Genomic DNA, 57,671 nt, shown 5'->3' with positions numbered 1-57,671 from the left:
AGGAATGTACTGACCCAGTTTGTCGAACAACGCGTACAGAGCAACCAGTGCCAACACCGCAGGGAACATCTGGAAGATCATCATCGCTTTAAGAATGGTGTTCTTACCTTTGAACTTCATACGAGCAAACGCGTAAGCCGATGTGGTTGATAGCGCCACGATTAGGATTGCAGAAATACCACCCACTTTTACCGAGTTCCACAACCATGTCATTACTGGGAATGGTGGCGGTGTAACTGTACCGTCTGGATTAGTCACCGAGAAACCTAATGCCAATTTCCAGTGATCAAGTGTTGGGTTGTCTGGGATCAGGCTACCCGTTGCAAAGTTACCTTCACGGAATGAAATCGCGATGATCATCAGTAAAGGGAAAATAATCAGTGCCAAGAATGCCCACATTGCAATATGAGTAGCCCAAACACGATACTTTAATGACTTACCTTGTACCATTGCCATTGTAATTTCTCCTTAGTCCTGAGCTACTTTAGTTACGCGTAGGTTGATAAGTGCCAATGCGCCAACCAATAGGAAGATAAGCGTTGCTACTGCACTTGCTAGACCGAAGTCTTGACCACCAGCACCTTCGAATGCGATTCGGTAGGTGTAACTTACTAGCAGGTCGGTGTAACCCGCAGGCTCTGATGTACCAATCATGTTTGGACCACCGCCAGTCAACAACTGGATAAGTACGAAGTTGTTGAAGTTAAATGCAAAACTCGCGATCAACAATGGTGTTAACGGCTTCAACATCATTGGTAGTGTGATACGTGTGAAGTTCGTGACAAAGTTCGCACCATCAATTGCTGATGCTTCATATAAATCGTCTGGAATCGCTTTTAGTAAGCCCATACACAAAATCATCATGTAAGGGAAACCAAGCCAAGTGTTAACAATTAAGATCATGGTTTTCGCCATGAACGGATCAGAGAACCAAGCCGGGCTAATGCCGAATAAGCCTTCCAACAACATGTTGATCTCACCAAAGCTTTGGTTAAACAAACCTTTAAAGATCAAGATAGAAATAAACGCCGGAACTGCATAAGGCAGGATTAGCAACAAACGGTAAACTGAGCGACCTTTAAGTGCTTCCCACTGAACCACACTGGCAAGGACAAGACCAATAACAAGCGTAAATAATACGGTTAGCGCAGAGAAAACAATGGTCCAGATAAAGATACTGATAAACGGCTCTTTGATACCATCATCTTTCCAAACACGCTCAAAGTTGTGGGTACCAATGTTCACCACGAAACCTGGTGACACTGTGCTACCAACAAATTGACCGTTTTCATCGACAGGCTGGTAGTAACCTACTTCCATATTTGGACGTAGCGTTTCTTCAGTCCGGTTGTTGTAAAGCGTTTCACCATCTTCTTGTAATGTGTACAAAGGTACAACTGCAGCAAATTTGCGCAGCCCACTCATGCGGATATCATCACCACTTGGCAAATGTAAATCGACACTGCTCAACGCACTGCGGTTCTTAACAATCGCCTTGATTGATTCTTTTTCACCCGTTACTTCTTCAATTGGTGAAAGATCAAACTCCGATGCTGAAAGGTTATCAAGCTGAAAAGTCGGGCTTGCAAGTAGCTCACCATCTTTTTCAACCACAAGTTGATGGCCTTGCTCCGTTTTATACAAAGTGAACGGGTAGCTATCACCACTTTGGTAAGTTCGGTCCAAAAGTACGTTCTGAGCGCGATCAAAAGAGAGTTGGTTCTTCGCGCTATAGTTGGTAAACGCCAAACCTATGGTGTACGCCAAAGGGAAAAGAATGAAAAGGATCATCCCTGCTATACCAGGGTAGATGTAACGGTGTGCGTACGTCTTTTTACTACCAAAGATGAACAACGCTAAAGCGGTAAGAATGAGCGTAAGTAGTGCAAACGCAATCTCACCGCGAGAATACATAAGGATTGTTGCGTAGCCATTGATGATGCCGACTGTGCCTAAAAGTGACCATTTCATGAACACTTTTTTGCTGCTCGGAAGGCTGGCTTCTGGTGCTGTCATAGCATTTGTACCTTGAACTGACTGCATAGGGAACCTGCTAGCGAATATAGAATAAATATAGAAAAGTAAGGAGGAGTTGCCTCCTCCTTAAAAAGGTCTTACTTAATTATTTAGTCATTTGTTTTTCTGCATCTGCAAGAGCTGCATCGACAGTTTGACGACCGTCAACTACGTTGATGATTGCGTTCTTAGCCGCACCCCAGAATGCGTTCATTTGAGGGATATTTGGCATGATTTCGCCGTTCATCGCGTTATCCATAGTCGCAGCGATACGAGTATCTGAATCTAGTTCACGTTGGAACGAGTTAAGCGCTACCGCACCTAGAGGCTTATCGTTGTTAACCATACGTAGGCCATCGTTTGTTAGTAGGTAGTTCTCAATGAACTCAACCGCTAGGTCTTTGTTTGGAGACGCAGTGCTGATACCAGCTGTTAGAACACCAACGAATGGCTTAGAAGATTGACCTTGGAACTTAGGTAGCGTAGTCACGCCGTAGTTAACGCCTGACTTCTCAATGTTGCCCCAAGACCATGGACCGTTGATCGTCATCGCTGTTTTGCCTTGGTTGAACGCAGACTCAGACACTGAGTAATCCATATCCGCAGAGATTACGCCTTTATCAACTAAGCCTTTTACGAAGCTCATTGCGTCTTTAACGCCTTCTTTCGCGATACCAGCGTCTTTAACATCGTAACCTTCAGAAGTGTATTTGAACGCGTAGCCGCCATCAGCCGCCATTAGTGGCCAAGTGAAGTACGGTTCTTTTAGGTTCCACATGATTGCAGACTTGCCGTCTTTTTTAAGTTTTGCATCTAATGCTGCAACCTCTTCCCAAGACTTTGGTGGGTTTGGAACTAGGTCTTTGTTGTAGATTAGAGATAGAGACTCAACCGCAACTGGATAGCCGATCAATTTGCCGTCGTAACGTACTGCATCCCAAGCGAAATCAACGATACCTTCTTGAATATTCTTAGAAGGTTTAATTTCTGCTAGCAGGCCAGCTTCTGCGTAACCACCGAAACGGTCGTGAGCCCAGAATACGATATCAGGACCGTCGCCAGTCGCTGCAGTTTGAGGGAATTTGTCTTGAAGGCCATCTGGGTGAGCCACAGTCACTTTAATGCCTGTGTCTTCTTCAAATTTCTTACCAACTTCAGCAAGGCCGTTGTAGCCTTTATCACCGTTGATCCAGATAGTAAGTTGTCCTTCTTCGATGGCAGCATTAGCACCAAAAGAACCCAAAGCAACAAGAGTACCTAGTGCTACAGCGCTTAACTTTTTCATGTTCGTATCCTTTTTATATTTTTGATGTAGGGCTAGTCCATTGAGGTTCAGCCGTATTTCGACATATATCATCTGAAATAATCCAATATGTCTCATCCTCCTAATCCCTACGCCCTTACAATTATGACGTATTTTCGTGATCTAAATCGCCAAGGGTAAGAGACTCAAATCACAAAATGGATAGTTCCTGTGATCGGTTTCAACTTTAGGTGGTGCAATAATGTGATTTCCGACCAACTGCTTTCTTCCTCCTCCTTTTTTACTCCTCCCTTTCTACTCCCCCTACAATTATTTCTATTAGGAGGATGTCGCACTACGCACAATCTTAGAAACTGCAGTCATCCAAGAGTGGATGGTAAGAACCCTTTCCCAGCAGTGCCTACGTATTAGGAAAAAGATTTGCTGGTTTTGCATTGCCAGACGAGTGGAATGTCATTATTAGTGTTGTTTGTGGTAATTATTTCACGGGGGAGACAATACGAATAATGTGGGGGAGAGAAACTCGTACTTGGCTATGATGGGTAGCACTTCTATTCAGGACATTTTATTGAAGTGCTACCCTACTTTTCTTACCAACCGCAAGAACTTACCGATTCCTACTGTTACTGCTCGCTAGATAATTCATATAATGATGAGCGGTGAATAATAAAAAATTGATCGAGGACGAGCTACATGGCGAGTGTCACGTTAAAAAATGTTTGTAAAGCGTATGGCGACGTACTGATTTCTAAGAACGTAGACCTAACAATCAACGAAGGTGAATTTGTTGTTTTCGTAGGTCCATCAGGTTGTGGTAAATCTACCCTTTTACGTTGTATTGCCGGTCTTGAAGACATTACTTCAGGTGATTTGTATATTGGTGACCAGCGCATGAATGACGTCGAACCATCCAAACGTGGTGTTGGTATGGTATTCCAGTCTTACGCTCTTTACCCGCACCTTAACTTATATGACAACATGTCATTTGGCTTGAAACTAGCAAAAGCAGACAAAGCAGAAATCGACAAGCGTGTTGAACAAGCAGCAGAAATCCTACAACTAGGCCACTTGCTTGAGCGCCAACCAAAAGCACTTTCCGGTGGACAGCGTCAACGTGTGGCGATTGGCCGAACATTGGTATCGCAGCCAAATGTATTCCTTCTAGACGAGCCACTATCAAACTTGGATGCGGCACTGCGTGTAAACATGCGTGCACAAATTACTAAGCTACAACGCCAACTTGGTTGTACCATGATCTACGTAACGCACGATCAGGTAGAAGCGATGACAATGGCAGATAAAATCGTTGTACTAGACGGCGGTTATGTATCGCAAGTTGGTAAGCCGCTTGAGCTTTACCATTACCCACAAAACCGCTTTGTAGCTGGCTTTATCGGTTCTCCTAAAATGAACTTCATGAGCGTATTCATTGATGAAGTAGAAGCAGAGCGCGTCAAAGTTCAACTATCTAACGGCGTATCTTTCTGGATTCCGGTGGATGGTACAACCGTTAACCGCGGCGACCGAATGTCTTTAGGCATTCGCCCTGAGCACCTATTATCCGCTTCTGAAGCTGATGCAAGTATTCACGGTGAAGTGATGATTGTTGAGAAGCTAGGTAACGAAACTCAAGTATACCTAAATCTAGAAGGCGCGGACGCCGACGTTATTTTCCGTCAGCCGGACACGCTTGCAGTCGACACTGGCGATAAAATCGAGATCGGTATTCCAGCTCATCGTTGTCACCTGTTCCACAGTGATGGTCGCGCATGCCGCCGCCTATACAAAGAAAACGGCGTAGAAGTCGAATAGTTCATTCGTCCTTACTCAAAAAAATCCCTCTCAAGTGAGAGGGATTTTTTTATCTTAATAAATATCAGCAATTCGATACTAAATCATTAATCGTGAACGAATCAAATCACCCGTTTCTTCTACCCTCACATAAACCATTGTCTTTGTACTGATACTTCATTTTTAATACTTTTCCTCATTCCTCATAAGTAAGTACCAGCTTTTTCCTAACCCGCCAAACTTAGCCAAAGGGCTAAATATCATTCTTATTTCCACTTACCTCAACAAAGCAAATTTTTACACTTATCAACGAAATTACACGTGACAAAAAACTCAGCAGCATTCCACAGAATGCTCTGTGCACTAACTACTAATAACGTTCACGACACGGCAATTGGGGAAGACACCCAAGGGCGGTAGCGTGTCAGAAGGGAAACTGAGTCATGAAACAAAAAGGACTTATCCGCTCTCATGAGATGGAGTTCGCTTTTTTATATCGCATCTCAGATCTTGCTGTCATCGTCTCTTTTATGCTGCTTTTAGTGTTCAAAGACATGAATACTGCGATGGGGAAAGATTACGTCATATTGGCTTTCGTTGGAGGCATCTCCTTTCTATTTATGGCAGAAAGCGGCAATCTTTATCGCTCTTGGCGAACCAGTTCGTTTAAAGAGCAGATGTTTATTGTCTGTGTTGCTTGGGCGGTGACTTCTGCACTTATCTTTATTGTGCTGTATTTTTCTGAAGTCCATACCTTATTTGATAACACAATTTTAGCGCTGTGGTTTGCGATTACGCCCGCTCTGCTTTTAGCATGGCGAGTAACATTCCGTACCGGATTAGCCTATTTGAGAAAAAAAGGATTCAACACTCGCACTGCGATCATCATCGGCCAAACTCCTCACGGCATTACCCTAGCTAACGAAATTCAAAACCACACAGAACACGGCGTGCTTTTTGATGGCTTTTACGACGAACGATCTTCCGACAGACTGCCAAATTCTGATTATCCTATTAAAGGAGCTGTTGACCACGCCCTTGAGCGAGCTAAAAAAGGGGAAGTAGATTACGTCTATATCGCGATGCCAATGCACGCAAAAGAGCGCATTGCGTCACTTCTTAACCAATTCTCAGATACCACCGCAAATACGTATCTGATTCCCGACTTCTTCACTTATAACCTTTTACATTCTCGTTGGGCGCAGATCGGCCAAGTTCAAACACTAAGTGTCTTTGATACACCTTTTGCTGGAATTTCTTCTTGGGTAAAACGGTTTGAAGACATCTTGTTTTCGAGCATTATTTTGGTCTTAATCGCCCCTATTCTATTCGTCATTGCGATTGGCATTAAGGCAACTTCTAAAGGCCCTGTCATCTTTAAACAACATCGTTACGGTCTTGATGGACGCAAGATTGAAGTCTGGAAGTTCCGTTCAATGACAACCATGGATCAAGGTTCCAACGTGAAACAGGCGACAAAGAACGATCCTCGTATTACGCCTTTTGGCGGATTTCTACGTCGCACCTCTTTGGACGAACTGCCTCAATTTATCAATGTACTGCAAGGGACCATGTCTATTGTTGGTCCACGCCCTCATGCCGTGGCGCACAATGAAGAGTATCGCCAGATTGTTGACCGATACATGCTACGTCACAAAGTAAAACCAGGCATTACTGGCTGGGCGCAAATTAATGGTTATCGCGGCGAAACCGACACCTTAGAAAAAATGGAAAAGAGAGTCGAATTTGATTTGGATTACATCCACCACTGGTCGGTTTGGATGGACATCAAAATCATCTTTATGACCGTTTTCAAAGGCTTCACTGGTGCTAACGCTTACTAAGGTTGAGATTATGAAGAAACTGACAATGGCAATAGCATTGAGTCTGTTTTCTACTGACTTGCTCGCAGAACCGATGGCTTACCAAACCGAGTCTGGTATAGAGTTGATTCCCCTCGTAAAAACTTTCTACGAGGGAGATGACAACATCAATAAAGCGGAAAAATCCGGCAATGTAGAATCGGTCAATATTTGGGGTATAGAACCAAGCTTATTAGCACGTATAGAACGGAATCGCTATCGCGCAGATATTTTATATAAGTTAAAAGCTGGCTTTTCATCTGACGATCGCAACGACTTCGACGACCACACTTTTCAGTTTTCCAACTTTTTCGAATTTAATCATCGTCATCGTTTAGTGGTTGATTACCGTTTTCGCGCCCAGCATGAAGTTCGAGGAGAAGATATTACCGAAGGTAATGGTAGCGCAATCGACTCACCAATAGAGTTCAACCGTAACGATGTAAAAACCAATTATGTCTTTGGATCTAACGGTGCCAAAGGCAGACTCGAATTCGGTTTAGGCTATAGTGATAAAACCTATCAAAACTATCGTGAAGGCTTGCCTGGGCGCCCAAACGCTAAAACTAAATACAACGATTTTCGAGCTCCCAATGCACATTTGGAGTTCTATTTAAGAGCGACGCCAAGAACCTATTGGTTAGTCGGAACAAACCAAATCGTAACCGATTATCAGCACCGAAATTCTGCGCAGCCATCGAAAGATAACAACACCAGTTTCTATTACACCGGTGCCGAATGGGAAGTCACAGGAAAAACCAAAGGCATCGCTCGACTCGGTTATCAAATCAAAGATTTTGACAGCGCTCAACGAGAGACATTTAAAGGCTTTAGTTGGGATATCGGCTTTGAATGGTTGCCTCAAGAACAAACTCTAGTCAGCGTGAAAACCACTCAAGCGGCGGTTAACCCCGATCAAGATGGCGATTACAACCTACAAACTCGTTACCGACTGAACCTGAAGCACGATTGGAATAGTTACCTTGCAACTCGCTTAGGTGCTGTTTATCAACAAGATGATTACACGGGAATCTCCAGAAACGACGATCGGTACACTCTATCTTTTGGTATCGATTATCAGATCAAACGTTGGATACAGCTGCAAGCCGATTGGCAATACCAAGATAAAAACTCTAGCCGATCGGATTATAGCTTCGAACAAAATATTTGGACTTTAAGCGCACAGTTTTCTCTGTAAAAAGGATTATTAATGAAGGCATTCATCAAATTCATGAGTGTAGCGTTGTTGCTATTTAGCACTTTGGTCAACGCTGACTCAAACGAGGAAGATTACTTACTCGATACTGGCGATACCATTTCCGTGCAGGTCTATGGTGAAGAAGATCTTACGATTAAAAATATTCTAATAACGTCAGATGGCTACTTTGATTACCCCTACCTTGGCCGAATTAAAGCAATCAAAAAAACACCAAAACAACTCAAGTACGAAATAGAAACGGGCTTAAAAGGCGATTATCTCATCAATCCAAAAGTGATGGTCACCATCAATAACTTTCGTCTATTTTACGTTAATGGCGAAGTCAGGAAACCTGGTGGATTTGAGTACCGTCCAGGGTTAACCATAGAGAAGGCCATCGCTCTAGCAGGTGGCTTGACCGACAGAGCCTCACGCAAAGGCATTAACCTCACCAAGCATAAAACAGGTCAAACGATGGAAGGAGTCAGTATGCACCGCAACGTTGAACCTGGTGACATTGTATTTATTGACCAGAGCTTCTTTTAAGTGACAGGGAATCAAATGAACGGGACTCATCCAAATAATCTCCAGATGAACAAAGTAGAACTGATTCGTTTTGGCCATCACTTCAAAGCGATTAAAAAGAATTGGCTAAGCATCGCAGCATTCACGCTTCTGTTCTCATTAACTTGTACTTGGTATATCTACTCCAAAGCATCGATATACCAAGCTACAGCTACGCTACTCATCCAAGAGGAGCAAAAAAGCGCCCTTTCAATCGAGGAAGTATATGGCGTCGACACGACAAAAAAAGAGTACTTTCAAACGCAAATCGCCATTTTAAAATCGAATCATATTGCAGATAAGGTCATTAGAGAGCTGAACCTCACCCAATTACCTGAATTCACAAGCTCAGGGGGGTTAAATAAAAAAATCGACCAAATAAAGTCGATTCCTTTTGTTCAAGACCTACTGAATGTGGCACCAAGCCCAAAAGAAACCGCCCAGTTTTCAGAGTCCTATTATCAGGCACTTCAAGCTTTCAGAAGTAAACTCGATATTGAGCCAGTACGTAACACCCAATTAGTCAGAATTCGCTTTCGTTCTACCGATCCTAAGCTTGCGACGACAATCGCCAACGCGGTCGGCCAAGCCTACATTGACGCAAATTTTGAAGCCAAATTGGTCGTTACACAAAATGCGGCTACTTGGTTGACAAATAACTCTCAAAAATTGGAGGAGCGATTACGTAACTCGGAGCAAGCGCTGCAAGAATTCTTGTTAAAAGAAGGGTTGATCGATATAAACGGTATTGATGAAATTTACGCAAATGAGCTAGAAGAACTCACTCGCAAGCTGAATATCGCTGTTAATAAGCGTATTGAAGCGCAGACGTTAATCCAACTGTTACGACGTAAATCTTCGCAAAGTTTAGACAGCTTGTTGTCAATTGATGAATTCGCTAATCAAGCGCAAATCCGCGATCTAAAATTGTCGGAAGCACAGGCAGCCAAAAATCTCTCTGAACTGGCACAGCGCTACGGACCTAAACATGATCGAATGATTCAGGCGAAAGCACAGCTTGCTGAAATTCAATCAAGAACCCAGCAACTCATCCGTGACATTTCCTTCAGTAAGCAACAAGACCTTCTTGCTGCAAAAGCGCAAGAGGACATGCTTCGAGCAGAGCTCGATAACAAAAAGTCAGACTTCCAATCGTTAGGGTCACAAAAAGCGCGTTACGAACAGTTAAAACGCGAGGTTGAATCTAATAAGGCACTCTATGAAGCGTTCTTAAATCGTGAGAAAGAGACCAACGCCACCAGCGACTACAAGAATGTCACTGCTCGCTTTACTGATAAAGCCATCATTCCTCTATTCCCGGTGGCACCACAACGAATCAAACTGGTACTGATTGCCACCTTTTTTGGCTTTGCCATTGCTTGCGCTCTAGTCATCATCTTAGAAACGATGCGAGAAGTTATCCGAAGCACAGCCGACGTGCAGGAAAAACTTGGTGTTACGTGTTTAGGTGTGATTCCTATGGTCAAAAAACGCAATTTGCGTAAAAACGGCGTCAGTTATACCGCGTATTTAGATGATGAAGAAAAGCTATTTAGTGAAGCTTGCCGCTCAGTCAGAACCTCGCTTCTGCTCAGATTAACCAACACGAAGCAAAAGATATTGCCCTTTACCTCTGCTATTCCAGAAGAAGGAAAAACATCAACCAGTATCAATATGGCGGTGTCGTTTTCAAAAATGGAAAAGGTATTGATCATCGACTGCGATTTACGTCGACCTTCCATCGCAAAGCGATTCGGTATTGCTGAATCAAGCCCTGGCTTAACGCATATCCTGACGATGGATACGCCAATCAAAGATTGTGTTACACATATAAAAGAAGCCAACTTAGATGTATTACCGGCCGGCCTAATTCCGCCAAACCCACAGGAATTATTGGCTTCTGATCGCTTTAAAAAGTTGCTCGAACATTTTCAAAATAAGTATGACCGGATCATTATCGATACACCGCCCCTACTGTCAGTGAGTGACGCACTTATTCTTGGTCAGTATGCCAATGGTCTGATCACCGTCATTCGCTCAGAATCAACAAAATCATCACTGGTTAACCTTGCGTTATCTAAACAAATACAACACTCAGTTCCATCTCTTGGCGTCTTAATCACACAAGCCAAGGCCAAGGAAGGAGAGACGCTCTATGTCCAGAAATACGCCTACTAACGTAAACCTATCTTGGTACCAAACGTTGAAAAGCCAAGAACAGCCGGTATTGATCTATCAAATGGGCAAAGTAGGTTCGAGTGCATTAGAGCATTCCATTCCTGACTCGATTCACTTGCACGACCTTATGACCGTCGATGCGCAAAAACAAATATCCCCCGTTAGAGCGCAATTGCATAAGCCTCAGATCAATGCGTTAAAGCGACGACTAAAGCGTATAACGATGAGCCACATGTTAAAGCGCAAGAAAAAAGTTCGAATCATCTCGCTGGTGCGTGAACCGATCGGACGAAATGTCTCAATGTTCTTTCAAGCACTTCCTTTTTGGATGGCGGACAAATATCTAAAGGATGACAGCGCAATACGTACCGAACGACCGCAATTACTCCAAGAAGCATTTGATAAGCACATGAATCATCAATATGCGCTGCAGTGGTTTGACAACGAGATCAAACAACTAACAGGGATTGACGTGTTTAACGAGTCTTTTAATCACGAAGTAGGCTATCAAACATACCATAACAATAACTTCTCACTGTTGGTCATTCGAAGTGACAAGCTAACGAAGGCTAACTCCGCAGTTGAAGACTTTTTAGGTTACCCCGTAGATGTTGTTTATGAAAATCAATCAGACAACAAATGGTACTCGCCACTAATGAAAGAATTCAAAACGCAATTTCAACCTACACCCGAGTACGTTGAAGAAATGCTGAATTCTAAATTGACGAAGCACTTTTTCTCAAATGCAGAAATCACCGACCTTAAACAGCAATATCTGACCAATTAATCATGAAAACCAAGATTCTACATATTATTAATGATCTTTCTCAGAACGGCGGTGCTCAGAAGTTCTTAGTCGACCTTGTTTTAGAACATAAGCCTGAATACGAAATCAAAATTTTGGTCTTGTGTGATGAAAATGATTACTTACTAATGCTATCCGCCCAAGGGATAGAGTGTTTTAACTGGCGCACATTGTCATTGAGTGAGAAATTCTCTTTGCTGCGTTGGCCGGATGTCGTTCACGGGCACCTCTACCCTTCCATTTACCTAGCGCTATTGGCGGTAGGTAAAAAACGAATCCAGACTGAGCACTGTTCTTATAACCGTCGACGTGACTATCCGCTGTTTAAGTTCATGGAATACGTCTTGTATTGGGGCCACGACTTGACGGTCAGTATTAGTGAAAAAGTACAAGATGAACTGGTGAAGTTCATGCCTCGCTACCAACACAAATATCACGTGGTGCACAATGGCGTTGATTTAAAAAGGTTTTCTATGACGCCAAGATGCGCCAGCCACCTAATCGACAAACCAGTTATCAAGATTGGAATGGTGGGCCGACTTCACCAACATAAAGATCATGAAACGCTTATCCAAGCACTTATCCATTTACCAAGACGATACGAACTCCACCTTGCGGGAGATGGAGAAAAAAAATCGTCACTGCAAGCATTGGCAACAAAAATCAACGTCGCGCAACGTGTTCACTTTCATGGCGTAGTTTCTGACGTTCCAGCCTTTTTGAACGACATGGATATTTACGTGCAATCGTCGCACGTCGAAGGCTTTGGTTTGGCGGCGGTTGAGGCGATGGCAGCAGGCTTACCCGTACTATCGTCGGACGTACCTGGTTTGGATGACGTCACCGGACGTGCCGAATATTTATTTCAAGTTGGTAACGTCACTGAACTGAGCCAAAAAGTTCTCCAGCTGTGTGAAAGTGTTGAGCGGTATGACGCTGCAAGTCAATACTCAGTCAATAGGGCCTCTCTCTACACCATCGATAAATTTCGTGAAGGTTACTATGGAATCTACCAGCAGCTTTGCGCCAACAAATAGTTCCGCGCCATCGAGCCATCGCGCCTCATTGCTTGCAGCATGCCTATTAGCATTGTTCTTTATTCCTATGAAGTTTCGTGCTGGAGGAATAGCGCTAGCCCCATCTGACATCGCAAGCCTTTTGTCCATTGGTTTTACTGCATTAGTGGTATTGGAAGGAAAAGCTGAAAAACTCATGCATCCCTGTATGGGGTTCCTCGTATTGTTCACTGGGTATGTGTTCATAAATGGTCTGCTAAATCGCGTCCCTTTAATGCCGCTAGTTATAGAAACTGTGCAATGGTTAGCGATTTTGTGCCTACTGAGCCTGATGTACGCCTATGGCGTGTTTGATGACGAACGGGTAATGGTTTATTTCACGTATCTGTTGTTTTTCATCTGTACGCTCGTTGCCTTATGGCACTTTGCTCAGGGCTATCAAAGCGGGTTTAAGTTACTCGGGGTAAGTAAATACGGGTTCGGTGTACTGTGCTCGCTACTGTACCTTTATCGAGATAAAATTCGCGCTTTCCACCTTTTGATGCTCGTAGCTTTAGTATTACTGGTGTTGTCACAAGAAAGAAAAGCGCTACTTGGTTTTTGTCTGCTTTTCTTCTTTGACCAACTGCTCGTAAAAAACTTAATGAGAAAATCGCTCAGCGAAACGTACACGTGGACGATTTTATTAGCCTTAAGCTTCACTGTGTTTACTGCCGTCACAACCACACTCTACGTTGGGTTTGAAACGCTAGCAGACACATTGGAAATAACCCAAGAAGACGTCTTATTTGCCAACCAAAGTGAAGCGCGCTGGGTATCGAATCTTCATAGAAAACTTTTACTTGCCAATGGGCTAGATATTTTACTTCAACACCCGGTGTTAGGTGTCGGCGCGAAAATGTTACCCAACTTTATGATCAGTTACTTTAACTATGATGAGCTGGCGATCTACACCCACAACTTTGTGTTAGATACCGCAATTGAATACGGATTGCTTGGTATCGGTCTGCTGTTTGGTGGTTATTTTCTTTTTATTCGCTTTTGCTTCCGTAGTCTTAATGAAAACAGAAAAAGCCTATTACTTGCGATATACGCCCTCATCATGGTGTTTTTCGTTGCGGTAAACACCACCATAATTTTAATACTCTTATTACCCGTCATGATCAGCATGAGCAACGACTCAAGGGCCATTGCTCATACTTTTCCGGTAAACCATCACCACGAATATGAATAATCAAGGATAGGATAGATGAAGTATTCAATCTCTCGACAATTTGAAAAGAACCGAGAACTCCAAGCTGATAATTTTGTTTTAGTTTACCAAATGGGCAAAGTTGGCTCCTCATCAATTGAGCACACGCTAGGGGAGAAAAATATCCCGAGCTATCACATCCACACCTTTGATGATCACGAAGAATTTCACATGTATCACAATAAAAAAGACGTGAGTAAATTCTTCGACTTCCGAAACCGCGCACTCTATCGCTTAGTGCTCAAGCAGCGAAAACGTATCTTACAAAAACGCGAACAGATTAAAATCGTTACGCTGGTCCGCGATCCAATCGCAACTGTCTTTTCTCGCTTCTTTCAAGATCTCCATTTGCAATTTATCGAAGGCAAAAAGAACGATGCAATTCACCGAGATATGGAAGTCACGTATCAGCACCTCGAGCATTGCTTTGATAACTATATCAATCTCAACTATTTTGCGGACTGGTTCGACAACGAGTTAAAGCGTAATTTCAATATCGATGTGATGCGCCAAGAGCTGGACAACACTCAACCTTTCTTCACATTCCAGAACGCTCAGGCCAACGTCATGCTAATCAAATGCGAACAGCTCAGTTCTCTTGATAAAGAAATCGGTGAGTTTCTTGAGTTGCAAGACTTCGTGCTAAAAAACAGCAACGAAGCGAAAAACAAGTGGTACTCCAATATCCACCAACACTTTAAGAATCACTACGACTTCTCAAAACTGTTCTATATGTACGATCTTCCCTTGTATCGCCACGTTTATTCAGAGCAAGAGCGTGATGCTTTTAAACACAAATGGATGCAAACACCAGGGACAAAATCATCATGAAGAAAGTACTCCATGTTACAGAAGCGTTTGGAGGTGGCGTTCAAACCGCCCTCTATAGTTATGTTCACTCATCCAGAGACGAGCCATATCAACATTTCTTGCTAGCCAGAGCCCGAGAAAACGACTTGACCAATGAGAACAACCACCACATTTTCGTACAGACAAAGTGGGTAGAAGGCGGCTTGCTTCAATTTATTCGCGATGCAAACCACATGATTGCATCACTTGCTCCCGACGTCGTGCATTTGCACTCGAGTAAAGCGGGATTTCTCGGCCGATTTCTAAAGCTTGGCAAGGCACGCTTGGTTTACACACCGCACTGTTATGCCTTCGAACGTGAAGATATCTCAGAGCTTGCACGCCAGATCTATAAAGCACTAGAGAAAGTAAAACTGAGCAAAATTGATGTGGTTGCAGGCTGTAGCCAACGAGAGTGTGACCTAGCCATTAGCATTGGTGCGAAACGTGCCGAACTGCTCAACAACTACGTGTCTTATCAAAGTGAAGATCGTATAGAGCGAAACAAGCAAGAAGCGCTGAAGCTCGTTGTACTTGGCCGTGTCGCGCCCCAAAAAGATCCTCAGTTTCTTATCAGCACATTGCAGTTCCTTAATCGGTATGCACTTAACCGCCCGATAGAGATCACATGGATAGGTGGCGGTGACCACGTACTCGAACAGAAATTACGTACTGAAAATGTGGATGTAACGGGTATGCTGCCTCGCGATGAGGTAGTTGAAAAGCTCAAGGGTTCAGACCTTTATCTACACACTGCAGCATGGGAAGGGATGCCGTTAACCATTCTAGAAGCATCCAAGTTACATCTTCCTATGGTTATTCGGAGCATCGGCGCAACCAAAGATCTCAACTACCCGTTTTTAGCGCTCACACCTGAAGAAATGGCCAAGCAGATCGCGCATAGTGTCAATCATTATGAAGACATCGATTTTCGCCAATATACAGCAGAATTAAACGATGCCTTCAGTGAAGAAAAACAGCGCCTCGCACTCAATAAACTTTACGGTTAAATGCCCCTATGTTTCACACTGTTCAACAAAAATTACTGTTGATGCCCAGCGGTAAAAAAAGCTTGTTATCTACCGGATTAAAAACCGCAATCACGCGTGTGTTGAGTGCGCTATTTGCTTTTTTACTGACTCTGATTGTATCGAAGACCAGTGACGCTTCGACGGCCGGTCAATTCTTCTTTTTATTCAACCTAGTCTCGCTACTCGCTATCGTTTCTCAGCTAGGTTTTGATGTCTCGTTAGTTCGTTACAATGCGATCGCTTTTAATAACAAAGAGAAGCTTGAACAAAGCCAAAACTATAAAACCGCACTTTATCGAAGTATGGCATTTTGCTTGCTCGCCATAGGCGTTTTGTTGGCAGGGTTTAATCTGTTTCCAGGACAGCTAAACCAGACTCAATCACCAATGTATGCGATTACTTTATGCTTGCTTTGCATACCTTTCTTGGTGCTTGCGCAAACCAACAGTCGGGTGCTTCAAGCATGTAGAAAAGTTGTATCATCTCTGTTTGCGTTGCAGCTTGGGGTAAGCATGTTGATGGTCATTTTTGTCTTTGCCCTAGACTATATCGGTCAGCAAAATATCAACAATCTAATGACCGCACTGCTTTTAGCGAGCATAGGTGTCGCGGTCATATCTAGTGCCAATTGGCTTGGCTCAGATCAATATCAAACATCGGCTTTCGTACCAAACAAAAAAATGGTCTCTTCTGCCAAGCAAGTCTGGGTTGGCAGTATCTTCACGAATGTTCTTCAATGGGGAAGCCTTGTTATTACGGGCTTTTTTATCTCAACAGCGGAACTCGGTTTGTTAGCCGCAGCCCAACGTACATCACTACTGATTGGCTTCGTGCTGATTACCATTAACTTTGTGGTCGCCCCGATGTTTGCCTCTCTCTACAAAGAGCGTCAAATGCGCAAACTGCAGAACCTGAGCCGCTTGGCGTGCCGAGCTAATGTTGGTTTAGCGATTGTACCCGTAATTATTTGCACCCTCTTCCCCGAGTTTGTAATGCAGTTTTTTGGTGAGGAGTTTCTCGCCGCGGCGCCACTATTAGTCGTCCTTTCTCTGGGGCAGTTAGTCAATGTTGCGACTGGTTCAGTAGGTTTTTTATTATTAATGAGTGGTCATGAGAGAACCATGAAATACATTACAATTTCCTCCGGTACGGTGTCCATCTGCCTACTTGTTACGCTTTGCCAAATGTTTGGGGTGATTGGTGCAGCGTGGGCAATGGCAATTGGCATGGCTATCCAGAATTTAGCTGCACTGTACTTTGTAAAACGTTACTTAGGCTTCTTTCCAATAGGTTAATTATGGCTTTAATACTGGCACGCACGAGTTTTGTTTTAGTCCTGATGCTAACCGCTTCACTCTCTTTGTGGAAAAGCTCTGACCTACACCATACTGCTTACCTGCAAATGGAAACCTACTTAGGCGGATCGAGTACGCTTCACTTTACTTTCAGTTTATTGATCGGCTTTTTATCGGTTTTCACGTTCCCTTCTCTGGTGAGCTCGAATAAAACCGACGTTTTTGGGATTCGTCTTTTGCTACTGCTGTTGGCTATCGTTTCAATGGAAGAAATAAGCCAACTTTTTATTCCAAATCGATCATTTAGTTTTGATGATCTCAGCACCAACTGGATAGGCGTTATCTCAGGTTACTTTAGTGCCAAGTTAATTCGCTTCATCCGCACTCGATCGTTCTAGTAATACAGGAATCTCTGGGGGATTTGGGTATATAATTGCGCCAAACATCCAGACTAACGAGTACATCATGCCATCTCATCCAACCAAGATTGCTTTTTTTGAATTCTTAACCCCGTTGATCACGTCAGGCAAAAAGACGATAACAATTCGAGATGAATCAGAAAGCCATTACGTTCCCAATACAGAAGTCGAAGTTTTTACCTTAGAAACGGATAGTAAAGTCTGCGATATCAAGATACGTTCTGTAGAACCACTTCACTTTGAAGATATTAATGAGTTTCATGCAGAACAAGAAGCCATCGAACTACCAAAACTCAAGCAGTTAATTCGAGAAATCTACCCAAATACCGACACGCTCTTTGTTATTGAGTATGAGCTGATTAAATAACCCACAACAAACACTAGACGACTGGTCTAATTCATTCTATAGTACACTCCATGAACGCAAAGACGAATGACACACGCCAACATATTCTCGACGTCGGATACGAGTTGATCGTAAACCGAGGGTTCACGAGTGTTGGTCTTTCAGAGCTGTTAAAAAAGGCCGCAGTGCCAAAAGGCTCGTTTTATCATTACTTCAAGTCCAAAGAACAATTTGGTGAAGCGATGATTCAAGACTACTTTACTAAGTATTTTGAGCGTTTAAACGCACGCTTTACCAATACTGAACTGAGTGGCTACCAACGCCTAATGAGCTATTTCGAAGAAATGGTCAAAGTAGAAGACGACGTGTGTAATGCGAACAAATGTTTATTGGTCAAGTTAAGTGCAGAAGTCTCCGATCTCTCTGAGTCAATGCGCTTGGCATTACGCCAAGGAGCAGACAAAACCATTCAAGCGATAGCGGATTGCATAGACATCGGCATTCAAGATGGCTCAATCCCCAATGGTGACAGTGCGTTATTAGCAAGGCAGATATACTACCTTTGGAATGGCGCTAGCTTGCTGAACAAACTTTATCAAGATCAGGCAGCATTGACGCAAAGTCTGACCTATACTCAACACTTACTGCAGAATACGCGCACTTGTCCATAACAGGCGGCGTGGAAGCAGAATGAACACCCTACACACGTTTCACTGTCAGAAAAAGCGTCAGTGTTAACACAGTAAACCTTCCCGCTTTAAATAAGCGGGATATTTTGAAATAAATACTAGACGACCGGTCTAATCAACAAGTGAGATAGATATGACTAACGCAACAAATCGCAGAATCGTACTCGCGTCACGTCCCCATGGTGCACCGACACAAGAAAACTTTCGTTTAGAAGAGGTAACGAAACCGACTCCGAGAGAGGGTGAAATGCTATTGAGAACGGTTTATTTATCTCTAGATCCATACATGCGTGGTCGCATGAGTGATGCCGAATCATACGCTGACCCTGTTGCAATTGATGACGTAATGGTCGGTGGTACAGTTTGTCAGGTAGAAACATCAAACCACCCAGATTACGAAGCAGGTGAATGGGTTCTTGCCTACACTGTTGGCTGGCAAGACTACGCTATCTCAACTGGTGAGATGGTCATTAAACTTGGTAAAGAACCGCAAAATCCTTCTTACGCGCTAGGCGTTGCAGGTATGCCAGGATTTACCGCGTACATGGGTTTACTCGACATTGGTCAGCCAAAACCAGGGGAAACCATCGTGGTAGCAGCTGCTACGGGGCCTGTAGGCGCAACAGTTGGTCAAATTGGTAAAATCAAAGGTTGCCGAGTTGTTGGTATAGCAGGCGGAGAAGAAAAATGCCGTTACGCTAAAGAGGTGCTTGGCTTCGATGAGTGTATTGATCACAAAGCTGAAGACTTTGCAGAACAACTGAAAAATGCCTGTGACAAAGGTATTAATGTTTACTTCGAAAACGTAGGTGGCAAAGTATTCGAGGCTGTAATGCCACTTCTGAATACAAATGCGCGTATCCCACTTTGTGGTTTGATTTCTCAGTACAACACGACAGAGCTGCCTGAAGGTACCGACCATCTTCCATTACTAATGGGTAAGCTCCTGACCAAACGAATCAAGGTGCAAGGCTTCATCATTTTTGATGATTACGGACATCGTTACGGTGAATTTGCGCAAGATATTAATCAATGGTTGGCAGAAGGAAAGATCCAATACCGCGAACATCTAGTACAAGGACTGGACAATGCGCCAAAAGCATTCATCGGTCTGTTGGAAGGTAAGAATTTCGGCAAGCTTGTAGTACAGATTAACGACCCATTATAAAAAGGGATATGTAAATGATTAAACTTCACCACCTCAATCAGTCTCGTTCAAAGCGCATCATTTGGTTACTTGAAGAGCTAGATGTAAATTACGAGATTGTACCCTATGTCCGTGATTCCGTGACCTTCATGGCACCGCCAGAACTAAAAAGTGTTCACCCATTAGGAAAGTCACCTGTTCTTGAAGATAACGGCGAGATTATCATTGAGTCGGGTGCAATGACCGAATATTTGATTGAGAAATACAGTGACGGAGCCTTTGCTCCTGAGCGTGGTACAAAAGCACACACAGAATATTTGCAATGGATGCACTTTGCAGAAAGCTCTGCAATTTTACCTATGTTGCTAAAAATCTTCCTAAGCAAAGAGCCAAATGAAACTCAGTTTTTATCAGGCTATGCCGACAAGGAAGCAATGAATGTACTAGGCTACTTCGAGCAATCCTTAGAAGGCAAAACTTACCTAGTAGAAGAGCGTCTGACTGGCGCTGACATCATGATGTCTTTCATTGTCGAATTGGTTCAAAAGTTTGGTTTAGTTAATCACTTCCCTAATATTGAACGTTATGGGAAACAGCTCGCGACACACCCAGCATTTGCAAAAGCTGAACAACTTGAAGTGAAGTACTCTTAATTACTTCCCCCCTTTCGCCCCTTTGATGACACGTAAAACTTCATTTAAGGGGCGATATTACTAGCATCGCAGACACGCTAACTGTATAGCGCTCCCCCCCAGTCAATCGCTTTCGAGAACGTCGATTGTTATGTCAATCAAGCTAATGTAGTAAATTTCTGATTCTCATATAGTTTCGACCATAGTCACCATCTATTGAATTGATAAGCAATATCAGTTTTCTCCTCCAGCTTTTCCGTAATAACCTCCTCTACAGTTTCTAAGGTATTGAGCCCTGGAGGGGGAAGAAAAATGACAAACAAGAAATTGACTACAGCAGCAGGTTGCCCTGTCGCACATAACCAAAACGTTATGACTGCAGGTCCTCGTGGCCCTCAACTATTACAAGACGTTTGGTTCCTTGAAAAATTGGCACACTTTGACCGCGAAGTGATCCCTGAGCGTCGTATGCACGCAAAAGGTTCAGGTGCTTACGGTACGTTCACAGTAACGCACGACATCACAAAATACACTCGCGCTAAGATCTTCTCTGACATCGGCAAAAAAACAGAACTATTCGCTCGCTTCACTACTGTAGCTGGTGAGCGCGGTGCAGCAGACGCAGAACGCGACATCCGTGGTTTCGCACTAAAATTCTACACTGAAGAAGGTAACTGGGACTTGGTTGGTAACAACACACCAGTATTCTTCCTGCGTGACCCACTAAAATTCCCAGACCTAAACCACGCAGTAAAACGCGACCCTCGCACTAACATGCGTAGCTCTACCAACAACTGGGATTTCTGGACGTCATTACCTGAAGCATTCCACCAAGTGACTATCGTAATGAGTGACCGTGGTATCCCTGCTTCTTACCGTCATATGCATGGTTTTGGTAGCCACACATTCAGCTTCATCAACGCAGAAAACGAGCGTTACTGGGTAAAATTCCACTTCAAAACTCAGCAAGGCATCAAAAACCTAACTGACCAAGAAGCAGAAGCGATCGTAGGTAAAGACCGCGAAAGCCATCACCGTGACCTTTACGAAGCGATTGAGCGTCAAGACTTCCCTAAATGGAAGATGTACGTACAGATCATGCCTGAGCTAGAAGCGGATGAAGTCAACTTCAACCCATTCGACCTAACACGTGTATGGTCTCAAAAAGACTACCCACTGATCCCAGTTGGTGAGTTTGAACTGAACCGTAACCCAGAAAACTTCTACGCAGAAGTTGAGCAATCAGCGTTCAACCCAGCTGCAGTAGTACCTGGTATCGGCTTCTCTCCAGATAAGATGCTACAAGGTCGTCTGTTCGCTTACGGCGATGCTCAGCGTTACCGTCTAGGTGTGAACCACCATCAAATCCCAGTGAACGCACCTCGTTGCCCTGTTCACAGCTACCACCGCGATGGCGCAATGCGCGTTGATGGCAACTTTGGTTCAACACTAGGTTACGAGCCAAACTACAAACAAGAATGGGCAGAGCAACCAGATTACTCTGAGCCACCTCTACGCATCAACGGCAACGCTGATCACTACGATCACCGTGTAGACGAAGACTACTTCAGCCAAGCGGGTGACCTATTCCGTCTGATGAGCGAAGAGCAACGTCAAACTCTGTTCGACAACACAGCTCGCGCAATGGACGGTGTACCAGAGTTCATCCAACAGCGCCACGTTCAACACGCATACCAAGCGGACGAAGCGTACGGCAAAGGTCTTGAAATTGCACTAGGCTTAAACAAGTAAGCGAACGCTGTGATCGTCACGCTGTGTGATTAAAAGACATAAAAAAGGAGGTGCCCAACAGCACCTCCTGATTTCAAATCACTAATCCTTAATCACTAGCCACAACCAATGCTCAAGGAGATTCATTATGATTAACTTAGATTTCTTTAAGCTCTTTGATACCAAAGAACTGTTTATCTATTACTGATTCATCAACTACTGATTTTTAGCTACCGCTTTGATCAGTACTGATGTATCCATGCGACCTAAACCATCACGTTGAAGGTCTGCGTATTGCTCATCCACTTTCTTAGTCAGTGGAAGTTCTAGACCCACTCGCTCAGCTTCTTGCAGACAGAAACCTAAGTCTTTGCGCATCCAATCAATAGCGAAGCCAAAATCGAACTTGTCTTCAGCCATCGTATTTGCGCGGTTTTCCATCTGCCAAGAACCTGCAGCGCCATGCTTAAGCGTTTCTACAACTTGAGCGATGTCCAAGCCTGATTTTTGTGCCAGCAACAAAGCTTCACTCAGACCTTGTAAAACGCCTCCAATACAGATTTGGTTTACCATCTTACAGCGTTGACCCTGACCGTTTTCACCCAGTAGCGTCATCTGCTTCGCGTACACATCCATCGCCGGAGACACACGGTCAAAAATGCTTTGTTCACCACCACACATGATGGTTAGAACACCATTTTCTGCGCCCGCTTGACCACCAGAAACTGGCGCATCAATAAAGTGATTACCGTACTTAACACACGCTTCAGCCAGCTCAACCGCTAGGTCTGCAGAAGTGGTCGTGTGATCGACTAGCACTGCGTCCGCTTTCAAGCCGACCAGAATGCCCTCTTCACCGTAAACAACGCTACGAACGTCATCATCATTACCCACACAGGTAAAAACGATGTCACAGCCTTCTGCCGCTTCACGTGGTGTTTCACAAGCTACGCCTTGGTATTCTTCAGCCCATTTGTCGGCTTTCGCTTTTGTGCGGTTGTATACTTTGGTTTCAAAGCCCGCTTTACTTAGGTAACCAGCCATTGGGTATCCCATCACACCCAGACCAATAAATGCTACTCGTTGTTTTTCCATTGCACGCTTCCCTTAGTTCACCTGACTGAAATGTTTCGTAACATGCTACTAAAGAATTGAAATCATTACTCGTGATTTCTCTTTCCTCGGTCTCGATGATCCTGCATTGCAGTCCGTTTATTGCGCCTTCTACACCCCTTTACTTGACGATTAGCGTAACAGTCAAAGCACTTACAAAGGTTCACTACTGCTTAGCGTGGAACATCGCTTGCCCACTCTTGTCCTTGTTCGACCAGAAATTGATGTTGAACTGAGCATCATCGCTCATCTCAATGCGGTGCCAGTACTGCGGTGGACTTGTAGCAAACTGGCCTGCATTAATCACCACCACTGCTTCTGCTTCTGTGGCATTTTCATCAGCAAAGCCGTAGTAAGTCACTTGCCCTTCCATGACGCACAGCTGCCCAAACACACCCTCAGCGGTATTGTGATGAGTAAGTAGCGCTGGTGGCACATTGTCTTTAGTGAAGAAAGGCGTTGAACGTTGAACGTTGAACAGTCCAGTCTTTAGGAATTCGTAGATGCGACATAATAATACCCTCTCTAATTACAATTCTTTTCGTTTAAATCGGTTAAGCCTGACCGGCTTGAGACAACTCTCGAAGCAATGGAAATGCTTGCGTAACTTGTTCTCCCGTCACGACGAAGCCCATGAGTCGGCTATTTTCATCTTCTGCTTTCGCGGCAATGCCTGTTTGAGAAATCTGCACGCTCCAGTTCGTCACCGAACTAAAATCGCCTGCCAATTGAATTGGGTAGCTCGGCGTTTTGACCTTTACCATCATGGGTGGTAGTTTCAACTCTGCTTCTTGCCCCAGTAGTTGTTTGCCCAAAGCATTGGCACTTAGCACGATCGGTTGGAGGTACGGCATCATTCGACCTTGGATCTCAGCGCAATCGCCTAATGCAAATACATTGGCTGCTGATGTCTGTAATCGAGCATCCACCTCGATGCCTTTATTGACACTCAACCCACAAGCCTTCGCTAACCAAGTGTTAGCACGTAAACCCGCAGCTGAAATCACTACATCGGCTTCGATTTCCTTACCTTTGCTCAAGCTTGCCACCAGCGAATCATCCGAGTGATTGATCGCGACAACTCCAGTCTCTAAGGCAAGTTGAATACCTTGCTGCTTAAGTTGATTCTCCAGCGGCAATGCAACAAATTCAGGAATCAAGTTAGCGAGCAAACGGGGATTTGGCTCAACCACCGTAACGGCTTTACCACTGGTTGCGAGATCCATGGCGATCTCGACGCCGATCAAACCACCACCCATTACTAGAATTCGTTCCGCGCGGCTAATTTGCTCTTCCGCTAATTGATATTCTTGTAGCGAGTTCAGCGTTATCACCTCAGGTGCTGCATCGCCAGATATTGGTGGCACAAAGGCTTTCGCGCCTGTCGCAAGCACCAGTTTGGAGTAAGGATAGGTTTGGCCGTTGGCGACCACTTGCTGAGCTTGCACGTCGACATGCTCAATCATGGTATGGGCGAACAGTTCGATGTTGTGTTCCTGTGCGAACGCCTCACCACTTTTAACTACCAAGTCTTGGGCGGTTTGCTTGTTGCTGAATACATGACTCAAATCAGGCTTGTTGTATTCCGCGCCATCATCAGCAGTAAACACTTGCAGCGGAATATGTGCGTCAATTCGACGCACTGTTTTCACCAATTGGTAAGCCGCAAAGCCGCTACCAATAATCACAATAGGTGCTTGCATATTCGCCCCCTTACCCGTTGTATTCGACAAAGACGTCTTTACCCAAGTGACATTCTGGGCACAAGAAGTAATCTGGCACTTCAGACCATGCCGTACCCGGTTCAACGCCTTGATTAGGCTCACCTTTAGCTGGGTCGTATACCCAATTACAAACTGTACACACCATGCATTGACAATCTGCGGGATGCGCCTCGGTAGTAGGGTTATTAGGAGCAGCATCTATCACAGCTTGTGTTGTCGCTGGCGCAGCGGGTTGTGATTGAACTTGTGGTGCAGACGCCACAATCGCCGGAGAAATAACAGGACTTGTCAGGTCATGCTTTGCCCACAATTTCGCGATGTTTTGACCATGTTCGCGACACTCACGCATCGCTTTACCATCTGGTCGCCATTTGGTTTTCAAGCTCACTGCGGTTTCAAAACCTGCGTCGGTCAATCGAGCATGGATACGATCCACCGCGCCACCATTCCACCCGTAGCTACCGAATGCAGCGGCTTTCTTCGCCTTAAAGCGCAGACCGGTAATTTCTTCTAGCATGCCTGCGATCTTCGGCATCATGACGTTATTCATGGTAGACGAACCAACCAAGATGCCTTTTGAGCGGAATACGTTGGCGAGAATTTCATTCTTATCATGCTTAGAGACATTAAAGACTTTGACCGCCACGCCAGGGTCGACATCGTGAATGCCTTGCGCAATGGCATCAGCCATCATTCGAGTGTTGTTTGACATAGAGTCGTAGAAAATCGTAATGCGATCTTCTTGATAGTTGTCTGCCCATGCCAAGTATTGCTCGATGATTTGAACCGGATTATCGCGCCATACAATACCGTGTGATGTTGCGATCATGTCGACAGGCAAATTAAAGCTCAGCACTTCTTTGATTTTAGCGGTTACCAAGCTGCTGAATGGCGTTAGGATGTTTGAGTAGTAACGCAAACACTGTTCCATCAACTCATTTTGATCCACTTCATCATTGAATAAGCGTTCATCGCAGTAGTGCTGACCAAATGCGTCGTTACTGAATAACACTGCATCGCCCGTTAGGTAAGTCATCATGCTGTCTGGCCAATGCAGCATCGGCGCTTCCACGAACACCAATTGCTTACCGTTACCAATATCGATGCTGTCGCCCGTTTTTACGGTTTTGAAGTTCCACTCAGGATGGTGGTGATGACCCACAATCGAATCAATCGCCGCTTCTGTACAGTAAATTGGCGTGTTCGGAATCTTCTCCATCAATGCCGACAATGCGCCTGAGTGATCTTCTTCAGCATGGTTTACCACAATAAAGTCGATAGACTTAAGGTCGATTTCCATTTCTAAATTTTGGATGAATTGTTGACTGAATCGATGATCGACCGTATCAATCAATACGGTTTTCTCTTCACGAATTAGATAACTGTTGTAGCTGGTACCTTTTGTCATTTTGTATTCTGTACCGTGGAAGTCTTGAACTTCCCAATCGCGTTGACCTACCCAGTGGATGTTGTTTTTTACGTGAATTGTCATAATTACTACCTTGAATGACGGGATAAACAAAAATAATTTCTTCTTGTATTGCACTGGGCGTGCCAACTTTTAATTGCCATATATTTCAACATCTTAATTAAAACCCAACCTTAACAAGTGTCATTTAGACACAGTTGAAAATTGTCATTAAGACACTAAAATAGTCATATTGACACAATTGGTATTGGCTATGACTTCTTTAATCGCGCAATGGCTACACATCACGCAAGACCTTAACTCGGCGCTCACTCAACAGGCTCGCTTCGATACGTTATTAACCACGATTCGAGAGGTATTGAAGTGTGACTCTTCAGCCCTTCTTTTGTATGAAGACCAGCACTTTAAACCTTTAGCGATCAATGGATTGGCGAAAGAAGTGCTTGGACGCCGTTTCTCCATTGAGCAGCACCCAAGATTAGAAGCCATTGCCCGAGCAGGCGATATCGTGCGCTTTCCCTCTGACAGCGACTTACCTGATCCATACGATGGTTTGATCCCTAACCACGATGACAAACTGCATGTCCATTCCTGCATTGGTTTACCTCTGCTGATCGACGATCAACTGATTGGTGCCATTACGATTGACGCCTTCGACCCCAACCAATTTGATGGGCTACGCAACCAAGAGTTACGTTTTGTCAGCGCATTGGCAGCAGGTGGCTTGCACACTGCACTCCTACTAGAACAGCTAGAGACACAAGCGAGCCTGCCACGCGACTCTTACGCCGAGAAGCGCACCTTAAGTAATGAAATCATTGGCAACTCTAAGGGGATGAAGAATCTTCAAGAGCAGATTGATGCCGTCGCCGATACGGAATTGTCTGTGCTAGTGATGGGAGAAACGGGCGTGGGTAAAGAGTTAGTTGCCAGCGCTATTCACCATCGCTCTAGCCGCTCGAACAATACTTTGGTTTACCTCAACTGTGCGGCGCTGCCAGAATCAGTCGCGGAAAGCGAGTTGTTCGGACATATCAAAGGCGCATTTACGGGCGCAATCAGCAATCGTAAAGGTAAGTTCGAACAAGCCGATGGCGGCACACTGTTTTTGGATGAAGTCGGCGAACTGTCGTTAGAGCTGCAAGCCAAGTTACTTCGAGCCCTACAATACGGCGACATTCAACGTGTGGGTGATGACCGCCATATTCGAGTCAGCACACGCATTGTCGCCGCCACCAACCGTGTATTGCATGAAGAAGTGACTGCTGGTCGCTTCCGAGCCGACTTGTATCATCGTCTAAGCGTCTTCCCGCTTCATGTTCCACCTCTTCGTGAACGTGAAGACGATGTGGTGTTACTCGCAGGCTTTTTTGCCGAACGCTTAAGAAGCAAATTGGGATTGAACAGCATTCGTTTGTCCCCCACTTTAGTACAAGCACTCAAAGACTATTTATGGCCAGGCAACGTGCGAGAGCTTGAGCATGTCATTAAACGTGCCGGTGTTTTGGCAAAAGCACGTACTCACGCCATAGACATTGAGTTGGTTGAGCAAGATTTTGATATTAGAACGCCGAATCAGAACATCAAGAACGTTGAAGAAACGGAACAAAACTCTCGGCTTGAGTTACCAGAAGGCGGATTAAAGCCTGCCACAGATGCCTTCCAAAAAGCGATGATTGTTCGAGCTCTGGAAGAAAACCAAGGCAACTGGGCAGCAACTGCACGTCAGCTTGAATTAGATAACGGTAATTTACACCGGTTAGCAAAACGCCTAGGGATAAAATAGACACTAACGAATATCACCTAATATGGCATATTCATCGCCAAATAATGTGCCTGATGCCCAACCGCGCACTCAGCCCACCATAAGTAGTGAGCTGAGTGCTCAGATAGAATAGCCACCTAAGTTTGACGGTATTTTCTTCTAAATTTTATTGTCTTGAACCACCTCACAGATTTAATAACCCTTAACAATAAACACAATAATAGTTAAGGTATTTTTATGAGCTAGATCTAATAAAATTAAATATATAGTATTTATTTTAAGAATTTAAACTTTCAAAGTTCATCATAATAAATACAACCTCTATATATACACTTTACCTTCAAAAAACATCAAAATATAATCCCTTCGATAAAAAACACTTAAATGAATTTAACTGTATAAAAGTGAGGAGAATAAAATATGGGATATGGGGCGACAGTATATTCATTAGATACTGAAAAGGTTTTTAACGTACTAAAGAATGAGCGTAATCCAGAGCTAGAAAAAGCCATCATGGAAAGGTGTCAAGACTCCTTTAAAGTGATTAATGAAATGCTGGAAAGTAGTGGCGAAAGCATCCGAGCTGAAGAGCTTCTTATGCAGATGCTGTCTGAAGAGATAAAATACAGTCACTTGGGTTACGCCTATGCTTACTTGCTTGAAGCTATATGTAAGATCACTGGTTATTACTTATCCAATAACTCTTGGTATCCTTGCGATGTAAACGATTTCTGCGATATTCCATTCACTAATACCGATTATCCCATAAAATTCCCACTCCCTGACGATTTCCCTGTTGTTTTTATGATAAAAAATCAAGATATTCACCAAGATAACGTTGACTTCGGAGGCTTATCAGAGCAACAAATATCTGAAGTCAAGAGCTGGTACACTCATGCAGTCGTAAACAATCGTGACTTGGTATTATTTTATTATTAATTTTAACTATTAATAAATTATCCAATAGTTAAAATAACAATAGAATATTAATAAAACTCTAGCTTATATTAAGATAGAGTTTTATCTATTTAACTGAAATTTTTATAATTTTAAAAATATTATATTTCACACCTAATTTATAGACTCTGTGTATAGTGTGTTCAGAGGCAATGTGAACTCATAGGATCAAAATCAAGTTCTAATTTTTAGAAGAAAAAACGATCTGCTTGTGTCAAAATGCGCCATCCCAACCAAAAAGTCTTAATGTAATGAACTACCAAGCTGCTATTTTTGATATGGATGGTTTGCTCCTTGATACTGAGCGCGTCTGTATGCATATTTTCCAAGAAGCATGTGAAGCCCAGAACCTACCCTTCTATAAAGATGTTTACCTTTCAATCATTGGTCGCAATGCAACGGGCATTGAAGTGATTTTTCGTAAAGCTTATGGGGATGATCTTGACCGCTTACACCAAGAGTGGCGCGACCGTTACGACGCTGTGGTTAAGCACCAAGCGATACCGGTAAAAGAAGGGGTGATTGAGCTGCTTGAGTGGTTGAAAGGCCAAGGGTTGCCAATTGCAGTCGCCACTTCTACAGCAAAAGAAGTGGCACAGAAGAAGTTGGAGTTAGCGGGCCTAAGCAAGTATTTCGACAACTTAACGACAGGCTGTGAAGTGTCACACGGCAAACCTGATCCAGAGATCTACCTGCTTGCAGCAAGTCGTCTAAGCGTAGATCCAACCAAATGTCTCGCTTTTGAAGATTCAAATAATGGCGTACGTGCTGCGGTAGCAGCGAACATGATCACTTATCAAATTCCTGATTTGGTTGAGCCTTGTGACGAAATAAAGCAATTAGGCCATACTGTCGCACCTTCACTGCATGATGTGTTGCACACGTTAAAGCAAACTCGCTAGGCCTACTTGTCGTCTGTTCTCTAGAAGCTCAGCAATTTAGCTGAGCTTCTTTCTTGAAACCTCTCCAACACCGTAAAACCAAACAATTCTGCCACCCGTTTAGAGAGATTATTTTCACCTTAACTCTGGCTAATCACGACTTTTGATTTAACTCACGCAATCGCATGAAATAAGGCATTTGAGTGATCAAATAGCGGAACTGACCAGTACAAGCTTGCAACAAAACGTCAATATACCGATTGAAGCACGTTTTTGGAGTGAAAATTGGCTGATAATGAGAACTATTGGATAAGATCAATCCAAGTCAGCCTAAAATACAAAATGGAGAGTGTTATATGTCTTTACGTTTATTAGCAACAACCTTCGCATTAGTAGGAATGAGCTTTGGTGCCCAAGCCAGTGCCGAGTGTGAAGTGTCATTAGATGCTAACGATATGATGCAGTTTTCTACTAAAACATTGAGCGTACCAGCCACTTGTAAAGAGGTAAAACTAACGCTGAATCACACAGGTAAGATGCCAGCGCAATCGATGGGTCACAACGTGGTCATCTCTGACACAGCCAACCTACAAGCAGTCGGTACTGATGGCATGGCAGCTGGAGCAGAAAATAACTACGTAAAACCAAATGATGATCGCGTCTACGCTCACACAAAAGTAATTGGTGGCGGTGAAAGCACCAGCATTACGTTCAGTACTGAGAAAATGAAAGCCGGCGGTGACTATTCATTCTTCTGTTCGTTCCCGGGTCACTGGGCAATCATGCAGGGTAAATTTGAGCTAAAATAAAAGCTTTAGCCAAGCCAAAAGAAGACTCATTATAGGGAAGCCAAGGCTTCCCTTTTTGATAGATAAAATAGCAATTGAGAAAGGTCTAACACGTCTGGAAACGTGACCAAGAAACATAGCAAGTATGAAACCCTTGCTCCATTGAGATTAAGTTCTTTTGCGAAAAGTTATGGTTAAAAATCAGATTTTTATTTTGCCTTTCCGAAACACAACTAAATGATAAAAGTCATTCAATACCATGTAACTCTTTCCAGTTTCCTGGATGAACCACATAGCCGAACAGAGCATGCCCACCATAAACCAATTCAGTCCCTTCCGGTATCCACAGCATCTGACCTGGGTGCACAAAATGTGTTTCACCATTTGCGGTCAGCTCGAAACAGCCTTCAATCACGAAAATAACCTCATCATAAAGCACTGTCCAAGCCACTTTAGCGCCTTCCCATTTAGCAAAGCCTACGCCTATGTTTGGTGAAATTTCTGGGCTTAACGCCCTGGCAACATACGCCATTCCTGGCGTATCACCACGAACATTGAAATCTAGACTTTTACTATCAACAAGTTTGACTGGCTTCATAATTCACTCCGGCTTTGCCATTTTGCTAATTGGATACGCGTTTTTACTCCCAAACCTAAAAAAGGCTCTGGCGGATTCAAACAAGGCATTCCTGTCACTTGCTGTATGTCATCCAATGATTTAGATGTCGCACCAACGACATAGTCAGCTAACAGTGTTCCAGAAATGGTTCCCCACGCAGCACCAACACCATTGTCACAAGCGCTGGCATAAACACCTTCATCTAATTGACCGAAAAAGTTAGTAAAGTTACGAGAGATTGCATACACCCCACCCCATGTGTGAGTAAATGGTACGTCGGCCAGCTCGGGATAACGCGCCAGAAAGACCTGACGATGATCGTCGCGAATTTGTTCTCTGACTTTATCGTTCATGCTTGAGCCATATTTCGGCACGTGTTTGTAAGTATTGCGGATCAAAATACGTCGATCGGCGGTCATACGTAACGTCGTTCCCGCATGATCAGCTGGAGTTAACCCCCAATTCAGCTCACCTCCGTATCGTTGCATTTCTGCGTCGGTTAATGGACGCGTCCAGCTTGCAAACGTCATCACTGGAAGTAGTCTGTTTTTAAGATAACCAAACTCCCGAGTAAAAATGCTGGTCCCAAGCAGCAGTTCAGGGGTTTCAACAGAGCCACTATCTCCATGTAGTACCCAGCAACCGTTTTCTTTACTGAGCTTGCGGATTGGCGAGTTCTCTAACACCTCGACGTTCTCTGGAAGGCTTTCCCCTAGCCCACGCACCAAAGCAGCAGGTTGCATTAAATAACCACCTGGCGTGTAAATTGCGCGGCTGTAGTAGTTGGTTCCCAAGACTTTCGCCAGCTCACTGCCATTAACATGGAAGTATGGTTCGCCAAGGTCTTTCATTAGGTGCTCAAAGTGATCGAGATACGCTTCACCGCGCGCCCCTACGGCTCCTTGATATTTGCCCTTTGCTGACCACTGACAAGAAATACTGTGCTTCGACACTAAAGTGTTTAGCTGAGCAATCGCAGAACGGTTGAGCGACAATAACTTTTGTTTGTGCTCAGGGTCGGGATGCTCAAGTGAAAACTTATGAGGCAAATCGATAACAAAGCCCGAATTTCTTCCTGAAGCCCCTTGGCCGATACGTTGCGCATCAATCAGTATAATTCGTGCATTAGGCATAAGTTCAGCTAAACGTCTTGCCATAGCTAGGCCTGCGAAACCGGCACCTAACACGGCATAGTCAGCACTTTGTTTACCTTTTAACGCCGATTTTTCTGGAATACTTGGCAACGCATGGTACCAACCACACGTCACGTCATCATTGGGTAAATGAATCATCTTTTTTCTCCGCTACGCTGCTGACAGTTTCAATGACAATTGATCTAGCCAAGGGCCGCGTAATGACTGTACTTTTCTTCCTAGCAACGCAAAACCGAGCATTGCTCCTTCTGGTGAATAAAACGCAGCGGTCAATTCATCTGCTTGGTTCTCAATGTACCATTGTCCCTGTTCTTCAGCGGCTACCGGGAAAATCGTGAGTGGAAGAATCGGCGTTTTTACAATCACTGGAGTTGGTGTTAACGAGATAGGGGCGACATCGCCTAGCAAGCTTTTCGCTACAGAAGGGATCATTTGATTAATCGGCGCAATATAGGGCTGCCACCCGTGATCAGTTTCAACACAATCACCTAGCGAGTAAATATTCTCATCACTCGTCTGGCCGAATTGATTCACTTTAATGCCCCGGCCAACTTCAAGCCCCGCGCGCTCAGCCAGAGAAACATTTGGCTTGAGTCCAACCGCGCTTAGCACTAGGTCTGCTTCAATCTGCTTGCCACTGTTTAGATGCAAAACCGCGCTTGATTCGGACCTTGGCTCGATTCTGGCGATACTGTCTTGTAGAGCCCATTGCACGCCTCGATCGGCAAGTGCGCTTTGTAATGATTCACCCAACTGTTGCGGGATCAAACGCTCCATTGGCCATTGACCCAACCCGACAACTGTTACTTCATAACCGCTTTCGATCAGGTCATTCGCGAACTCACAGCCAATTAAGCCATCGCCGAGGATTGCGATGCGCTTTTTGTCTTGCAGCTCCGCTCTGAAACGCCGGTAATCAACTAAGTCGTTCACACTCATAACCCAAGAGCGATCGCCCTCAATTGGGATTTCAATCGGTGATGCACCTGTTGCCAGTACCAAGCGGCTGTAGGCGTATTTACCGATGGAGGTATGTAACGTTGAATTGGCACGATCGATCTGTTCAACACGGGTATGCGGGTAAACTCGGATATTGAGACGGCTTTCCCACTCCAACGCGCTCTCACTTTGTAGCGCGTCGCCGTCTTTATTCATGACCAGTGCATTAGACAAGGCAGGCTTGCTGTACAAAGCGCCATCATCAGCGGTAAAGACAGTGATCGGAACCGTCTCAGATTGCGCTCTAAGTGCCGCCGCCAACTGGTAACCACTGTGGCCACTACCGATGATAACGATAGGGTCATTTGAGAATACAGGTTGAGTAACTTCAGATGGAAGAGGCTGAGCAGTATTTGGCTGAACAGACGCTTCTACCGACGCCGAAGACACCGCTGCAACCTCTTCTAGTGGCGCATCGTCGGTGATTTCGATCATTTCAAAATCGGCCTTACCCACTAAACAGTCAGGACATAACCAGTCATCCGGTACATCTTCCCATGCTGTTCCTGGTGCAATACCATCGGATGGCCAACCTTGTGCTTCATCATAGATTAAGCCGCAAATAATACAGAGCCACTTTCTCATCACTTATACTCCAACTACCTTGTTCAGAATTTCCGTGTTTACAAACCGTTGTCAGATTTGTTGTGATTCCATCAACCTCGCCCTAGCTTGTGGTCTGAAGTCCAAGCCGGTACGAGGTGATGAAAATACAGTTACACGGTGGCTATACGTTGCTGTCTTGCTGCAAACGAATGGCAATATTGCGTGTCTGGACGTAGCTATAAATCGCTTCTTGTCCTTTTTCTCGCCCAAACCCGGACAAGCCCACGCCACCAAATGGTGTTTCGATGCCACCAGCAAACCATTCATTGATGAACACTTGTCCACCACGCAGTTGCTGTGCCACTCGCAATGTTTGGTTTAGGCTTTCACCAAAGACACCAGCAACCAGGCCAAAATCGGTGCCATTCGCGATTTCAACAGCCTCTTGTTCGGTTTCAAACGGTGTAATTACCAGTACAGGGCCAAACACTTCTTCTTGAGCAATACGCATATCTGGTGAGGCTTCAATCACCGTCGGTGCCACAAAGTAACCCGACAAATCAGGGGCGTACCCACCCGTTAGGATGTTCGCGCCGTCGGCTTTTGCTTGTTCAATCATCTCAAGCACGCGTGCTTGCTGATCAGCGGAAACCAGTGGCGTGATATCTGGTTGGCTCTCGCCTTGGCCAATAGTTAGGCCTTGTGCCATTTCCACTACAGCCGCTTTCACTTCTTCATAACGTTCTTTTTGAACAAGAAGTCGAGACATCGCTGAACACACTTGACCCGCATTAAAGAAGATGCCGACTTGTACGCTTTGTAAAAGCGTTTCGAGACTCACATCTTTCAGTGCGATAGCGGCCGATTTACCACCCAGCTCCATCACAGATGGTGTGGCGCGTTGCGCTGAGTCTTTCAGTATGCGTTGGCCGGTCGGCACAGAACCTGTAAAGACAATTTGATCAACGTCTTGATGCTGCACCAAGTGGCTGCCAACTACGGAGCCTTTCCCACATAGCAAGTTAATCGCGCCTTTTGGGAAGCCCGCTTTTTCAATCGCTTTAATCAACAACGTCATAGCGAGTGGGGAAATCTCTGGCGATTTGATCACCACTGCGTTACCAGCAGCTAATGCAGGTGCTAATGAGCGTGAACAAATAGAAACTGGGAAATTCCACGGCACAATCTGCACTGACACACCAAACGGCACATATTGGGTGAAATCGACATAATCTTTACCCAACGGAATTGACGAGCCTTCCAGCTTGTCGGCCATGCCAGCGTAGTATTCGAAGTAACGTGCCGATTCTAAAAACTCATCTTTGGCATCTTGCAAAGATTTCCCATTTTCACGGCAGGCAACTAGCCCACCTTCATCAACCATTTCACGAATAGCCGCGGCGGCTTTTAACATCCACTCGGTTCTGACGGCTGGACGAACGTCCGAAAGAAGACCTTGATTGACTACTCGACGTGCCGCTGCCATTGCGCGATCTGCATCGATGATAGTGGCTTCTGCAATCGTCGCATACGCTTCGGCTGTGCCAGGGTTCATGACGGTCAGCGCTTGCTCTGAATCGCACCACTCACCATCAATATAATTAAGGTAATGCATCATATTACTGCTCCAGTGCCGCTTTCACTTGCTTTGCCAACCAGGTTTGGAAGAAATGCGTCGGAACATCCATTTCTGGTGAGAACACACCACCACCAAAGCCAGGTGAGTAACGACCTTCCTGCATGCCCTCGACCGCTCCAATATCTTCGCCGAATACGACTCGCCATGACTCAACGGTAGCAGTACGGCACGCAGCGAACTCATCTTTCGTTGCTTCATCACCCACATAGAAGACACGTAGGTGCTCAACACTCTTATTCGCAGTGATTGGTTCAATCATCATCGCAAAGGCATGATCGGCTTGAATACCAAGCAACACGTTTGGAAAGAGTGCAACATATTCTGCATGACGCAGTTTATCTTCTGGCCAGCTTGGAAATTTAGGTAAGTGTGTTCCTGCAGTATCAGAGAGGTTGTATGCGAGACTACCTTGGCCAGCAAAACGCTCTGCAAACATGATGTTGTAGTGATCCTCTAGGCGAGAATAACTGTTCAAACTCGGATGCACCCAAGGTAAGTGGTAAGCTTCACAGTAGTTTTCTACGGCAAGCTTCCAGTTACTTTTCACTTCTATCTCTAAGTTGCCACCCATGTTCACGCGGCGAAGAAGCCCTAATCCTTCTTCACCTAAGAATTGCTGCCAACGTTGCTCTAGCGGCGCGATATGCTCTTCAAAGCTTTCTGCTTTGCCCGATAAGTTGACGAATACCATGTCCATCCAAACGGCTGAACGAAGTGGCTTAAGGCCGTGCTTTTCACACTTAAATCGATCATCTTTGTGTTTTGCGATTCCACCAATGTGTGGTGTGCCTTTTAGATTGCCATCAAGATCGTACGTCCATGAATGGTAAGGACAGCGAATCATGCCTTGAACTTCGCCTGCCTCATGCACCAGCTTCATACCACGATGACTACATACGTTGTGGAAGACTTGGACTTCACCTTGACGATTTCTCATCATGAGTAGTGGAAGATGCATGAAATCAAGTGGCATCACATAGCCATTTTTAAGCAGGTCTGATGCAAAACCAATGCATACCCAAGTGTTACCAAACACCTGATCACGCTCAAAAGTAAAATACTCTTCGCTGGTGTAGGCCTGATTCGGCATTCCTGTTGCTTCACTGATTGGGTTCAGTACATTATCAACAAGTTCAACAGGAATAATGGTTTGGTTGACATTGCTCATATTCTTATCTCCGAGAGTCGAGTTGCATCCAGTGCGTACAACATCGTGTTGTGTTAGTGGAGATGATTTTGATTAACAACCCGGCAACAAACAAACGACTTTTTCGCCGGGCTTGGATGAGTTTTTGTCATTCATGCATTGATCTCGAACAAAAAAATAACCTTTTAATTAACAATGATCTTCTTGTCATGATTAATACTCATTAACCGATGAGTATTAATCAGTTGAAACACAAAAGCCCTCTCTCTACTCTCTTTCAAAAATTAACAATAACGCAACAAACAATAACGCTAAAACAAACGCACTGTGAGGGATGCCTATGAGAGCAACATCTGGGATATTGAAAGGACTCAATCCGACTGTGACTATCGCATCAAAGATCGTCGTTATCGGTTTTGTACTTTTCTGCGCCATTCTCGCCAATCAAGCGGGCCAATACTTCGAAACGATTTCCGGCATTTTGCTACAGAATATGAAGTGGTTTTACATCGGACTTGTTTCACTCGTTGTCGGTTTTCTTCTTTACCTTATGGTTAGTCGATATGGGCATATTCGTTTGAGTAAAGATGACGAAAAACCAGAGTTTAGTTATTTGTCTTGGGTATCCATGCTTTTTTCCGGAGGCATGGGGATAGGCTTAATTTTCTGGTCGGTCGCCGAACCGATGTGGCATTACGCTGACAACCCATTTACTCAAGGCCTGACCAATGAAGCCGCAACAACATCAATGAAACTGACATTCTTTCACTGGGGTCTACATCCTTGGTCTGTCTTTATCATTGTTGCACTCGCATTAGCTTACTTTTCCTACCGTAAAGATCTGCCTTTTACCCTACGCTCTATCTTGTACCCTTTGATTGGTGATCGTATTTATGGGCCTATCGGACACACGGTTGATATCCTAACAGTCGCGGTGACTGCTTTCGGTATCTCTCAAACCTTGGGGATGGGAGTTATCCAAATAAACTCTGGTTTGAATCAAGCCTTTGGTCTAGATATTAGTTTGGGGATTCAACTCTTTATTATCGTTTCCCTTTGTACTTGTGCGGTTGCGTCGGTGATATCTGGTGTAGGAAAAGGTATTCGCCGTTTATCAGAATGGAACATGCTGCTCTCACTCGCACTCGTGCTAGTCGTACTTTACATTGGTCCAACTCGCTATATCTTAAATACGCTACTCGAAAGTACGGGGCTTTATGCACAAAACATTGTCGGTATGAGCTTATGGAGCGATGCACAGAATGACTCTGGCTGGCAAAACTGGTGGACGGCTTATTACTGGCCTTGGTGGATGACTTGGGCACCTTTCGTTGGCATGTTTGTGGCTCGTATCTCTAAAGGACGCACAATACGTGAACTTATCGGCGGTGCTCTCATCGTACCCACGCTGATCACGTTTTTATGGATTTCAGTATTTGGTGGTGCAGCGTTGAAGGTAGAGCAAGACGCTCGTGTTGCTCATCAAGAGCAAGTCACTGCGGCACAAGAAGCCAAACAGACACCACCTGCGGATTTTTCTGGCGGCCCGATTCTTGAAGCGACTAAAGCTGATACGACACGCGCTTTGTTTACGCTATTCGACAACCTAGATACAGGTATGTTTGGTAAACTCCTTAGCGTGCTTGCGTGTTTATTACTCGGTACTTATTTCATTACCTCCGCTGACTCAGGTACCTTAGTTCTATGTACCCTCGATGCCGCTGGACACAGTGAGCCTCCTACCTCTATACGCGTATTGTGGGGGATCATGATCGCCGCCATTGCGGGAGTGCTTCTATACGCCGGAGGGTTAAAAGCAATGCAAACGGCCTCCATTATTGCCGGTTTCCCTATCGCGATTTTTATCGCGGTGATGAGCTTAACGCTGTTCCATAGTATTCGACGCGAACCTAAGCCATGGGCAATGCTTCCTGAGCATGTTCACCCAGAGCAAGAGAAACTTGATGGTCCTGTTGAACCGCTTGTTGAAAGCAAAACAGTGGCTTCCGAGCCTATCGCTTCAAGATCCTCACAAAAAAGTGATTCCACACTCAATCAGGGACCAGTACTAAGTTAGTGCGTCGTTTCATCAATCAATTAAAACAAAGCGGGAACTGGTACTCCCGCTTTTTTAACATGACCAAACTCTGTTATTTTCTCTGCTTATTGATTTAGGCTAAACCTCGATCACCCACCTCATCTGGCAACTGTTGCAAAAGCCACTCTCTAAAACGCTTGACGCTTGCTGGGATTAAACCTCTATTTTTAGGTTCAAGCATAGAGAAATTGGAAGGTGTTGAAAGCACGTGTTCGACTGGCCTAACTAAAGCACCGCTTTGTAAATAGTCGTCCACTAATGATCCCCAGGCTAACGCGATTCCCTGACCATTAATTGCCGCTTGTAACAGCATTGGATAGTTATTGATGTTCATGCGATTACGAGGCGAAATATTTGGCAATCCTACACTCGCAAACCACTGCTCCCAATTCACCCAATCTCTTTGAGACTCCTCCAGATAGAGTAACGTTTTATTGAAGATTTCTTCTGGCTTACTAGGCTGGCCGATTTTCTCTAAATAAAGCGGGCTACACACAGGGAATACTTCTTCTGAAAATAGCGTTGTCACATCCATTTCCGCAGGTGGAGTGCGACAATAAAACAAGGCGAGATCGCAATCTAATCGGCGTAAGTCCAACACATTATCTGAGGCCAATATTCTTATATCGATGTCATCATGTTCATTTTGAAATTGAGCAACCTTAGGCAACAACCACAAGGCTGCCATTGCATTTGTCGTCGCAACCGTGATCTTTTGTTCGCCCTGCCACTTCTTCACTTCACCCGTGATTTGAGCAATATCGAGCAAAGATTGGCTGACAGCTTGATAATATTGAAGACCTGTAGGCGTTAAATTAATGCTTCGATTGGCTCGCGTGAACATAGCCTTGCCTAAGTATTCTTCTAATTGTCTAATTTGGCGACTGATAGCACCTTGAGTCACGTTTAGCTCGTCAGCGGCTAACGTAAAACTCAAGTGCCGCGCCGACGCTTCAAACGCAACGAGGCTATTTAAAGGTGGGAGGGGTTTGATTTTCATGTATCTTCCAGTAAGGCAGTATTGTAATTATTTTTATTCCCGGCAATCTTATGTTGCACGTGGATAATGCCATTCTGGGCAACACCTCAAAAACGACAATTTATAAATGATAAAAAATAGAGATGAATCATAAATTGTTGTGAGAGAGACTGCCGTATACAGTTTCGTGGCTACAACGAGCACAAAAAGAGGAGCAGTTACTCCTCTTTTGTCTAGCCTTTTGCTCACTTTGTACGAGTTAGCCCATTTACCCTATTGCCAGTTTAGTACTCGCGTAACGCGCTTTTTTCTTTCTTGGACTGGCTAAGAAGTACGCTAATGTAAGAGGCCCTAATCGTCCCATAAACATCATGAAGATGATCACTAACTCACCCGGTTCGGACAAACTGCCCGTTAAGCCTCGCGATAACCCAACCGTACCCAGTGCCGAGACCGCTTCGAACATAATGTCTAACATAGACGCTTTCTCTGTCAGTAACAGCGTGAATATGGCAAACCAAGTCACCCCCACCGAGATCAGAGTCAGCGCCAATGCCTTGCTGATGGTCTCTTTGGGAATCTCGCGTTGAAAGGCATAGGTTGCTTCATCGCGACGCAAATAGCTGTAAGTTGCCAAGACCAATACCATAAATGTCACAACTTTAATGCCACTTGCCGTACTCAATGAACCACCGCCGATAAACATCAACACCAGAATGATCGCCGTTGTGGCATCTTCCAACTGATCGATAGCTAAAGTGTTGAACCCTGCCGTTCTTGGCGTCACCGCTTGAAACCACGATGCCCACCATTTCCCTGCTTCGCTCAACGGGGCAAGCGTGTTGGGGTTGTCATATTCAATCAGATAAATCGCGATAAGTGCCACCACGTTAATGATCATCGTGCCTAAGATCATCATTCGACTGTAAACGGTGAGTCGATGCCAACGGCGATTGCGTTTTAAGTCAATCCAAACCGAGAAGCCTAAACCACCAATAATGAACAAACTGGTAATGGTGAAGTTAACGACCGGGTCGTCCATGTAAGGCATTAAGCTATCGGCACTCAACGCAAAACCTGCATTGTTAAACGCACTGATGGTGTAGAAGAAACCATGGAACAAACTGGTTTCCCAGCCCAGCTCTTCACTCCAATAAACGCTCAAAATAGTGAAACCAATAAGTTCAACGAGCAGAGCGAACATCAATACAGATTTAGCAGTGGCAATGAGTGTCGACGAGTCAGTTTGGTTGAACGCCTCTCTCGCGACTGCTCGCTCCAAAAAGCCAATTTTTCCGCCCAGAGCCAGCAAGGTCACGATGGCAAACGTCATTAAACCTAGGCCACCACATTGAATCAGGAAAGCAATAACCACTTGCCCAAAAGGCGTAAACGCCGTGCCCGTGTCCACCACAACTAATCCCGTCACCGTAATGGCCGATGTCGCAGTAAACAGGCTTTGAATCCAAGTGATGGGCTCTGTGGTGGCAATCGGCAGTTTGAGTAAGATCGTGCCGAGCATGATCAAGCACGCAAAGCTGAGGCTAAGTATTAATGGCGGTGCGCCCAACAATTTTTTGCCCGCTTTGGGTTTTCGCTCGATGGGGATAATAGAGGGATGCCACAAAACCATGTTACACCAACCTTGGAGCGACGTATTTCAGCTCAGCGCGACTACCACAAAGCAACAGCGTGTCGAACTCATTAAGCACAAACTCATCATTGATATTGGTGTAGACGGCTTCTTCGCGCTTCACCAAGATAGGCTGAATGTTGTAACTGCCTCGGCTGATCAACTTAGAAAGCGGCGTATCGTGCAGATTGGATTTAACGTGGATTTCCACCACATACAAGCCATGCCCCATTTCCAAATAGTTGTTCACCATCGGATAGTTGAGTGCCTGCGCGACTCTTACGCCCATCTCCTCTTCCGGATGAATAATGCGTTGTACACCAAGCTTAGACACGATGGTGTGGTGTGCTTTGGTGCTCGCTTTGACCCAAATAGATTTCACACCCAGATTTTTCAGCGCCAGCGTACACAACAAACTGGCTTGCATGTCTTCGCCAATCGCCACCAACACCACATCACTGTTCGCTAGCGCTAACTCTCTGAGTGCACCTTCGTCTGTTGCGTCACATATGACCGCTTGCGTTAACTCTTCGACGTATTTTTCGACGATTTTCGGGTCGCTATCCACCCCCGTTACGGTGTGTCCAAGATGAATAAGTTCTAAGCTGGCGGCAACGCCAAATCGCCCTAGACCAATTACTGTAAAGTGAGCCATATCAATACCTAACTGTGTTTTATGTATAGAAAATGCTAATGCGTTAAGGGTTAGACTGATTTTCCGTCACGGAAAATAGGCAACACGAATCCTGTTCGAGTGCCGATAACCAGCACTAAACCTTGGCATTAACGTTGATTAAATTTGGAATTTAGTGGTGCTTGGACGCCTCTAGCACTATACGATAACCCAACCCCGGCTCGGTTTTTAATAGCCGCTGTTCGTCAGCACTATCGTTCAGTTTTTTGCGTAGTTGACTCACTAACACACGTAAGTAGTGAGTATCTTCGACATGACTTTTTCCCCAAATCACCGCTAGCAAATGAGTTTGCTCAATGAGTTTTCCCGGCTTGAGAATCAACTGTTCAATGAAAGAAAACTCTTTCTTGGTGAGTGGAATTTCCCTCTGATCCAACCAAAATTGGTGAGTACTTTTGATGATTTTGACTCGGCCAGCCACCAGCTCATCAGCGACGGTTTGCTCATCCACCAAATCTCGAACCAGCACTTTGATGCGCGCGATGAGCTCTTTTACGCCAAAAGGCTTGCTCAAGTAATCATTCGCGCCTGCTTCTAAAAGGCGGATTTTTTCCTCTTCTTGATCGCGAGCTGTCAGCACTAGCACTGGCGTTTTATACGTCTGACGAAGCGTAGTGAGAAACTCCGCCCCATCGCCGTCGGGCAAGCCTAAATCTAGCAGAATGACGTGCGGCGAATACGCTTCGAAACACGCTTTGGCTTCTGCAATGGTACTCGCGCCAATGTAATCAAACCCTTCAGCAGACAGCGAAATTCGAATAAAGGTATGAATGCGAGGCTCATCGTCCACGACTAAAACTTTGTAACTCACGCCTGCTCTGCTCCTTGATTGAGTGGAAGTCGAATGCGGATCAGCGTCCCTTCTGATACTGGCATAGATTGAATATATCCTTGGTGTGCGGTGATGATGCCTTTGGCAACCGCGAGTCCCATTCCGGTGCCTGAATCGGCCGATTTGTTGTTCGCGCCGGAATAGAAAAGGTTGAATATTTTTTCCGCATCTTCAGCTTTGATGCCAATCCCCATGTCCCGAACATCAATCACGCACGACGAACCCTGCTTAGAAAGTGAAACCTCAACAGATTCATTCTCTGGCGAAAATCGCATGGCATTATCCAGCACATTAAAAATCGCTTGTTCGATGAGCGAACGACTTACTGACAAATAGCCAACGGCTTCATCCATATTCATGGATACTTTCTCGGTGTAATTCGGCAAACGAGAAACCGCATCCCGCACAATATTCGCAATAGGCTCATCTTTTTTGGTAATTTTTAATGTGCCGTGCTGGAGCTTAGTCGCCTGTAAGAGGTTCTCGATATATTGATGCAAGCGATGGCTTTCTGAAGTCGCACTGTCGAGCAATTCTTTACGCTCTAAGTCATCGAGCTTGGGCATGTACTCGTTGAGTGTGGTCAGTGTTCCAATAATGGTTGCTAGCGGCGTGCGTAGGTCATGGGACACCGATAGCAGGATGCTGTTTTGCAGCTTGGTTTGTTTTAACTCTCCCTGCTGCCGACGATAAAGATCCGCAAAGGTGCTGGTGATAAAAGCCACCACCATAAACACGACTAAATTAAAAATGTCTTCCGGACGAAACATCTGCAAAGAGTAACGAGGCGTCGTGAAAAAGAAGTTGAAGCTCAACGCTTCGACCACCGCCGCCGCATAAGCGAATCGCGAGTTGCATTGAAACGCCACTACCACGACCGCTAACTGTAAAATCAGCAGGACTGCGGCTGTAGAGCCAAACAGTTGGTCTAACAGCCATGAGACGACAACCGCACCAACAATCACGGTAGTAGAAAAGAGAAAGGTGTTATCTCGCCATTGAACAAACATAAAATACATCAACCAAAATTCGATGTAGAAAACTTTAGCAAAAGCCCATTCGGAGTTCGCGTAAAAAAAGCGTAAAAAATTCAATAACGATAGTGAGTTATAAACATAATCATCATTAAGTTGGCCTAACTCAATGAATAATCACAAGTTAACGTTGCCCATTAACGCCTACTTACTCGGTATAAACGACAGACACAAAAAAGAGGAGCATTTGCTCCTCTTTCGTGTAGCGTCATATTAGATGACTTGCAGTTGAGCATCACCTTGCTCAGACAAAAATCCGCCGGTTTGATGCTTCCACAACTGAGCGTAAACACCACCCAATTGCAGCAGCTCGTAATGCGAGCCTTGCTCAATGATTTTGCCGTCATCCATTACAATCAAACGATCCATCGCGGCAATCGTTGATAAACGGTGAGCAATCGCAATCACTGTTTTTCCTTCCATCAGAACTTCAAGGTTTTCTTGAATTGCCGATTCTACTTCTGAATCAAGTGCAGACGTTGCTTCATCCATGATCAAAATTGGCGCGTTTTTCAGCAGAACGCGAGCAATCGCCACACGTTGACGCTGACCACCAGACAGCTTCACACCGCGTTCACCCACTTCAACGTCATAGCCAACGTTACCTTGCTCGTCTCGTAGAGATTGAATGAAATCATGAGCATGTGCTTTCTCAGCAGCTGCGATAACGGCATCCATTGAAGCATCTGGATCACCGTAAAGAATGTTCTCTTTAATTGAACGATGCAGCAAAGAGGTGTCTTGCGTGATCATACCGATGTGTTGGCGAAGCGACTCTTGTTCGACTTGAGAAATGTCCTGTCCATCAATACAAATCTTACCGGTATTTACGTCGTAAAAACGCAGCAACAAGTTGACCAACGTGGATTTACCTGCCCCAGAGCGACCGACAATGCCGACTTTTTCGCCCGGTTTGATAGTCAGGTTCAAGTTCTCAAATACCGCCTTCTCGTCACTGTAGTTAAAACCTACGTGATCAAAGCAGATCTCACCTTGGGAGATTTGCAAAGGCTTAGCATTTGGTACGTCTTTCACTTCAACATCGTTTGAAATCGTATTAATACCGTCTACTACTGTACCGATGTTTTCAAACAGTGCGCTAACTTCCCACATGATCCACTTCGACATACCTTGTACGCGCAATGCAATACTGATGGCAATCGCAATAGCACCAATTGTTACAGCGTGATCTAGCCATAGATAAACCGAAATGGCACTAATAGACATCAGCAGCAAATAGTTGATGGCATCCACACTAAACAGTAAACAAGTCACCATGCGCATTTGGCGGTAAACCGTCACCAAAAATTGCTTCATGCTGCTTTCTGCGTATTCCAACTCTCGTTGCGAGTGCGCGAATAGCTTTACGGTAGATATGTTGGTGTAAGAATCGACAATGCGCCCAGTCATTACAGAACGAGCATCCGCTTGCTCTGTCGCTACTTGTTTCATTTTAGGGATAAAGTAGAACTGGATAACCGCGTACATTCCTATCCAAATCACAATAGGTAGCATTAGCAAACCATCGGCTTCGCCCATCATCCAAAGCATCGAAAGAAAATAAACGCTGATATAAACCAGTACATCCACCAGCTTCATGACCGTTTCTCGTACCGCTAACGCACTTTGCATCACTTTGGTCGCAACTCGGCCTGCAAAGTCACGCTGGAAAAATCCAACCGCTTGTTTTAGCAAGTAACGGTGAATCAACCAACGGATAGACATCGGGTAGTTACCCAATAACGTTTGGTGCATCACCATTGAGTGGACAAAACCGAGAGCTGGCATCACAACCGCCACTAAGAACAGCATCATTAGCATGCGATCACCCTGGTCTTGCCAGAATGTTGCGCGATCTTGATTAGAGAGAATATCGACGAGCTCGCCCATATAACGCAACAGCGTCACCTCAGTAATGGCAATAAGCGCACTGAACACAGCCATAACGAGTAAAGGGGCTTCAAAGCCACGAGTGTAAAAACGACAAAAGCCAAATAGCGTCTTCGGTGGCTTTTCGGTTTCCATCTGGGGAAAGGGTTGGGTCAGCTTTTCAAACCAATTGAACATAACAATGACTTTAGGTACCGCGAATGAATTTGCGAACGTTTTACTATCTTTTGATACAAAAGTCAGTAAAATACCGAAACAAAAGCTCAAATGATAATAATTACAATTAAGCTTAGCGTTAATCATAATTATCGGGAATAGATTTATGCAAAAGAATAACTCACTGACCATCGCTATCCGCAACGCGTTGGTTTGTGCTTTAGCACCTACAGCAGTGGTTGCATTCACAGCACAAGCTCAAGATGACGTGATTGCCATGGAGACCATAACGGTCACCGCGCAAGCACTTAAAGTAGAAACCCCGGCAGCAGAAACGCCGCGCAGCGTATCTATCATTTCTGAAGATGAACTTCGTGTTCGTGCACCGAAAAAACTAGATGAAGCGTTACGCTACACGTCTGGTGTAACCGCTCAGCCTTATGGCGCAGACAACGACACTGATTGGTTCAAAGTTCGTGGATTTGATGCAGCGACTTACCTAAACGGCAACCGCCTATTCCGCGATGGTTACTACACATGGTTGGTCGAACCTTACGGCCTAGAAAGTGTAGAAGTCGTTAAAGGTCCATCGGCTATTCTGTTTGGTGAATCGGCACCAGGCGGTATCGTGAATGCGGTGCAGAAAAAACCAACGTTTACGCCTCAAGGCGAAGTAAAAGTCGAAGTTGGCAACAACCAACACCAATCCGTAGGTTTTGACATTGCTGACGAAGCAAACGACGCAGGCACTGTGCGCTATCGTTTGGTTGGCTTGATGACAAGCCAAGATGGTGAACTGGACGGCACAAACAACGAGCGTTTCTACCTAGCGCCAAGTGTCGAGTTCGACATTTCTGACCGTACAATGCTGACCGTTTTGGCAACTTACCTTCGTGATGACGGTGTACCAACTAACCCATTCTTCCCAGCAGCAGGTACTCTGATTGGTTCTAACTTTGGCAAAATCGATCCTTCGACTAACCTTGGTCAGCCAAACTACGATAAATACGAACGCACACAGTTTTCTCTGGGTTACTTACTAGAGCACGACATCAATGACACGTGGTCACTCTCGCAAAACCTCAACTACGGTTCGAATGAGTTGTACTTGCGCAGCTCTTACGCGTTCTCAAACAACGATCCAGCGAAAGAAGAATTAACGCAAGGCATCGTATTCCGTGACGGAAAAAACCAGAGCATCACGTTCGATAACAATGCTGTCGGCAACTGGATGACAGACAACGCAGAGCACACAGTGCTTATCGGTATGGATCTGCAATTCCACAAAACCGATGGCGACGAGCAGGACAACTACGCATTTGGCACCATCAATCCGTGGAACCCAGTTTACGGCAACTTCACCCCTCTTGATCCTGCCGACAACGTGAAACGTGAGATTGAGAAATCTCAAGCAAGTCTCTATTCACAATACCAATTGAAACTGCATGAACAGTGGATTGGTAACATCGGTGCTCGTTACGACTGGGTGAAAACAGAAAACTCTGGCAAAGGCGCTACCGTTGATCAAAGTGAATCTCGTGATGATGGTCAGCTATCTCTAAGTGCGGGTGTGATGTACCTTGCAAACAATGGCCTGTCACCTTACGCAAACTACTCTCAGTCGTTTGAAGTGATCAGCACTATTGATACGGCAACCAATGAACTTTACAAACCGCTGGAAGGCGAGCAAGTAGAAGTGGGGGTGAAGTATGAGCCAAGCTTTATAGATGGCTTTATCAACCTTGCATGGTTCGACATCACGCAAAAGAACGCGTTGGTCACTAACCCATCAACATGGATTGCGACACAAACAGGTGAAGTGACATCTCAAGGTGTTGAGCTAGAAAGCACGGCGCAGCTAACCGACGATCTAAAACTGATGGCAAGCTACACCTACACTAAAGCGAAAACAGATGAGAGCTTTGGCCAAGGTAAAAAACAAGCCGCACTTATTCCTGAGCACCAAGCTTCTGCATGGGTAGACTACAGCGCCTACAGCCTGATTCCAGGCCTCAATATCGGTACTGGTGTGCGCTACGTAGGTGAGTCAAAAGATAACCCTAAGAGCTCGAACCTAACGGTTCCTTCAGTCACTCTTTGGGATGCGTCAGTCACTTACGACATCACTTCACAGTGGCAAGCACAGCTAAACGTGAACAACATCCTAGATAAAGAGTTTGTTTCAGGTTGCGATTACTGGTGTTACTACGGCCAGTCTCGCTCTGTTATGCTAAACGCAAACTACCGCTGGTAATTGTACTTCTACTCCCCTCTATTGAGGGGAGTTTTCTCCTAAGAGCCATCCATGTTTCAACTGTCTAATATTGAGATCGTGCGAGGTGGACGTCAGATCCTCGGCATCGAACAACTTAACATCCCAACAAATGAGCTAACGGTCGTTTTAGGCCATAACGGTTCAGGTAAGTCGACACTGGTGAACCTGCTTTCTGGTCAAATGCCACCAGATAAAGGCATGGTAACACTAAACGATACTTCCCTTTCATCACTCAAAACCAAAGAGTTGGCAAAACAGATCGCCTATTTGCCACAAAAGCTGCCCTCTTCGGCTGGTTTAACGGTCGAAGAGCTAGTGCGCTTAGGTCGCTTTCCGTGGCGTGGGGCACTTGGTCGTTGGAAAGCTGAAGACAAACAGATCATCACGCAGGCTATGGAACGAACAGGGGTTACACCTTTTGCTCAAGCTTTGGCGGATGACTTATCGGGCGGCGAGCGCCAACGTGCTTGGGTGTCTATGCTACTGGCTCAACAATCGCCAATTTTAATTCTCGATGAGCCAACCTCGGCGCTCGATGTTCACCATCAGTTTCAACTAATGGCGCTGCTGGCAGAACTGAATCGAACCGAGAATGTAGGCATTATCGTGATCCTGCACGATCTGAACTTAGCACTGCGCTACGCCACCCACATTGTTGCGCTCAAAAAAGGTAAAATTGCCTTTGAAGGCAACGCCGACATGTTGTTAGACGAGGCACGCCTTTCTAAACTATATGAGTCACCAATTAAGCTGATTGAGCACCCAAGCCCGGCTAACACATTAGCGAGCCAAAAGGTGGCTGTTGTATGCGCATAATGGCTCGTTTACTTACTTTGGTTATGCAATCTGCCTTCCTATCGGCATTTTTTATGACCAACGCAAATGCAAAAATCACCATTACTGATCAATATGGTGAGCATAGTTTTGAGCAAGCGCCACAACGCGTTGTTGCCTTAAACTGGGACATCTTAGAACAAGTTTTGGCGCTAAACGTAGAGCCAATCGCAGCCCCAAATTTACCAGGCTACCGCCAATGGGTAGTCAATCCAACCGCACCAGAGTCAATTGAAGATATTGGAACCCGAGCAGAGCCCAACTTAGAAAAAATAGCCAGTTTGAAACCAGATGTCATCCTTGCTGCGTCTCCACAGCAAGACTTGATTCCGTTACTCAAACAAATTGCTCCGGTAATCTATTTACCTAATTTTTCTGAAAATGAGGCCGCAGCTGAAACGGCCATTCGTCACTTTCGTACGCTCAGCAAGCTATTCAATAAAGAGGCACTTGCTGAACAGAAACTGGCAGAATTAGATGCTTCATTTGCGCAGATGCGCCAGCGAATTCGCCACTATTACTCTTCTCCACTCAGCGTTCTTGTGATGCGATTTTCAACTCCGAATACTGTATTACTTGCAACCGAAAACTCCACCACTGACTACGTGGTTAGAAAACTGGGATTACAGGCTCCAATTAAAGAGGACCCACGAGCGTGGGGAGTAAAGCAAGATCGAATCAATCGGCTTCAGGGCCTTCAAAACAGCTACGTTCTCTACGTACAACCTTTCCCAGAAGAACGAAAACTGAAAGAGTCGCCACTTTGGCAAGCGATGCCGTTTGTGAAAAAGCAGCGGGTAAATTCAGTCAGAGCAGTGTGGGCGTATGGCGGTGCCATGTCTTTGCAATACACCGCTGAAGCGATTACCGACAGTCTAATAGAGTTGGCACCAGAACAATGAGAACGAAACATTATATTGGTTATCTGGCGCTGATTACGTTACTTAGCGTCTTTAGCCTACAAATTGATACTAATTTATCACTTTTCGAACAATGGCAATTATTAACAAAACCAGAGGTAGCAACCGAGTTTCGTGATGTATTCTTTACGCAAGCGCAACTTCCTAGGTTAAGTATGACCCTGCTTGTTGGTGCCATGCTTGGTCTCACCGGCAGCTTAATGCAGCAATTAACGCAGAATAACCTCACCTCGCCGTTGACTCTTGGCACCTCTTCTGGTGCTTGGCTTGCATTAGTCGTGGTAAACATTTGGTTCGTCGATTGGGTCGCCGATTACTCTGCATTAGCCGCAATGTTTGGGGCTTTAGTGGCGTTTGGCCTGATCGTATCAATTGCCGGTGTGCGTAATATGACAGGTTTGCCGTTGGTCGTTTCGGGGATGGTGATCAATATCTTGCTCGGTTCTATCGCCACAGCCATTATTATTTTAAACGCCCAGTTCGCACAGAATATTTTTATGTGGGGAGCAGGAGACCTCTCTCAATACAGCTGGGATTGGTTTGAGTGGTTATTGCCTCGCTGCGCTATCGCAATCGTAATTTTGATCGTCGCACCACGTATTCTGACCTTAATGAAACTAGGACAAGAAGGCGCAGCAGCCCGAGGCTTAGCGGTATTACCCGCGTTTGGTGCGTTAATGGTGATGGGTATTTGGCTGGTATCTGCCTCCATCACCGCAGTTGGTATTATCAGCTTCATCGGATTACTGACACCCAATATTGCCAGAGCGATGGGGGCAAGAACACCGCGCGACGAATTGATCAGCAGCATGCTTTTGGGCGCAATGCTACTAATCATCACAGACTCTGCCGCTATCTCGCTGAGCTTATGGTTAGAGGAAACCATTCCTAGCGGCGTAGCGGCTGCAGCTATTGGCGCTCCCGCTTTAATTTGGTTTACTCGTAAAAAGCTGACGGCAACCGATCAACTTAACCTTTCAATGAGCCAAGGAAAAACGGCGCTTTCTAAACGCGCGGTATGCAGCATTGCGCTATTCAGTCTGGTTGGGATTCTAGCTTACTCATTCGTTACCCATGGTATAAACGGAATTCAATGGTCTGTGCCAGGTGAGTTCCAATGGCAATTGCGTTGGCCGAGAATGTTAACCGCACTTTCTGTCGGTATTGCGCTATCCGTTGCCGGAATCATTTTGCAACGCATTGTTTATAACCCTCTGGCAAGTCCCGATATTCTCGGTGTGTCTTCCGGAGCCACGTTTGCCATTATTACGACAGGAGTCATCGCTGGGTCGCTTCTCTCCGCATTTAGCTGGGGTATCGCTTTTTTCGGAAGTATGTCCGTATTGATGTTATTGCTGATTATCGGTAAACGAAGCCATTTTAATCCATCTAACTTCGTGTTGTCCGGAATCGCACTAACGGCACTATTAGAAGCCCTCGTTCAATTTTCGCTAGCTCAAGGCTCAGGTGACAGTTACAAAATTTTATTGTGGCTAACTGGTTCTATTTATCGAGTCACAGCCGACACCGCACTGATGCTATGTTTGGCCATAATAGTTCTGCTTGCCGCTGTATTCTCGATTTCTCGTTGGCTAACACTAATTTCCATCGGGCGACAATTCTCAAATGCACGAGGGCTTAACCCTACCGTAGCCAATACGCTTATGCTCACCATCGTTGCTTTGTTATGCGCCTTTTCTACCGCTACAGTTGGTCCAATATCTTTTGTTGGCTTGGTCGCTCCCCATATGGCGATGATGTTAGGAGCAAGAAAAGTGAAAGAGCAACTGTGTGTCGGTGCCTTAATTGGCGCAACCCTAATGTTGTGGGCAGATTGGCTAGGACAAATCGCTATTTATCCAAGTCAGGTCGCAGCTGGCACGTTGGTCGCTATTATAGGCAGCACTTACTTCCTATTTTTAATGCTGAAGAGTAAATTCAGCTAAGTTGGGAATATTGTTACAGCCTAAAAATACGCTAAGAAAAACAAACCCCGCTATTTTGATAGCGGGGTTTGAAATTAAAGGCGAAGTACGATGCTCTATTCTTCTCGCACTACAGGAAAACGCTGCTCATAAAGTTCCATAAAGTCCTTACGAATTAAGTGCTCTAAGTGGTTCGCTTTATCGGTTGGGCAGAAAATCATCACGTGCAGAATTTGTTCACCATTAATGTTGCTAGAAATATGCATATGTGGCTCAGAACCAGGAAGGTCAACACCGGCATGTTTTTCAATCATCGCATTGTAACGATGTGCAACATCAGCAAAGTAACTGCAATGTTCTTCAATTTTATCAGTTAAAATCGGTAACAGTGGATACAAATTGACGAAGTCTTTCACCACTACAGAAAAGTTGTGGTAAACGTACCGCTTCATGAAGTTGAGGTTCTTTACTGGATAGGTAAAGAACATACTATTAGGCAATGTCGCTGTTTTTCCGGTGTAATGATATTGCCCATGATGCAGGTCGATCTCTTGAATCACCGTCGCCATCATATTGTGCTCAATCACTTCACCACACAACTTTCCGACCTCAATCCAGTCTCCAACGCGAAAAGAACGCGAACTTGCTCTTTGAATCGAACCCGTAAAACACAAAATGATTTCTTTGGATGCCACTACAATGGCAACGGCAATCGCCGTTACACTCAGAGCAAATTCGTTAATTTCTGATTGCCATAAAATAAATAAAATCAGTAATGTAACAGCAAAGGTGCCATTTTTAGTTCTGGACATCCAACTACGCTGATCTTCTGAGAGAAAAGCGTGATCACCACGAATCATCGATAAAATTGCACGACGAATTAACCACATAATCGCAAAGATCAGTGCGGTAAAAATCAATTTATGAGTGAGAAGAAAATCGACAACTAACTGCACTTTCTCCATTCCACGGCTCCCTCGAATAAAAATACGGCCCAGTAACAGCTAACGATAACAAATTATTTTGTCTGTTGTCCGTGCTCACTCAAGTCTTTTTGAAATTACTCCTCTCTAAAGGCGCGATTCATGCTTTCTGTAATTGGCTTTATTAGGTAGCTCAATGGCGTTCGTGGCTCAGATAAAATAAGCACTTCGGCATTCATGCCTGAGGTTAAACGATGTTTTGTCACATCTTCCGGTGAAATTGCAATTCTAGCGAGATAAAAATCTTCTTGGTTTTCTTGCGAGAGCTTATCGGCAGAAATCGTCAGCACAGTACCGTCTAAAGGTGCCAACGTCCGTGCATTCAGAGCGGTCAGACGAACATGCGCTTGCTGGCCTGGATTCACTAAATCAATATCCTGAGGATTAACACGAGCCTCGACTAACAACTTATCGTCTTGCGGGACCAGTTCTAGTAACGTTTCACCCGAGCCAATCACACCTTTCTCGGTAAACACTTGCATGTTGACTACGCGACCAGAAATAGGTGCGTTGATCGTTGTTCTTGCGACAATATCTTGAGCGGAGCGATATTCTTCCCGAATTGCGACAATTTCCGTTTTGGTATTTCGTAGTTCCTCGACAATCTCATTCAGCCTTTCAAGCTTCAACTCTTCAATTTGCGCTAGGTTCTCATCTAACCTTTTTCTAACGGTGAGCGACTGCCTGTCTAACTGGCTTAAGGTACTTCTCACCTCCGCTGCTAAGCGCTTGAGTTGAAGTAAAGTAGATTTTCCCGAGAAACCTTTTTGCACCAAGGCTTGGTTACTGTCTATTTCTTCATCAATAAAGTTGAGCCGTTCCGTCTCAATCACTTTGGTTTGCTGAAGGTTTTCAAGCTCTAAATTTGCTCCAGAAATACTCTGCTCAATGATACTCAGTTTACTGTCAAAGAATCGCTTTCTCGCTTCAAAGATCTTGTTTTGAACCAGTTGTGCTTCTTGGACGATATCGACACGGGGAATGCTTTCAAGATCATCAGACCATACAATCGTTGGAAGCTCATCAAGCTCCGCACTTAAACGGTTTTCCTTTGCTAGAGTATGGATAAAACGACCACTTAACGAATCCAACTTAGCCATAGCTTGACGCTTAGAAAGTTGAATTAATAACTGACCTTTTTCGACTAAATCCCCTTCCTGTACATATAGCTTTTCAATAATACCGCCTTCTAAATGCTGAATTTCTTGTCGCTTAGTGAGAACTGACAAATCACCATAAGCAATCGCTGCACTTTCTAACTTGGCTGTTGCAGCCCAGTAGCCAAGACCTCCAAGAAAAACACTTAAGGTCACCACACCGAGTAAAATTGGTTTTCGAAAGCTTAGTCTCGCTTTGGGGCTAAAACGATATACGATCTCGGTAGAACTCTGATTAACGGTTGGCAGTTGATTGCTCATTTCTTACCCTTGGGATATCTGTTCTGTCTTCGCCCATCAAACGTTTTAATACTTCATCTTTAGCGCCGTATAACTTGACTCGGCCGTCAGCCAAATACAACAGCCTATCCATTTGTCGTAACGTACTCGGATTGTGGGCAATGACGATAATCGTTGTACTCTGTGCTTTTAAATGGGCAATCAAACGTTGATACGCAGCCTCTCCCTCACCATCGAGGTTGGCATTCGCTTCATCGAAAATCACAATAGATGGGTCGCCATAAACGGCTCTTGCAAGAGCGATTCTCTGCCTTTCCCCCCCAGATAAACCACGGCCATTTTCACCAATAATGCAATCATAGCCTTTGTTTTTCTTGAGTATTAATTCATGACATCCTGCTAGTTGAGCCGCCTTGATGACTTTAGCGGGGTCTTCTTCTTTAAAGCGCGCGATGTTCTCTCGAATTGTGCCAGGAAATAACTCCACCTCTTGAGCGAGATACCCAAAATGCACGCCGCGATCTTCAGATGCCCATACGGAGACTTCCATTCCATCAAGAGTCACTTTACCCGCTAATGGCTTAACCGTACCTAATAACAGCCGAGCAAACGTCGATTTACCCGTACCAGAAGGGCCAATCACCCCAACAGCAACACCCGGAGGAATCGATAAGCTGATCGATGAGAGCACTGGTTCGGTTGCTCCAGGATGGCGATAGGCCAGTCCGGTAAGCTCATAGTGTCCTTTTGGTTTAGGCAGTGGCATATCTGATTCATCTTGGCGCACGATCGCATCGATTTCTTTCAACCTTTTATAGGCGCCTTTAGCAGACATCGCGCTTCGCCACGTGCCTATCGCCTGCTCCATCGGCGATAATGCCCGACTCATTAATATGGAGCTCGCGATCATCGCCCCTGCCGTTATCTCATGTTGGATAACTAACCATGCACCACCTCCCAGTAAAAATATCTGTAATGAGCCACGCACAAACTTAGAAAAGTTAGCCATGTAGATAGACTTACCTGCAACTCGCTCTTCAAGCACATTCACTTCGCTCACGCGCGACTGCCACTTCTCTAAAAATGCATTCATCATCCCCATTGCGAGAATTGAATTGGAGTTTTGCGTGGCTAATTCTGCGTTGTTGATATGAGAAATCGCTCTGACTTCGCTCTCTTGCATTGTTTTACGCGTCATTAGCTCATTAAGTAGACCTAGGCTAAACAATACGATAGATCCAAGTAACGCGATGTGACCTAGTATCGGGTGCAATAAATACACAAATAAAATAAATAGCGGTGTCCAGGGCGCATCCAACAGTGGATAAGGTGCTTGACTGCTCAAAAAGCTTTTGATGTTCTGAATGTCTCTCAGAGTTTGCGAGGTATAACTCTTCCCAGTATGTGATTGATATTGAATCGTGCGCTTGAGCATGAAAGCGGAGAGTTTTGTATCCATCCAATAACCAAAAGATTTACTCATTTGTGCTCGTGCAATGTCGATGATGGACATGGTTAACAGCGCGACAATTACGATGACAGTGAGCAAGAATAAAGTATCGGTTGAGTAGGAGGATATCACTCGGTTGTACACTTGAAGCATGTACAACGGAATCGAGAGAACCAATAAGTTGATAAAAAGGCTAAAAACGATCAGCAAGCCCGCAAGCGTGCATAGTTTTTGTTTCACTTCTTTGAAAACCGTTTTTTGCACGACTACTTCCGTTTAACGTGAAAATTGTAGGCGCCAGAAATACTAGCGCCTAGCTTAAGGTAACCTCAAATCGCTCTAGAGTGTCCGATTAGTGCACCTCAGCATGGCAGAGCCACGCAAACTAATTCCCATCCAGAGTTATTTTCAGTCGTTTAGATTACGAACAGATCAGCACCATAGGTGTTGATGTCAGTTTCAGTCACGCCAATAAGTTTCACTGTTAGATCAGCCCCATCGGTAAACACTGCATTCCCAACTGCATCGTAGCTAAAGCTTAAATCACCAAAGTCTGTGACAGAGTCGCTAATGATGTGCAAAGAGTCTTCACCAATGGTGAAATCAACAACTTTGGCTTCGCCATGGCCACCAAACTTATCCGTGAACACAAACTTATCGCCATTGCTGCCGCCAACTAAAACGTTGTCACCAGAACCAGCAACAAGAATATCTTCACCGACACCACCATTTAATTTATTGTCGCCCAGCAAACCCAACAGCAAGTCATTACCGGTACCACCGCCGAGGTAGTCGTTTCCTGTACCAGCCCTAAGGATGTCATCTCCAGCACCACCAGTTAGGCGATCATCGCCGTCGCCGCCGATCACATAATCATTACCGCCACCGCCAACAAACGAGTCATTACCACCAAAACCGATAAACAAATCATCGCCGCCATCGAAATCAGCAAATTGGTTATTTACACCTGCATCGCCTAAATACGTGTCATTGTCACTTGCGCTCATTTTTATTCCCTCTTAGCTTATTAATTGAATAGACCTTCTGTTCCACGTCTGACTAGATTCGTCACGACATGAGAAGTCTAATAGTCAACTGAATAGGAATAAGTTTGAATATGGGATGATATTTCAGACTGACATTTTAATAATAAATATAAAATTTAGTACTTTATAGAGTATTTTCTTTTTATTACAGCAAGTTAATACTAGTACTACAGGTTTCTCTTAGCCCAACTTGTAGCTTGCGTACGGTTCTTTACTTCTAACTTTCTAAAAATATTGTATAGATGTGATTTAATAGTATGCTCGCTGATAAATAAAGAATCAGCGATTTCCATATTTGAACCACCTTCTTTCAACATTTTTAAAACCTGAACTTCACGCCGAGTAAGCTCAACCTCAATAGCAGGTTCGATAATGTTATTTGCTTCTCTACCTCGATAATAATTTACTAGCTGATCAAGTAATCTTCGAGACAGCCAGTTATCCCCTTTTATTATTGCTTTTAATCCCTGACAAACCTTGTCCATTGAATCTCCTGGACCAAATATACCTTTTACATGAGGCCAAGAAGCGAGTTCTTCTGTGTCTAAGTCATAACCTAGATTAAGCATTATGGTTCCTAGCACTTTATTACTATCTTTTAAATAGGCTATGTTCCCTTTAATTGTTGCTGAAGACTTAACATCCTGTTTTCATTAAGTTCTTCAGTAACTTCCATGTA

At 44.7% G+C, this 57,671-nt stretch carries 47 protein-coding genes and 3 pseudogenes (1 of these 50 running past the window's edge); 26 read left to right on the top strand and 24 right to left on the bottom strand.

Features of this window, described 5'->3' with window-relative positions:
• The 3 genes from malG to malE all read right to left on the bottom strand — a co-directional run.
• A protein-coding gene (gene malG, locus R8O11_RS13555) for a maltose ABC transporter permease MalG (RefSeq protein ID WP_005375275.1) crosses the window boundary here: on the bottom strand, positions 1–456 show its 5' portion. The gene continues 435 nt to the left of window position 1, outside the view; only the first 456 of its 891 coding nucleotides appear in the window; it begins with the start codon at positions 454–456; the stop codon falls past the left edge of the window.
• A gap of 12 nt (positions 457–468) precedes the next feature.
• Complete coding sequence (gene malF / locus R8O11_RS13550; RefSeq protein WP_005375273.1) at positions 469–2,043, bottom strand: maltose ABC transporter permease MalF; 1,575 nt, start codon at positions 2,041–2,043, stop codon at positions 469–471.
• Positions 2,044–2,122: 79 nt separating this feature from the next.
• Positions 2,123–3,301: a maltose/maltodextrin ABC transporter substrate-binding protein MalE gene (malE, locus tag R8O11_RS13545; protein ID WP_005375272.1), complete on the bottom strand. Its 1,179-nt coding sequence runs from the start codon at positions 3,299–3,301 to the stop codon at positions 2,123–2,125.
• Positions 3,302–3,973: 672 nt separating this feature from the next.
• Here malE and malK point away from each other — a divergent pair.
• From malK to R8O11_RS13460, 17 genes are all read left to right on the top strand, one after another.
• Complete coding sequence (gene malK, locus R8O11_RS13540) at positions 3,974–5,092, top strand: maltose/maltodextrin ABC transporter ATP-binding protein MalK (protein WP_005375271.1); 1,119 nt, start codon at positions 3,974–3,976, stop codon at positions 5,090–5,092.
• 422 nt (positions 5,093–5,514) lie between these two features.
• The gene (locus tag R8O11_RS13535; protein ID WP_033906767.1) at positions 5,515–6,915 is read left to right on the top strand and encodes an undecaprenyl-phosphate glucose phosphotransferase; all 1,401 of its coding nucleotides are present in this window, start codon (positions 5,515–5,517) and stop codon (positions 6,913–6,915) included.
• A 10-nt stretch (positions 6,916–6,925) separates the two neighbouring features.
• Entirely contained in the window at positions 6,926–8,131 is a 1,206-nt protein-coding gene (locus tag R8O11_RS13530) for an outer membrane beta-barrel protein (RefSeq protein ID WP_053307882.1), read from the top strand.
• Positions 8,132–8,143: 12 nt separating this feature from the next.
• Positions 8,144–8,677, top strand: a complete 534-nt coding sequence (locus R8O11_RS13525) for a polysaccharide biosynthesis/export family protein (RefSeq protein WP_005375265.1) — start codon at positions 8,144–8,146, stop codon at positions 8,675–8,677.
• Positions 8,678–8,692: 15 nt separating this feature from the next.
• Entirely contained in the window at positions 8,693–10,873 is a 2,181-nt protein-coding gene (locus R8O11_RS13520; RefSeq protein WP_171342490.1) for a GumC family protein, read from the top strand.
• Complete coding sequence (locus tag R8O11_RS13515) at positions 10,851–11,660, top strand: putative capsular polysaccharide synthesis family protein (protein WP_005385848.1); 810 nt, start codon at positions 10,851–10,853, stop codon at positions 11,658–11,660. Before R8O11_RS13520 ends, R8O11_RS13515 begins: the two co-directional genes overlap by 23 nt.
• Positions 11,661–11,662: 2 nt before the next feature.
• On the top strand, positions 11,663–12,715 hold the full coding sequence (locus tag R8O11_RS13510) for a glycosyltransferase (RefSeq protein WP_230238199.1): 1,053 nt from the start codon (positions 11,663–11,665) through the stop codon (positions 12,713–12,715).
• Positions 12,681–13,928, top strand: a complete 1,248-nt coding sequence (locus tag R8O11_RS13505; RefSeq protein ID WP_104980115.1) for an O-antigen ligase family protein — start codon at positions 12,681–12,683, stop codon at positions 13,926–13,928. The genes R8O11_RS13510 and R8O11_RS13505 overlap by 35 nt, the downstream gene beginning before the upstream one ends.
• 15 nt (positions 13,929–13,943) lie before the next feature.
• Entirely contained in the window at positions 13,944–14,777 is an 834-nt protein-coding gene (locus tag R8O11_RS13500) for a putative capsular polysaccharide synthesis family protein (protein WP_017821256.1), read from the top strand.
• Positions 14,774–15,805 (top strand): glycosyltransferase, encoded by a 1,032-nt coding sequence (locus tag R8O11_RS13495; protein WP_213870336.1) that lies wholly within the window; start codon positions 14,774–14,776, stop codon positions 15,803–15,805. Before R8O11_RS13500 ends, R8O11_RS13495 begins: the two co-directional genes overlap by 4 nt.
• 8 nt (positions 15,806–15,813) lie before the next feature.
• A complete protein-coding gene (locus R8O11_RS13490) occupies positions 15,814–17,121 on the top strand; it encodes an oligosaccharide flippase family protein (RefSeq protein ID WP_318194219.1) in 1,308 nt (435 codons plus the stop codon).
• A 2-nt stretch (positions 17,122–17,123) separates the two neighbouring features.
• Positions 17,124–17,519, top strand: coding sequence for a VanZ family protein (locus R8O11_RS13485; RefSeq protein ID WP_053350073.1), 396 nt, complete (start codon positions 17,124–17,126; stop codon positions 17,517–17,519).
• Between the two features lie 67 nt (positions 17,520–17,586).
• A complete protein-coding gene (gene yqfB / locus R8O11_RS13480; RefSeq protein WP_318194218.1) occupies positions 17,587–17,907 on the top strand; it encodes a N(4)-acetylcytidine aminohydrolase in 321 nt (106 codons plus the stop codon).
• A 50-nt stretch (positions 17,908–17,957) separates the two neighbouring features.
• Positions 17,958–18,557 carry a TetR/AcrR family transcriptional regulator gene (locus tag R8O11_RS13475; RefSeq protein WP_005385858.1) on the top strand — a complete coding sequence of 200 codons (600 nt, stop codon included), beginning with the start codon at positions 17,958–17,960 and terminating at the stop codon, positions 18,555–18,557.
• 151 nt (positions 18,558–18,708) lie between these two features.
• A complete protein-coding gene (locus R8O11_RS13470; protein WP_318194217.1) occupies positions 18,709–19,743 on the top strand; it encodes an NADP-dependent oxidoreductase in 1,035 nt (344 codons plus the stop codon).
• A gap of 14 nt (positions 19,744–19,757) precedes the next feature.
• Complete coding sequence (locus R8O11_RS13465; RefSeq protein ID WP_318194216.1) at positions 19,758–20,375, top strand: glutathione S-transferase; 618 nt, start codon at positions 19,758–19,760, stop codon at positions 20,373–20,375.
• Between the two features lie 291 nt (positions 20,376–20,666).
• Positions 20,667–22,106, top strand: coding sequence for a catalase (locus R8O11_RS13460; protein ID WP_017821260.1), 1,440 nt, complete (start codon positions 20,667–20,669; stop codon positions 22,104–22,106).
• Between the two features lie 195 nt (positions 22,107–22,301).
• On the opposite strand, the gene R8O11_RS13455 is transcribed toward R8O11_RS13460, so the two are convergent.
• The 4 genes and pseudogenes from R8O11_RS13455 to norV form a co-directional block, all read right to left on the bottom strand.
• Positions 22,302–23,180: an NAD(P)-dependent oxidoreductase gene (locus R8O11_RS13455; protein ID WP_017821261.1), complete on the bottom strand. Its 879-nt coding sequence runs from the start codon at positions 23,178–23,180 to the stop codon at positions 22,302–22,304.
• A gap of 184 nt (positions 23,181–23,364) precedes the next feature.
• Positions 23,365–23,710: pseudogene (locus R8O11_RS13450) on the bottom strand (DUF1971 domain-containing protein).
• A 42-nt stretch (positions 23,711–23,752) separates the two neighbouring features.
• Positions 23,753–24,901 carry an NADH:flavorubredoxin reductase NorW gene (gene norW / locus R8O11_RS13445; RefSeq protein ID WP_318194215.1) on the bottom strand — a complete coding sequence of 383 codons (1,149 nt, stop codon included), beginning with the start codon at positions 24,899–24,901 and terminating at the stop codon, positions 23,753–23,755.
• Positions 24,902–24,911: 10 nt separating this feature from the next.
• Complete coding sequence (gene norV, locus R8O11_RS13440; protein WP_171345498.1) at positions 24,912–26,414, bottom strand: anaerobic nitric oxide reductase flavorubredoxin; 1,503 nt, start codon at positions 26,412–26,414, stop codon at positions 24,912–24,914.
• A 190-nt stretch (positions 26,415–26,604) separates the two neighbouring features.
• On the opposite strand from norV, the gene norR reads away from it, so the two are divergent.
• The 4 genes from norR to azu all read left to right on the top strand — a co-directional run bounded on the left by norR (position 26,605) and on the right by azu (position 30,763).
• Entirely contained in the window at positions 26,605–28,137 is a 1,533-nt protein-coding gene (gene norR / locus R8O11_RS13435) for a nitric oxide reductase transcriptional regulator NorR (RefSeq protein ID WP_171345499.1), read from the top strand.
• A gap of 399 nt (positions 28,138–28,536) precedes the next feature.
• The gene (locus R8O11_RS13430) at positions 28,537–29,055 is read left to right on the top strand and encodes a hypothetical protein (protein ID WP_053307894.1); all 519 of its coding nucleotides are present in this window, start codon (positions 28,537–28,539) and stop codon (positions 29,053–29,055) included.
• Between the two features lie 269 nt (positions 29,056–29,324).
• The gene (locus tag R8O11_RS13425; RefSeq protein ID WP_171345500.1) at positions 29,325–29,975 is read left to right on the top strand and encodes an HAD family hydrolase; all 651 of its coding nucleotides are present in this window, start codon (positions 29,325–29,327) and stop codon (positions 29,973–29,975) included.
• Positions 29,976–30,310: 335 nt separating this feature from the next.
• Positions 30,311–30,763 (top strand): azurin, encoded by a 453-nt coding sequence (gene azu, locus R8O11_RS13420; RefSeq protein WP_005375211.1) that lies wholly within the window; start codon positions 30,311–30,313, stop codon positions 30,761–30,763.
• 226 nt (positions 30,764–30,989) lie between these two features.
• Here the strand turns inward: azu and R8O11_RS13415 are convergent, their stop codons facing one another.
• The 6 genes and pseudogenes from R8O11_RS13415 to R8O11_RS13390 form a co-directional block, all read right to left on the bottom strand.
• On the bottom strand, positions 30,990–31,340 hold the full coding sequence (locus R8O11_RS13415) for an ethanolamine utilization protein EutQ (RefSeq protein WP_017635301.1): 351 nt from the start codon (positions 31,338–31,340) through the stop codon (positions 30,990–30,992).
• The gene (locus tag R8O11_RS13410) at positions 31,337–32,653 is read right to left on the bottom strand and encodes an NAD(P)/FAD-dependent oxidoreductase (RefSeq protein WP_005385877.1); all 1,317 of its coding nucleotides are present in this window, start codon (positions 32,651–32,653) and stop codon (positions 31,337–31,339) included. Before R8O11_RS13410 ends, R8O11_RS13415 begins: the two co-directional genes overlap by 4 nt.
• 12 nt (positions 32,654–32,665) lie before the next feature.
• The gene (locus R8O11_RS13405) at positions 32,666–33,949 is read right to left on the bottom strand and encodes an NAD(P)/FAD-dependent oxidoreductase (RefSeq protein WP_318194225.1); all 1,284 of its coding nucleotides are present in this window, start codon (positions 33,947–33,949) and stop codon (positions 32,666–32,668) included.
• A pseudogene (locus R8O11_RS13400) lies at positions 33,938–34,099 on the bottom strand (rubredoxin); the annotation flags it as partial. The gene R8O11_RS13405 and the pseudogene R8O11_RS13400, both read right to left, overlap by 12 nt.
• A gap of 142 nt (positions 34,100–34,241) precedes the next feature.
• Positions 34,242–35,678, bottom strand: coding sequence for an aldehyde dehydrogenase family protein (locus R8O11_RS13395; RefSeq protein WP_064376745.1), 1,437 nt, complete (start codon positions 35,676–35,678; stop codon positions 34,242–34,244).
• A 1-nt stretch (position 35,679) separates the two neighbouring features.
• The gene (locus tag R8O11_RS13390; protein ID WP_318194214.1) at positions 35,680–36,867 is read right to left on the bottom strand and encodes an aromatic ring-hydroxylating dioxygenase subunit alpha; all 1,188 of its coding nucleotides are present in this window, start codon (positions 36,865–36,867) and stop codon (positions 35,680–35,682) included.
• A 319-nt stretch (positions 36,868–37,186) separates the two neighbouring features.
• On the opposite strand from R8O11_RS13390, the gene R8O11_RS13385 reads away from it, so the two are divergent.
• Positions 37,187–38,923 carry a BCCT family transporter gene (locus R8O11_RS13385; RefSeq protein ID WP_230238204.1) on the top strand — a complete coding sequence of 579 codons (1,737 nt, stop codon included), beginning with the start codon at positions 37,187–37,189 and terminating at the stop codon, positions 38,921–38,923.
• Positions 38,924–39,017: 94 nt separating this feature from the next.
• Here R8O11_RS13385 and R8O11_RS13380 read toward each other — a convergent pair whose 3' ends face one another.
• The 6 genes from R8O11_RS13380 to R8O11_RS13355 all read right to left on the bottom strand — a co-directional run bounded on the left by R8O11_RS13380 (position 39,018) and on the right by R8O11_RS13355 (position 46,183).
• Complete coding sequence (locus R8O11_RS13380; protein WP_115386780.1) at positions 39,018–39,944, bottom strand: LysR substrate-binding domain-containing protein; 927 nt, start codon at positions 39,942–39,944, stop codon at positions 39,018–39,020.
• A 247-nt stretch (positions 39,945–40,191) separates the two neighbouring features.
• Positions 40,192–41,556, bottom strand: coding sequence for a TrkH family potassium uptake protein (locus R8O11_RS13375; RefSeq protein WP_230238205.1), 1,365 nt, complete (start codon positions 41,554–41,556; stop codon positions 40,192–40,194).
• Position 41,557: 1 nt separating this feature from the next.
• Positions 41,558–42,211, bottom strand: a complete 654-nt coding sequence (locus R8O11_RS13370) for a potassium channel family protein (protein ID WP_005375180.1) — start codon at positions 42,209–42,211, stop codon at positions 41,558–41,560.
• 151 nt (positions 42,212–42,362) lie between these two features.
• A complete protein-coding gene (locus R8O11_RS13365) occupies positions 42,363–43,061 on the bottom strand; it encodes a response regulator transcription factor (RefSeq protein WP_318194213.1) in 699 nt (232 codons plus the stop codon).
• Complete coding sequence (locus R8O11_RS13360; RefSeq protein WP_318194212.1) at positions 43,058–44,092, bottom strand: DUF4118 domain-containing protein; 1,035 nt, start codon at positions 44,090–44,092, stop codon at positions 43,058–43,060. The genes R8O11_RS13365 and R8O11_RS13360 overlap by 4 nt, the downstream gene beginning before the upstream one ends.
• Before the next feature lie 237 nt (positions 44,093–44,329).
• On the bottom strand, positions 44,330–46,183 hold the full coding sequence (locus R8O11_RS13355; RefSeq protein ID WP_033906862.1) for an ABC transporter ATP-binding protein: 1,854 nt from the start codon (positions 46,181–46,183) through the stop codon (positions 44,330–44,332).
• 145 nt (positions 46,184–46,328) lie between these two features.
• Between R8O11_RS13355 and R8O11_RS13350 the strand changes: the two genes are divergently transcribed.
• Genes R8O11_RS13350 through fhuB form a run of 4 tightly spaced genes read left to right on the top strand, consistent with a single transcriptional unit; the run spans position 46,329 to position 52,137 of the window.
• Positions 46,329–48,416 carry a TonB-dependent siderophore receptor gene (locus R8O11_RS13350; protein WP_262583787.1) on the top strand — a complete coding sequence of 696 codons (2,088 nt, stop codon included), beginning with the start codon at positions 46,329–46,331 and terminating at the stop codon, positions 48,414–48,416.
• Between the two features lie 51 nt (positions 48,417–48,467).
• Entirely contained in the window at positions 48,468–49,253 is a 786-nt protein-coding gene (locus R8O11_RS13345) for an ABC transporter ATP-binding protein (RefSeq protein ID WP_053307902.1), read from the top strand.
• Positions 49,244–50,173, top strand: a complete 930-nt coding sequence (locus tag R8O11_RS13340; protein ID WP_080996220.1) for an iron-siderophore ABC transporter substrate-binding protein — start codon at positions 49,244–49,246, stop codon at positions 50,171–50,173. The genes R8O11_RS13345 and R8O11_RS13340 overlap by 10 nt, the downstream gene beginning before the upstream one ends.
• Complete coding sequence (gene fhuB / locus R8O11_RS13335) at positions 50,170–52,137, top strand: Fe(3+)-hydroxamate ABC transporter permease FhuB (RefSeq protein ID WP_053307903.1); 1,968 nt, start codon at positions 50,170–50,172, stop codon at positions 52,135–52,137. Before R8O11_RS13340 ends, fhuB begins: the two co-directional genes overlap by 4 nt.
• 95 nt (positions 52,138–52,232) lie before the next feature.
• Here fhuB and R8O11_RS13330 read toward each other — a convergent pair whose 3' ends face one another.
• The 5 genes and pseudogenes from R8O11_RS13330 to R8O11_RS13310 all read right to left on the bottom strand — a co-directional run.
• Positions 52,233–53,081: a mechanosensitive ion channel family protein gene (locus R8O11_RS13330; protein WP_005375171.1), complete on the bottom strand. Its 849-nt coding sequence runs from the start codon at positions 53,079–53,081 to the stop codon at positions 52,233–52,235.
• A 95-nt stretch (positions 53,082–53,176) separates the two neighbouring features.
• Positions 53,177–54,517, bottom strand: coding sequence for an HlyD family type I secretion periplasmic adaptor subunit (locus R8O11_RS13325; protein ID WP_262583788.1), 1,341 nt, complete (start codon positions 54,515–54,517; stop codon positions 53,177–53,179).
• The gene (locus R8O11_RS13320) at positions 54,492–56,210 is read right to left on the bottom strand and encodes a type I secretion system permease/ATPase (RefSeq protein ID WP_017821856.1); all 1,719 of its coding nucleotides are present in this window, start codon (positions 56,208–56,210) and stop codon (positions 54,492–54,494) included. Before R8O11_RS13320 ends, R8O11_RS13325 begins: the two co-directional genes overlap by 26 nt.
• Before the next feature lie 152 nt (positions 56,211–56,362).
• Entirely contained in the window at positions 56,363–56,953 is a 591-nt protein-coding gene (locus R8O11_RS13315) for a calcium-binding protein (protein ID WP_005375168.1), read from the bottom strand.
• 206 nt (positions 56,954–57,159) lie between these two features.
• Positions 57,160–57,600 (bottom strand): annotated as a pseudogene (locus R8O11_RS13310) (LuxR C-terminal-related transcriptional regulator); the annotation flags it as partial.
• Positions 57,601–57,671 lie beyond the last annotated feature (71 nt).

The sequence above is a fragment of the Vibrio sp. 1288 genome (assembly GCF_033344475.1).
The sequence above is the reverse complement of the archived record's forward strand: the minus strand, read 5'-3'. Positions and strand labels throughout refer to the sequence as shown.

What these genes read in the sequence shown, in the direction of transcription:
- R8O11_RS13355 (WP_033906862.1), bottom strand. Translation starts at nt 46,183, where the DNA reads ATGTTCAATTGGTTTGAAAAGCTGACCCAACCCTTTCCCCAGATGGAA.
- norV (WP_171345498.1), bottom strand. Translation starts at nt 26,414, where the DNA reads ATGACAATTCACGTAAAAAACAACATCCACTGGGTAGGTCAACGCGAT.
- R8O11_RS13340 (WP_080996220.1), top strand. Translation starts at nt 49,244, where the DNA reads ATGCGCATAATGGCTCGTTTACTTACTTTGGTTATGCAATCTGCCTTC.
- yqfB (WP_318194218.1), top strand. Translation starts at nt 17,587, where the DNA reads ATGCCATCTCATCCAACCAAGATTGCTTTTTTTGAATTCTTAACCCCG.
- R8O11_RS13380 (WP_115386780.1), bottom strand. Translation starts at nt 39,944, where the DNA reads ATGAAAATCAAACCCCTCCCACCTTTAAATAGCCTCGTTGCGTTTGAA.
- malE (WP_005375272.1), bottom strand. Translation starts at nt 3,301, where the DNA reads ATGAAAAAGTTAAGCGCTGTAGCACTAGGTACTCTTGTTGCTTTGGGT.
- R8O11_RS13495 (WP_213870336.1), top strand. Translation starts at nt 14,774, where the DNA reads ATGAAGAAAGTACTCCATGTTACAGAAGCGTTTGGAGGTGGCGTTCAA.
- R8O11_RS13465 (WP_318194216.1), top strand. Translation starts at nt 19,758, where the DNA reads ATGATTAAACTTCACCACCTCAATCAGTCTCGTTCAAAGCGCATCATT.
- azu (WP_005375211.1), top strand. Translation starts at nt 30,311, where the DNA reads ATGTCTTTACGTTTATTAGCAACAACCTTCGCATTAGTAGGAATGAGC.
- R8O11_RS13370 (WP_005375180.1), bottom strand. Translation starts at nt 42,211, where the DNA reads ATGGCTCACTTTACAGTAATTGGTCTAGGGCGATTTGGCGTTGCCGCC.
- R8O11_RS13500 (WP_017821256.1), top strand. Translation starts at nt 13,944, where the DNA reads ATGAAGTATTCAATCTCTCGACAATTTGAAAAGAACCGAGAACTCCAA.
- R8O11_RS13390 (WP_318194214.1), bottom strand. Translation starts at nt 36,867, where the DNA reads ATGAGCAATGTCAACCAAACCATTATTCCTGTTGAACTTGTTGATAAT.
- norW (WP_318194215.1), bottom strand. Translation starts at nt 24,901, where the DNA reads ATGCAAGCACCTATTGTGATTATTGGTAGCGGCTTTGCGGCTTACCAA.
- R8O11_RS13415 (WP_017635301.1), bottom strand. Translation starts at nt 31,340, where the DNA reads ATGAAGCCAGTCAAACTTGTTGATAGTAAAAGTCTAGATTTCAATGTT.
- R8O11_RS13410 (WP_005385877.1), bottom strand. Translation starts at nt 32,653, where the DNA reads ATGATTCATTTACCCAATGATGACGTGACGTGTGGTTGGTACCATGCG.
- R8O11_RS13520 (WP_171342490.1), top strand. Translation starts at nt 8,693, where the DNA reads ATGAACGGGACTCATCCAAATAATCTCCAGATGAACAAAGTAGAACTG.
- R8O11_RS13345 (WP_053307902.1), top strand. Translation starts at nt 48,468, where the DNA reads ATGTTTCAACTGTCTAATATTGAGATCGTGCGAGGTGGACGTCAGATC.
- R8O11_RS13470 (WP_318194217.1), top strand. Translation starts at nt 18,709, where the DNA reads ATGACTAACGCAACAAATCGCAGAATCGTACTCGCGTCACGTCCCCAT.
- malF (WP_005375273.1), bottom strand. Translation starts at nt 2,043, where the DNA reads ATGCAGTCAGTTCAAGGTACAAATGCTATGACAGCACCAGAAGCCAGC.
- R8O11_RS13315 (WP_005375168.1), bottom strand. Translation starts at nt 56,953, where the DNA reads ATGAGCGCAAGTGACAATGACACGTATTTAGGCGATGCAGGTGTAAAT.
- malK (WP_005375271.1), top strand. Translation starts at nt 3,974, where the DNA reads ATGGCGAGTGTCACGTTAAAAAATGTTTGTAAAGCGTATGGCGACGTA.
- R8O11_RS13505 (WP_104980115.1), top strand. Translation starts at nt 12,681, where the DNA reads ATGGAATCTACCAGCAGCTTTGCGCCAACAAATAGTTCCGCGCCATCG.
- R8O11_RS13510 (WP_230238199.1), top strand. Translation starts at nt 11,663, where the DNA reads ATGAAAACCAAGATTCTACATATTATTAATGATCTTTCTCAGAACGGC.
- norR (WP_171345499.1), top strand. Translation starts at nt 26,605, where the DNA reads ATGACTTCTTTAATCGCGCAATGGCTACACATCACGCAAGACCTTAAC.
- R8O11_RS13460 (WP_017821260.1), top strand. Translation starts at nt 20,667, where the DNA reads ATGACAAACAAGAAATTGACTACAGCAGCAGGTTGCCCTGTCGCACAT.
- R8O11_RS13330 (WP_005375171.1), bottom strand. Translation starts at nt 53,081, where the DNA reads ATGGAGAAAGTGCAGTTAGTTGTCGATTTTCTTCTCACTCATAAATTG.
- R8O11_RS13525 (WP_005375265.1), top strand. Translation starts at nt 8,144, where the DNA reads ATGAAGGCATTCATCAAATTCATGAGTGTAGCGTTGTTGCTATTTAGC.
- R8O11_RS13350 (WP_262583787.1), top strand. Translation starts at nt 46,329, where the DNA reads ATGCAAAAGAATAACTCACTGACCATCGCTATCCGCAACGCGTTGGTT.
- R8O11_RS13515 (WP_005385848.1), top strand. Translation starts at nt 10,851, where the DNA reads ATGTCCAGAAATACGCCTACTAACGTAAACCTATCTTGGTACCAAACG.
- R8O11_RS13425 (WP_171345500.1), top strand. Translation starts at nt 29,325, where the DNA reads ATGAACTACCAAGCTGCTATTTTTGATATGGATGGTTTGCTCCTTGAT.
- R8O11_RS13360 (WP_318194212.1), bottom strand. Translation starts at nt 44,092, where the DNA reads ATGTTTGTTCAATGGCGAGATAACACCTTTCTCTTTTCTACTACCGTG.
- R8O11_RS13455 (WP_017821261.1), bottom strand. Translation starts at nt 23,180, where the DNA reads ATGGAAAAACAACGAGTAGCATTTATTGGTCTGGGTGTGATGGGATAC.
- fhuB (WP_053307903.1), top strand. Translation starts at nt 50,170, where the DNA reads ATGAGAACGAAACATTATATTGGTTATCTGGCGCTGATTACGTTACTT.
- R8O11_RS13405 (WP_318194225.1), bottom strand. Translation starts at nt 33,949, where the DNA reads ATGATCGAAATCACCGACGATGCGCCACTAGAAGAGGTTGCAGCGGTG.
- R8O11_RS13375 (WP_230238205.1), bottom strand. Translation starts at nt 41,556, where the DNA reads ATGGTTTTGTGGCATCCCTCTATTATCCCCATCGAGCGAAAACCCAAA.
- R8O11_RS13475 (WP_005385858.1), top strand. Translation starts at nt 17,958, where the DNA reads ATGAACGCAAAGACGAATGACACACGCCAACATATTCTCGACGTCGGA.
- R8O11_RS13530 (WP_053307882.1), top strand. Translation starts at nt 6,926, where the DNA reads ATGAAGAAACTGACAATGGCAATAGCATTGAGTCTGTTTTCTACTGAC.
- R8O11_RS13395 (WP_064376745.1), bottom strand. Translation starts at nt 35,678, where the DNA reads ATGATGCATTACCTTAATTATATTGATGGTGAGTGGTGCGATTCAGAG.
- R8O11_RS13535 (WP_033906767.1), top strand. Translation starts at nt 5,515, where the DNA reads ATGAAACAAAAAGGACTTATCCGCTCTCATGAGATGGAGTTCGCTTTT.
- R8O11_RS13385 (WP_230238204.1), top strand. Translation starts at nt 37,187, where the DNA reads ATGAGAGCAACATCTGGGATATTGAAAGGACTCAATCCGACTGTGACT.
- R8O11_RS13485 (WP_053350073.1), top strand. Translation starts at nt 17,124, where the DNA reads ATGGCTTTAATACTGGCACGCACGAGTTTTGTTTTAGTCCTGATGCTA.
- R8O11_RS13430 (WP_053307894.1), top strand. Translation starts at nt 28,537, where the DNA reads ATGGGATATGGGGCGACAGTATATTCATTAGATACTGAAAAGGTTTTT.
- R8O11_RS13325 (WP_262583788.1), bottom strand. Translation starts at nt 54,517, where the DNA reads ATGAGCAATCAACTGCCAACCGTTAATCAGAGTTCTACCGAGATCGTA.
- R8O11_RS13490 (WP_318194219.1), top strand. Translation starts at nt 15,814, where the DNA reads ATGTTTCACACTGTTCAACAAAAATTACTGTTGATGCCCAGCGGTAAA.